This window comes from Bradyrhizobium sp. (assembly GCF_035701725.1).
GTDB lineage: Bacteria > Pseudomonadota > Alphaproteobacteria > Rhizobiales > Xanthobacteraceae > Bradyrhizobium.
Genome location: NZ_DASSRP010000165.1, coordinates 1 through 47,722, shown reverse-complemented (window position 1 = coordinate 47,722; position 47,722 = coordinate 1). Strand labels below are relative to the sequence as shown.

The 47,722-nt window shown below is 62.6% G+C and carries 47 protein-coding genes and 1 pseudogene; 28 read left to right on the top strand and 20 right to left on the bottom strand.

What is annotated here, in order from left to right; genetic code table 11:
• The 4 genes and pseudogenes from VFL62_RS10055 to VFL62_RS10040 form a co-directional block, all read left to right on the top strand.
• A pseudogene (locus VFL62_RS10055) lies at positions 1 to 156 on the top strand (chemotaxis protein CheW); the annotation flags it as partial.
• 58 nt (positions 157 to 214) lie between these two features.
• Complete coding sequence (locus VFL62_RS10050) at positions 215 to 580, top strand: response regulator (protein ID WP_291571280.1); 366 nt, start codon at positions 215 to 217, stop codon at positions 578 to 580.
• 96 nt (positions 581 to 676) lie between these two features.
• Positions 677 to 1,849, top strand: coding sequence for a chemotaxis response regulator protein-glutamate methylesterase (locus VFL62_RS10045; RefSeq protein ID WP_325172222.1), 1,173 nt, complete (start codon positions 677 to 679; stop codon positions 1,847 to 1,849).
• Positions 1,846 to 2,724 (top strand): protein-glutamate O-methyltransferase CheR, encoded by an 879-nt coding sequence (locus VFL62_RS10040; protein WP_325172217.1) that lies wholly within the window; start codon positions 1,846 to 1,848, stop codon positions 2,722 to 2,724. The genes VFL62_RS10045 and VFL62_RS10040 overlap by 4 nt, the downstream gene beginning before the upstream one ends.
• 16 nt (positions 2,725 to 2,740) lie before the next feature.
• On the opposite strand, the gene VFL62_RS10035 is transcribed toward VFL62_RS10040, so the two are convergent.
• From VFL62_RS10035 to VFL62_RS10025, 3 genes are all read right to left on the bottom strand, one after another.
• Positions 2,741 to 3,895, bottom strand: coding sequence for a glutathionylspermidine synthase family protein (locus VFL62_RS10035; protein WP_325172216.1), 1,155 nt, complete (start codon positions 3,893 to 3,895; stop codon positions 2,741 to 2,743).
• A 176-nt stretch (positions 3,896 to 4,071) separates the two neighbouring features.
• A complete protein-coding gene (locus tag VFL62_RS10030; protein ID WP_325172215.1) occupies positions 4,072 to 4,488 on the bottom strand; it encodes a hypothetical protein in 417 nt (138 codons plus the stop codon).
• Positions 4,489 to 4,503: 15 nt separating this feature from the next.
• Positions 4,504 to 4,908: a DUF350 domain-containing protein gene (locus tag VFL62_RS10025; RefSeq protein WP_325172214.1), complete on the bottom strand. Its 405-nt coding sequence runs from the start codon at positions 4,906 to 4,908 to the stop codon at positions 4,504 to 4,506.
• 122 nt (positions 4,909 to 5,030) lie between these two features.
• Between VFL62_RS10025 and VFL62_RS10020 the strand changes: the two genes are divergently transcribed.
• The gene (locus tag VFL62_RS10020; RefSeq protein ID WP_325172213.1) at positions 5,031 to 7,244 is read left to right on the top strand and encodes a phospholipase D-like domain-containing protein; all 2,214 of its coding nucleotides are present in this window, start codon (positions 5,031 to 5,033) and stop codon (positions 7,242 to 7,244) included.
• 85 nt (positions 7,245 to 7,329) lie between these two features.
• Here the strand turns inward: VFL62_RS10020 and ctrA are convergent, their stop codons facing one another.
• Positions 7,330 to 8,031 (bottom strand): response regulator transcription factor CtrA, encoded by a 702-nt coding sequence (gene ctrA, locus VFL62_RS10015; protein ID WP_008138878.1) that lies wholly within the window; start codon positions 8,029 to 8,031, stop codon positions 7,330 to 7,332.
• A 367-nt stretch (positions 8,032 to 8,398) separates the two neighbouring features.
• Between ctrA and fliI the strand changes: the two genes are divergently transcribed.
• From fliI to VFL62_RS09995, 4 genes are all read left to right on the top strand, one after another.
• Positions 8,399 to 9,724 carry a flagellar protein export ATPase FliI gene (gene fliI / locus VFL62_RS10010; RefSeq protein ID WP_325172212.1) on the top strand — a complete coding sequence of 442 codons (1,326 nt, stop codon included), beginning with the start codon at positions 8,399 to 8,401 and terminating at the stop codon, positions 9,722 to 9,724.
• A gap of 105 nt (positions 9,725 to 9,829) precedes the next feature.
• Entirely contained in the window at positions 9,830 to 10,246 is a 417-nt protein-coding gene (gene fliJ, locus VFL62_RS10005; protein WP_325172211.1) for a flagellar export protein FliJ, read from the top strand.
• A gap of 364 nt (positions 10,247 to 10,610) precedes the next feature.
• On the top strand, positions 10,611 to 11,159 hold the full coding sequence (locus VFL62_RS10000; protein ID WP_325172210.1) for a sigma-70 family RNA polymerase sigma factor: 549 nt from the start codon (positions 10,611 to 10,613) through the stop codon (positions 11,157 to 11,159).
• Between the two features lie 6 nt (positions 11,160 to 11,165).
• On the top strand, positions 11,166 to 12,125 hold the full coding sequence (locus VFL62_RS09995) for an anti-sigma factor (RefSeq protein WP_325172221.1): 960 nt from the start codon (positions 11,166 to 11,168) through the stop codon (positions 12,123 to 12,125).
• 248 nt (positions 12,126 to 12,373) lie between these two features.
• Here the strand turns inward: VFL62_RS09995 and VFL62_RS09990 are convergent, their stop codons facing one another.
• From VFL62_RS09990 to VFL62_RS09980, 3 genes are all read right to left on the bottom strand, one after another.
• Entirely contained in the window at positions 12,374 to 12,574 is a 201-nt protein-coding gene (locus tag VFL62_RS09990) for a hypothetical protein (RefSeq protein ID WP_325172209.1), read from the bottom strand.
• Between the two features lie 350 nt (positions 12,575 to 12,924).
• The gene (gene flhA, locus VFL62_RS09985; protein WP_325172208.1) at positions 12,925 to 15,057 is read right to left on the bottom strand and encodes a flagellar biosynthesis protein FlhA; all 2,133 of its coding nucleotides are present in this window, start codon (positions 15,055 to 15,057) and stop codon (positions 12,925 to 12,927) included.
• A gap of 276 nt (positions 15,058 to 15,333) precedes the next feature.
• The gene (locus tag VFL62_RS09980) at positions 15,334 to 16,089 is read right to left on the bottom strand and encodes a DUF998 domain-containing protein (protein WP_325172207.1); all 756 of its coding nucleotides are present in this window, start codon (positions 16,087 to 16,089) and stop codon (positions 15,334 to 15,336) included.
• Between the two features lie 183 nt (positions 16,090 to 16,272).
• On the opposite strand from VFL62_RS09980, the gene VFL62_RS09975 reads away from it, so the two are divergent.
• Positions 16,273 to 17,571, top strand: coding sequence for an MFS transporter (locus tag VFL62_RS09975; RefSeq protein WP_414644668.1), 1,299 nt, complete (start codon positions 16,273 to 16,275; stop codon positions 17,569 to 17,571).
• A 20-nt stretch (positions 17,572 to 17,591) separates the two neighbouring features.
• On the opposite strand, the gene VFL62_RS09970 is transcribed toward VFL62_RS09975, so the two are convergent.
• The 3 genes from VFL62_RS09970 to VFL62_RS09960 all read right to left on the bottom strand — a co-directional run bounded on the left by VFL62_RS09970 (position 17,592) and on the right by VFL62_RS09960 (position 19,696).
• Positions 17,592 to 17,792, bottom strand: a complete 201-nt coding sequence (locus VFL62_RS09970; protein WP_325172206.1) for a hypothetical protein — start codon at positions 17,790 to 17,792, stop codon at positions 17,592 to 17,594.
• Positions 17,793 to 18,113: 321 nt separating this feature from the next.
• Positions 18,114 to 18,683 carry a hypothetical protein gene (locus VFL62_RS09965; RefSeq protein WP_325172205.1) on the bottom strand — a complete coding sequence of 190 codons (570 nt, stop codon included), beginning with the start codon at positions 18,681 to 18,683 and terminating at the stop codon, positions 18,114 to 18,116.
• Positions 18,684 to 18,739: 56 nt separating this feature from the next.
• Positions 18,740 to 19,696, bottom strand: a complete 957-nt coding sequence (locus tag VFL62_RS09960; RefSeq protein ID WP_325172204.1) for a LysR family transcriptional regulator — start codon at positions 19,694 to 19,696, stop codon at positions 18,740 to 18,742.
• 142 nt (positions 19,697 to 19,838) lie between these two features.
• Here VFL62_RS09960 and VFL62_RS09955 point away from each other — a divergent pair, with 142 nt between their 5' ends.
• A complete protein-coding gene (locus VFL62_RS09955) occupies positions 19,839 to 21,176 on the top strand; it encodes a DUF3100 domain-containing protein (RefSeq protein WP_325172203.1) in 1,338 nt (445 codons plus the stop codon).
• A 64-nt stretch (positions 21,177 to 21,240) separates the two neighbouring features.
• A complete protein-coding gene (locus VFL62_RS09950; RefSeq protein WP_325172202.1) occupies positions 21,241 to 22,479 on the top strand; it encodes a threonine ammonia-lyase in 1,239 nt (412 codons plus the stop codon).
• Here the strand turns inward: VFL62_RS09950 and VFL62_RS09945 are convergent.
• From VFL62_RS09945 to VFL62_RS09925, 5 genes are read right to left on the bottom strand one after another with little or no spacing between them, the layout of a single operon-like run.
• On the bottom strand, positions 22,476 to 23,207 hold the full coding sequence (locus VFL62_RS09945; protein ID WP_325172219.1) for an ABC transporter permease: 732 nt from the start codon (positions 23,205 to 23,207) through the stop codon (positions 22,476 to 22,478). The genes VFL62_RS09950 and VFL62_RS09945 overlap by 4 nt on opposite strands.
• Positions 23,208 to 23,248: 41 nt before the next feature.
• Positions 23,249 to 24,076 (bottom strand): ABC transporter ATP-binding protein, encoded by an 828-nt coding sequence (locus tag VFL62_RS09940; RefSeq protein ID WP_325172201.1) that lies wholly within the window; start codon positions 24,074 to 24,076, stop codon positions 23,249 to 23,251.
• Positions 24,077 to 24,080: 4 nt separating this feature from the next.
• A complete protein-coding gene (gene allB, locus VFL62_RS09935; RefSeq protein ID WP_325172200.1) occupies positions 24,081 to 25,511 on the bottom strand; it encodes an allantoinase AllB in 1,431 nt (476 codons plus the stop codon).
• Positions 25,512 to 25,521: 10 nt separating this feature from the next.
• On the bottom strand, positions 25,522 to 26,316 hold the full coding sequence (locus tag VFL62_RS09930; RefSeq protein ID WP_325172199.1) for an SDR family NAD(P)-dependent oxidoreductase: 795 nt from the start codon (positions 26,314 to 26,316) through the stop codon (positions 25,522 to 25,524).
• A 30-nt stretch (positions 26,317 to 26,346) separates the two neighbouring features.
• Positions 26,347 to 27,396 carry an ABC transporter substrate-binding protein gene (locus VFL62_RS09925; protein WP_325172198.1) on the bottom strand — a complete coding sequence of 350 codons (1,050 nt, stop codon included), beginning with the start codon at positions 27,394 to 27,396 and terminating at the stop codon, positions 26,347 to 26,349.
• 148 nt (positions 27,397 to 27,544) lie between these two features.
• On the opposite strand from VFL62_RS09925, the gene VFL62_RS09920 reads away from it, so the two are divergent.
• From VFL62_RS09920 to VFL62_RS09900, 5 genes are all read left to right on the top strand, one after another.
• A complete protein-coding gene (locus tag VFL62_RS09920; protein ID WP_325172197.1) occupies positions 27,545 to 28,462 on the top strand; it encodes a LysR family transcriptional regulator in 918 nt (305 codons plus the stop codon).
• Positions 28,463 to 28,549: 87 nt separating this feature from the next.
• A complete protein-coding gene (locus VFL62_RS09915; RefSeq protein ID WP_325172218.1) occupies positions 28,550 to 29,665 on the top strand; it encodes a ring-opening amidohydrolase in 1,116 nt (371 codons plus the stop codon).
• Between the two features lie 94 nt (positions 29,666 to 29,759).
• Complete coding sequence (locus VFL62_RS09910; protein ID WP_325172196.1) at positions 29,760 to 30,041, top strand: hypothetical protein; 282 nt, start codon at positions 29,760 to 29,762, stop codon at positions 30,039 to 30,041.
• A 169-nt stretch (positions 30,042 to 30,210) separates the two neighbouring features.
• Positions 30,211 to 31,053 carry an amidohydrolase family protein gene (locus tag VFL62_RS09905; RefSeq protein WP_325172195.1) on the top strand — a complete coding sequence of 281 codons (843 nt, stop codon included), beginning with the start codon at positions 30,211 to 30,213 and terminating at the stop codon, positions 31,051 to 31,053.
• A 569-nt stretch (positions 31,054 to 31,622) separates the two neighbouring features.
• Entirely contained in the window at positions 31,623 to 33,395 is a 1,773-nt protein-coding gene (locus tag VFL62_RS09900; RefSeq protein ID WP_325172194.1) for an alkaline phosphatase family protein, read from the top strand.
• A 150-nt stretch (positions 33,396 to 33,545) separates the two neighbouring features.
• Here the strand turns inward: VFL62_RS09900 and VFL62_RS09895 are convergent, their stop codons facing one another.
• The gene (locus VFL62_RS09895; protein WP_325172193.1) at positions 33,546 to 34,199 is read right to left on the bottom strand and encodes an Isoquinoline 1-oxidoreductase subunit; all 654 of its coding nucleotides are present in this window, start codon (positions 34,197 to 34,199) and stop codon (positions 33,546 to 33,548) included.
• Between the two features lie 581 nt (positions 34,200 to 34,780).
• Here VFL62_RS09895 and VFL62_RS09890 point away from each other — a divergent pair.
• Positions 34,781 to 35,656, top strand: a complete 876-nt coding sequence (locus VFL62_RS09890; RefSeq protein ID WP_325172192.1) for a hypothetical protein — start codon at positions 34,781 to 34,783, stop codon at positions 35,654 to 35,656.
• 51 nt (positions 35,657 to 35,707) lie between these two features.
• Positions 35,708 to 36,970, top strand: a complete 1,263-nt coding sequence (locus tag VFL62_RS09885) for a TAXI family TRAP transporter solute-binding subunit (RefSeq protein WP_325172191.1) — start codon at positions 35,708 to 35,710, stop codon at positions 36,968 to 36,970.
• An 81-nt stretch (positions 36,971 to 37,051) separates the two neighbouring features.
• On the opposite strand, the gene VFL62_RS09880 is transcribed toward VFL62_RS09885, so the two are convergent.
• From VFL62_RS09880 to VFL62_RS09870, 3 genes are read right to left on the bottom strand one after another with little or no spacing between them, the layout of a single operon-like run.
• Positions 37,052 to 37,843, bottom strand: a complete 792-nt coding sequence (locus tag VFL62_RS09880) for a cyclase family protein (RefSeq protein WP_325172190.1) — start codon at positions 37,841 to 37,843, stop codon at positions 37,052 to 37,054.
• Between the two features lie 41 nt (positions 37,844 to 37,884).
• Positions 37,885 to 38,451, bottom strand: a complete 567-nt coding sequence (locus VFL62_RS09875; protein ID WP_325172189.1) for a thiamine pyrophosphate-dependent enzyme — start codon at positions 38,449 to 38,451, stop codon at positions 37,885 to 37,887.
• Between the two features lie 2 nt (positions 38,452 to 38,453).
• On the bottom strand, positions 38,454 to 38,966 hold the full coding sequence (locus tag VFL62_RS09870) for a thiamine pyrophosphate-binding protein (RefSeq protein ID WP_325172188.1): 513 nt from the start codon (positions 38,964 to 38,966) through the stop codon (positions 38,454 to 38,456).
• Between the two features lie 190 nt (positions 38,967 to 39,156).
• Between VFL62_RS09870 and ada the strand changes: the two genes are divergently transcribed.
• Together ada and VFL62_RS09860 are read left to right on the top strand one after the other, a co-directional pair.
• Positions 39,157 to 40,335 (top strand): bifunctional DNA-binding transcriptional regulator/O6-methylguanine-DNA methyltransferase Ada, encoded by a 1,179-nt coding sequence (ada, locus tag VFL62_RS09865; RefSeq protein ID WP_325172187.1) that lies wholly within the window; start codon positions 39,157 to 39,159, stop codon positions 40,333 to 40,335.
• Between the two features lie 9 nt (positions 40,336 to 40,344).
• Positions 40,345 to 41,034, top strand: a complete 690-nt coding sequence (locus tag VFL62_RS09860; RefSeq protein WP_325172186.1) for a type 1 glutamine amidotransferase domain-containing protein — start codon at positions 40,345 to 40,347, stop codon at positions 41,032 to 41,034.
• Positions 41,035 to 41,100: 66 nt separating this feature from the next.
• Here the strand turns inward: VFL62_RS09860 and VFL62_RS09855 are convergent, their stop codons facing one another.
• Positions 41,101 to 41,802 (bottom strand): flavin reductase family protein, encoded by a 702-nt coding sequence (locus VFL62_RS09855; protein WP_325172185.1) that lies wholly within the window; start codon positions 41,800 to 41,802, stop codon positions 41,101 to 41,103.
• Between the two features lie 257 nt (positions 41,803 to 42,059).
• Here VFL62_RS09855 and VFL62_RS09850 point away from each other — a divergent pair, with 257 nt between their 5' ends.
• The 7 genes from VFL62_RS09850 (at position 42,060) to VFL62_RS09820 (ending at position 47,468) form a co-directional block, all read left to right on the top strand.
• Entirely contained in the window at positions 42,060 to 42,521 is a 462-nt protein-coding gene (locus VFL62_RS09850; RefSeq protein WP_325172184.1) for an ester cyclase, read from the top strand.
• Positions 42,522 to 42,597: 76 nt separating this feature from the next.
• Positions 42,598 to 43,797 carry a serine hydrolase gene (locus VFL62_RS09845; RefSeq protein WP_325172183.1) on the top strand — a complete coding sequence of 400 codons (1,200 nt, stop codon included), beginning with the start codon at positions 42,598 to 42,600 and terminating at the stop codon, positions 43,795 to 43,797.
• Positions 43,798 to 43,967: 170 nt separating this feature from the next.
• Complete coding sequence (locus VFL62_RS09840) at positions 43,968 to 44,699, top strand: transporter substrate-binding domain-containing protein (RefSeq protein WP_325172182.1); 732 nt, start codon at positions 43,968 to 43,970, stop codon at positions 44,697 to 44,699.
• Positions 44,700 to 44,718: 19 nt separating this feature from the next.
• On the top strand, positions 44,719 to 45,384 hold the full coding sequence (locus tag VFL62_RS09835) for an amino acid ABC transporter permease (protein ID WP_325172181.1): 666 nt from the start codon (positions 44,719 to 44,721) through the stop codon (positions 45,382 to 45,384).
• Positions 45,381 to 46,196: an amino acid ABC transporter ATP-binding protein gene (locus VFL62_RS09830; protein ID WP_325172180.1), complete on the top strand. Its 816-nt coding sequence runs from the start codon at positions 45,381 to 45,383 to the stop codon at positions 46,194 to 46,196. Before VFL62_RS09835 ends, VFL62_RS09830 begins: the two co-directional genes overlap by 4 nt.
• A complete protein-coding gene (gene hutG, locus VFL62_RS09825) occupies positions 46,193 to 47,164 on the top strand; it encodes a formimidoylglutamase (RefSeq protein ID WP_325172179.1) in 972 nt (323 codons plus the stop codon). The genes VFL62_RS09830 and hutG overlap by 4 nt, the downstream gene beginning before the upstream one ends.
• A gap of 46 nt (positions 47,165 to 47,210) precedes the next feature.
• Entirely contained in the window at positions 47,211 to 47,468 is a 258-nt protein-coding gene (locus VFL62_RS09820; RefSeq protein ID WP_325172178.1) for a hypothetical protein, read from the top strand.
• Positions 47,469 to 47,722 lie beyond the last annotated feature (254 nt).

Here is a 47,722-nt window from a genome sequence, read left to right as displayed (position 1 = left end):
AGGCTGCCCGACGACAGCCGCGAAGAAAATCCGGTCAACCTCGATCCTCGCATGGCGAAGCTTGCCGGTGGCGTACACCGCCTCGATGGACAGTTGATGGTTGTCCTGGACGTCGATCGGGTGCTGGAAATTTCACCTGAGATGATGGCCGCTTGAAACTGACGAACGCGTAACGGAACTACTAGCTGGTTTTTTGAGCATAGAGGCAACGACAATGAAAACATGTCTGGTCGTGGATGACTCGAGCGTCATCCGAAAGGTCGCAAGGCGTATTCTGGAAGGTCTGGATTTCCAGATCGTCGAAGCCGAAGACGGCGAAAAGGCCCTCGAGGTCTGCAAGCGCGGACTGCCCGAAGCCATCCTGCTGGACTGGAACATGCCGATCATGGACGGCTACGAGTTCCTCGGCAATCTCCGCCGCATGCCCGGCGGCGACCAGCCGAAGGTGGTGTTCTGCACGACGGAAAATGATGTAGCCCACATCGCCCGCGCGCTTCATGCCGGCGCGAACGAATACATCATGAAGCCGTTCGACAAGGACATCGTCACCGCCAAGTTTCAGGAAGTCGGTCTGATCTGATTGTGCGCGGCGGTGCGGCGGCTTGCGAGCCGCGGGCGCCGCCGTTGTTAGGGTTGCGTTTGTTTTCGGCCGATGGGTTGAGTTCGGTTGGTGAGTATGAGTGTTGCGTTGACGAGTCCGGCGGCCCCAGGCCATCTGCACCAGCAAGAACCGCTGCGGGTCATGCTGGTTGATGATTCCGTCGTCATCAGGGGAATGATTTCCCGCTGGCTGGGATCCGAGCCCGATATCGTCGTGGCCGCTTCGCTGCGGACCGGCCGCGAAGCGGTCAACCAGCTCGAACGCATCAATCCCGACATTGCCGTGCTCGATATCGAAATGCCGGAGCTCGACGGCATTTCGGCGCTGCCGCTGCTGCTGGCGAAGAAGCGCAACCTGGTCGTCATCATGGCGTCGACGTTGACGCGCCGTAATGCCGAGATCAGCTTCAAGGCGTTGTCGCTCGGCGCATCCGACTATATCCCGAAGCCGGAAAGCACCCGCGAGCCTGGCGCCGCCGAAACCTTCCGCCACGATCTGGTGCAGAAGATCCGCCATCTCGGCGCCAGGGCCCGGCGGTCGGCGACGCATCCGGCTGCGCCCGCCTTCGCGCCTGCGCCCGATCGGCTGCGGGAAGCGACCCATCGCGCGCCCCCTGTCGCACATCCGAGTGCGCCCGTGGTCAAGCGCAGCTTCTCGCAGCAAAATCCCCGCGTGCTGCTGATCGGCTCGTCGACCGGCGGTCCGCAAGCGCTGATGAGCATGGTGGCCGAAATCGGTCCGGTGATCGATCGTTTCCCGGTGCTCATCACCCAGCACATGCCGCCGACGTTTACGACGATTCTCGCCGAGCACCTTGCGCGCGCCAGCAACCGGCCGGCGCGCGAGGCGATCGACGGCGAAGCGGTCAAGCCCGGCCACATCTATCTCGCGCCGGGCGGCCGTCACATGCGCGTGGTGCGTCACGGCACGGAAGCGGTCGTCGCGCTTGATGACGGGCCGCCAGTCAATTTCTGCAAGCCCGCGGTTGATCCGCTGTTTTCCTCCGCCATCGACGTCTGGCAGGGCTCCGTTCTGGCGGTGATCCTCACCGGAATGGGCTCGGACGGAACGCGCGGCGGCAAGGACATTGTCACGGCCGGCGGCAGCGTGATCGCGCAGGACGAAGCGACAAGCGTGGTGTGGGGAATGCCGGGCGCGGCCGCCCATGCCGGCATTTGCTCGGCGGTACTGCCGCTCAATCAAATAGCGCCAAAACTGGTGAGGCTGTTTTCAGGAGATCGCTCGTGACGCCGTTGGATTATGAGTTCTTGCGGAAGCTTCTGAAGGAGCGTTCCGGACTCGATCTGTCCGCCGACAAGCAGTATCTGATCGAGAGCCGGCTGGTGCCGTTGGCGCGCAAGGCCGGTCTTGCCGGCATAACCGAGCTCGTTCAGAAGATGAAGGCCGGCGGGGCGGAGCCGTTGATCGCTGAAGTGGTCGAGGCCATGACCACCAACGAAACTTTCTTTTTCCGCGACAAGACGCCGTTCGACCATCTGAAGGACACCATGCTGCCGGCGCTGATGCAGGCGCGCGCCGCGCGCCGTTCTTTGCGCATCTGGTGTGCGGCGTCTTCCACCGGACAGGAGCCTTATTCGATCGCGATGTGTCTGAAAGGAATGGGCGCGGCGCTTGCGGGCTGGAAGATCGATATCGTGGCGACCGACCTGTCGCAGGGTGTTCTGGAAAAATCCAAGGCCGGCATTTTCAGCCAGTTCGAAGTCCAGCGCGGCTTGCCGATCCAGCTGCTCGTCAAGCACTTCACGCAAGTCGGAGACATGTGGCAGCTCAATGCCGACATCCGTTCCATGGTACAGCACCGTCAGCTCAACCTGCTGCAGGATTTCAGCCATCTCGGCACCTTCGACATCATCTTCTGCCGCAACGTGCTGATCTATTTCGACCAGGATACCAAGGCAGCCATTTTTGAACGGATGGCGCGGCAGGTCGAAGGCGATGGTTTCCTGGTGCTCGGCGCGGCTGAATCGGTCGTAGGCATCTCCGACGCCTTCAAGCCGCTTCCCGAGCGGCGCGGGCTCTATCGCCCGAATTCGACTCGTACCGCCAAGCCCGGCTTTGCCGGAGCGATGCCGCAGCGCGCGGCGGCGCTCGCCGCGCGATAGATATCGGGCCAGTCAATCACAGGATCGCGTGGGGCAGAAAGCGTGATCTGTTGCCGGTGATCGGATTTTCGTCCTCCCGGATCGACAGTCCGCAACTGACATGGTCCACCAGCCAGCTTCCAAGCACCGGATATTGGCCGGAAAAATTCGGCAGCGGCGCCAGCGCCTGGCGGATATAGCCCTCCGCTCCATAAGGACCTTGCTGCGCGGCGACGATATCGCCGTGACGCACGATCGAAACGTTGGCGCCTTCGCGAGAGAATAGCGGCTTGCGCACGAACGACGAGCTGAGGCTCCTCGCGTTCGGCTCGTCCTCGAAGAATGCGGGCAGCAAGTTTGGATGGCCCGGAAACATCTCCCAGAGCAATGCGAGTGCGCCCTTGTTGGAAAGGATGGCTTTCCACGGTGGTTCGATCCAGCGGGTCAAGGACGGCCCTAGCCTGACGCCGAAGGCTTCCTGAAACATCCATTCCCAGGGATAGAGCTTGAAGACGAGCCTGATCTTTTCATCGTCGAGATCGACGAAACCGCGGCCGTCGCGCCAGCCGATGCTCTCCATCGCAAGCACCGTGGTTGCAAGGCCGGCCTGCCTTGCGGTGTCTTCAAGGTAGGCAAGGGTGGTGGCGTCTTCAGGGGTGTCGAGGATTCCGGCCAGATGCAGGTGGTCAGCGCCGAATTTCTTCCAGGCTTCGATCAACCGTTCGTGCAGCGAGTTGAACTGGTCGCTGCCGGAGGGCAGTTGGCGTCGCTCGATGTTTTGTTCGAGCCAGGTCCATTGAAACACCGCCGCCTCGAAGATCGAGGTCGGCGTATCGGCATTGTATTCCAGCAGTTTGACCGGGCCGCTGCCGCCATAGCTGAGGTCGAGGCGGCCATAGAGGCTGGCATCGCCCCGCCGCCAGGAGTCGCGGATCACCGGCCAGGATGCTTCGGGGATGCGCAGCCGCTTCAATTGCCGCTCGTCATTGACGACGCCGGCGCAAAGTTCGCGGCACATCGCCTCGATTTCGCCGGTCGGTGCCTCGATCCGGTTCTCGATTTCGGGCAGGGTGAAGGCGTAATAAGCGCGTTCGTCCCAGTAGCGTTCACCATCGATGGTGTGAAAATCGAAGCCGCAGGCCTGCGCGGTCGCCTGCCAGTCGTCGCGTTCGCTGCAAGGGATGCGCTGCACGAGATATATTTGCCCCTAGTGTCCCGATTCCGAAGTTCGTATCATATTGCGGCCCGACGTTTCGAACTTCGGAATCGAAAGGACACTAGGGAAATTATTGGCCTAGTGTGGCTTTGGATCAGAAGTCCGCATGGCGAGCTCGCGGCTAAAATGGCGCGGACTTCTGATCCGCCACACTAGCCGCCGCCGGAGAACATATGCGCGAAGCTGCCGAAGCCGCCGCGCGTCGTCGTGGTTGACCCCGCGCCGCCCGAGGTTCCCGAAGAAGAACTGCCACCGTAATAACTGCTGTGCGACCACCAACTGCCGGAGCCGCCATGGCCGCCGCTTGAAGTGCGTGACCCGCAGCTCGTAACCGGCGCCGGCGCCGGTTGTCCGGTCACCCCCGAGATTGGCGGTGACGGCCCGGCCACCGCCGACGGGCTCGCGGGCTGGCAATTCTCGCGCGGCATCAGCGCGTAGGCGCCGCCGCCAACCGCCATCGTGCCCATCACCAGCAGCGCCACATGCCCGGAGCGCTTGACTGGCGGCGAGGATGTGACCGGAGCGACGGCCGGCTTGCGCTTGCCGAAATCGGGGGGCGGGCTTGCCATCTCAGCCGACCACTCTCAATAGATCATCGAGGCGGCGTTGAGGGCGCCGGCGGCGAGCGAGGACAGCCCGAGCCAGATCGCGGGCGCCATTTCTCCCGCTGCGATCTTGGCGGACAGGTTCGGCACCGGGATCTTGATGACGTAATAGACCACGACCTGAACGACCAGCGCGACCAGGCTCCAGACCAGGCAATCGACGACGTTGGCGGAATGCGCAATCGCGCTCACCACCGGCAGGGTGAAGCCGAGCAGGCTGAGGCCCAGCGCAATTGCGGCCGCCGGATCGTTGTCGCGAATCAGCTTGAACTCGTCATGCGGCGTGATGCGCGTGTAGACGAAGAGATAGACCACGACGCACAGGATCGCGGTGCAGAAGTAGACCAGGAATGCCGGAAGCCCGGCGAGCGATTGCAGGATCATCGTGACTTTGCCTCGCTGATTTCATGCTGCCGACACTCTCGCTCAATATAAAGCCCGAATCCGGCGAGCACTTGCATTTCAGTGCAACTTTAAAATGATCGCCCCGCACCAGGAGATTTCAAATGCCCGAAGTCGCGGTTGCCTTTTCAAACAATGACATTGCCGTGGTGGCCTGGACGTTCGATCGACATCTCGACGGCTGTCTCGGCTTTGCCATTCACCAGATCGACGTCGACCAAGGCAAGGAAACGATCCTGCCCGCGATGGCGCGCTTCGCCGGCCAGACTGGCGCGGACATGACCACCGCGCAAGCGCCGATCCAGAAGTTTTGGTGGAAAGACCTGTTCGCCAGGCGCGGCGGCACTTACGAATATCTCATCGTTCCGATGGGCGGCACCCCCGGCCAGACCCTGACGCCGCTTTCTGGCGTGACCGCCTTGCGCAGCAACCGCGTGACGCTGACGCCGGAGCGAGCGCCGTTCAACGTCTATTTCAACCGCGGCATCGTCGCGACCCAGGCGCTGGCGCATGCGCTAGGGAACGAACCGAGTGTCGATGCACTGACCCCCCATATCCAGAATCCGAGCGATCCGATCCGCATCAATCTGATGGGCCAGTTGCAGGACGGCGTGACCTCACTGCTCGCGCGCGCCGACAAGAATGGCGGCATTATTCACGCGGCGCTTTACGAGCTCAACGATCCGCAAGGACTCGAAAAGCAGCTTCAGTCCAACGCCAAGAGCCGCAACGTCATCCTGGGAAACGAGCAGGGCCCCCACAGCGACGATGCGGACGCCAGTAACCGCGCCGCGCTGAAGGCCGCCGGCGTCAATGTGATCGACCGCATCCTCGGCAAGGGCGACATTCCGCACAACAAATTCATGGTGCTGAGCGAGAACGACCAGCCGACGGCGGTGCTGTCCGGCTCGACCAACTGGACCTCGACCGGGCTCTGCACCCAGTCCAACAACGCGCTCGTCATCGAATCGAAGGACGTCGCCCAGCGCTATATCGACTACTGGAATGCCCTCAAGGCCGATACCGACGCCGCCGACGGCGACCCGCACAAGCTGCAATCGCAGGCGCTGCGCACCGCCTTCGATCACAGCAACAACGCCAAGGCGATTCAAAACCCGATCGACCTCGGCGGCGGCGTCAAGGTCGAATTGATGTTCTCGCCGAACACACCCGGCAAGCTCGCCAAGAATCCGAAAACGCCCAACGACATGGGGCGGGTGTTCGAGCTGATGGATGGGGCCAAGCAGGCCATCCTTTTCCTCGCCTTTGATCCCGGCAACAATTCCATTCTGGACGAGGCGGGACGGATGCTGGCGAAGAAGCCCGATTTGTTCGTTCGCGGCGCACTGACCAATGCCCAGCGCGCGACCCACTTCTCGGAAGCCTTGCACGCGGGCGGTACGGCGGAGGCCGACGATGCTGCCGCGCCGCCCGGCCACAAGAGAGGGGCGGGGACCGTCACCGTGGTTGGCGACACGGGCCAGCCGAAAAAGCAGGGCGAGGCGAACGGCATCGATTTCCGCGCCATTCCGGCCGGCGCCGTCACGGAGAAGGACGCGCCCGGCGGCTGGGAGGCGGAACTCGCGAAATACGGCTTTGCCATCATCCACAGCAAGATCGTCGTGATCGATCCATTCAGCAACGACTGCGTGGTGGTGACCGGCTCGCACAATCTCGGCTTCCGCGCCTCGCATAACAATGACGAGAACATGGTGATCATCCACGGCCACCGCGGACTGGCCGAGGCCTATGCCTGCAACGTGCTCGACGTCTACGATCACTATGCCTGGCGCTTCCTGTTGAAGGAGCATCCGAACGAATTCGGCAAACCGCTGCAAGGCGACGACACATGGCAGGAGCGCTACATCACCGGCGCCGATGTCAAATCGGCCGAGATGCGCTTCTGGCTCGCCGCTGGCGGCCATGCGCCGTCCTCAGCGCCGGCGAAATCGCCGATGCAGCCGGTTCTCTCCTCGCCGCCGACCGCGCCTGAAAGCGCCGTCGAGCAGGCTCCCGTCGTGCAACAGGCCAAGGCAACGACAAAGCCAAAGACAAGGCCCGCCGCAAAGCCGGCCGGCAGGAAAGCGGCCGCAAGATCGTCAGCCGGTGGGATCGCAAAGAAGGCAGCGAAGAAGACCGCGAAGAAAGCGGCCAAGAAGTCCAGCAAGAAGGCCGCAAAGACATCCAAGGCGCCTAAGAAGGCGCCCGCGAAAAAGGCCGGCAAGAAAGCCGGAAAGAAAGCGGCGAAGGCATGGGGCGGCAACAAGGAGATCGGAAAGAGAGCTGGCAAGAAGAAAGCCGGCAAGAAAAGGCGCTAAAGCGCTTTGCCAAAATAAAAACCCCGCCATTTGCGGCGGGGTCCAGTTTTCGGGAGGAGTTGAGCCTACGGGCTCGCACGAAAACTTAAGCGGGAATGCGCTCTTCATGTTCGTGCGGCTCGCGCAGCACATAGCCGCGGCCCCACACGGTCTCGATGAAGTTGCGGCCTTCCGAGGCATTCGCAAGCTTCTTGCGCAGCTTGCAGATGAAGACGTCGATGATCTTCAGTTCGGGCTCGTCCATACCGCCGTAGAGGTGGTTGAGGAACATTTCCTTGGTGAGCGTGGTGCCCTTGCGGAGCGAAAGCAGCTCCAGCATCTGGTATTCCTTGCCCGTCAGGTGCACGCGCTGGCCGCCGACCTCGACCGTCTTGGTGTCGAGATTGACCACGAGATCGCCGGTCTGGATGACCGACTGGGCGTGACCCTTGGAACGGCGCACGATCGCATGGATGCGCGCAACCAGTTCGTCCTTGTGGAAGGGCTTGGTCATGTAGTCGTCGGCGCCGACGCCGAGGCCCTTGACCTTGTCCTCGATGCCGGCGAGGCCGGAGAGGATCAGAATGGGGGTCTTGATCTTGGAAACCCGCAGCTGCTTGAGCACGTCGTAACCGGACATGTCGGGCAGGTTCAGGTCGAGAAGGATAATGTCGTAGTCGTAAAGCTTTCCGAGATCGACGCCTTCTTCCCCGAGATCGGTGGTGTAGACGTTAAAGCTCTCGGACTTCAGCATCAATTCGATCGACTGCGCGACGGCGCTGTCATCTTCTATCAGCAAAACGCGCATGCCAGTCCCCTATCGTCGCCGCGTCGGGCGTCAGGTCGGCCGCACTTGCGGCACTCAAAACGCCTTTGAACAACTGATTCGGATCCTGACGGGATATGGTTAACAAAATCTGATTCTGATCCGCAAGGCCTTCAGGTGCAATTTTTTCCGAATCGCCCTAAGATATTGCGTGGAAGCAGCTTTTCGTACCCGATCTCGTTCAAGCTCAACATTAAGAGGCGGACCTAACCGACTCTCAAGACTCGCCCTTCCCGAAGCGGGTCGAGCGTCCTCAGTTACCAAAGACAGTGACGCAATGATTAATGATGCGAGTAAACACCAAGTTAAGAGCCGGGCCCTTGGGCACTGAAAACTTAAGGTTTTCGCAATGAAGGCGCTTGCCGAACAGATCGGCGATATCGACGGCATCAACATCTATGGCCGCGTGGTCGGCGTTCGCGGGCTGATGGTCGAGATCGCCGGGCCCATTCACGCCATGAGCGTCGGCGCGCGGATCGTGATCGACACCGGCGGCAACCGAAACATCCCCTGCGAGGTGATCGGCTTCACCGGGAATAATGCCGTCGTGATGCCGTTCGCCGGTCTCGACGGGGTGCGGCGTGGCTGCCGTGCCGTGATCGGCAATGCCGGCAACCAGGTGCGGCCCTCGCCGCAATGGCTCGGCCGCGTCATCAACGCGATGGGAGAACCGATCGACGGCAAGGGGCCGCTGACGCAAGGCGCCTCGCCGGTTCCCTATCGCAACATGCCGCCGCCGGCGCATTCACGTAAGCGCGTCGGCAGGCCGCTCGATCTCGGCGTGCGCGCGCTCAACACATTTCTCACCTGCTGCCGCGGCCAGCGCATGGGTATTTTCGCGGGTTCCGGCGTCGGCAAATCGGTCCTGCTCTCGATGCTGGCGCGCAACGTCGATGCCGACGTCACGGTGATCGGGCTTGTCGGCGAACGTGGCCGCGAGGTGCAGGAATTCTTGCAGGACGATCTCGGCGAGGAGGGCCTCGCGCGATCGGTGGTGGTGGTCGCAACGTCGGATGAGCCCGCGCTGATGCGGCGGCAGGCCGCCTATCTGACGCTGGCGATATCGGAGCACTTTCGCGACGAGGACAAGGACGTTCTGTGCCTGATGGATTCAGTGACGCGCTTTGCGATGGCGCAGCGTGAAATCGGCCTGTCGGCCGGCGAGCCGCCGACCGCCAAAGGCTATACGCCGACCGTCTTCACCGAACTGCCGAAGCTTCTGGAGCGCGCCGGTCCCGGCACCGGCGAGGGCACCATCACCGGGATCTTTACGGTGCTGGTCGATGGTGACGATCATAATGAGCCGATCGCGGATGCCGTGCGCGGCATTCTCGACGGCCATATCGTGATGGAACGGCGGATCGCCGAGCGCGGAAGGTTTCCAGCGATTAACATTCTCAAATCGGTCTCGCGCACCATGCCGCGGTCGGCCGATCCGGCCTTCCTGCCCGTGATCACCAAGGCGCGGCAGACCATGGCAACCTATGCGGATATGGAAGAGTTGATCCGACTCGGGGCCTATAAAGCGGGCTCGAGCGTGGAAGTCGACGAAGCAATCCGCCTGCATGAGCCCCTGGAGGCGTTTTTGCGCCAGGCCAAGGACGAATCGACCGGTCTTGCGGAAGGTTATGGACGATTGCAGCGAATCCTTCAGGGTTTGGAAACGGAACGCTAACTTTGTCAGGCCATCATCCGCGCCACAGTTGTGATGCCGGCGGGACCCCGGGAGGGTGCCGGCTCTGTCCCGTAGCAAATTGGGACTTCTGGGGAGTATGAGTCGATGAAGTCACGTGAAACGCTAATTCGTCTGAAGAAATTCCAGGTCGACGAAAAGCGCCGCCGGGTCTCGCAGATCGAAGCCATGATCGCCGATTTTCAGCGCATGTCGGTGGATCTGGAGCGCGAAATCCAGACCGAGCAGGAACGCGCCGGTATCAACGACCCCTCACACTTCGCCTATCCGACCTATGCCAAGGCCGCGATCCAGCGCCGGGAAAATCTCACGCGTTCGGCAGAGGAGCTGCGGGTTCAGCTCGAGGAAGCCCGTGGTCTTCTCTCCGAAGCCTTCGACGAATTGAAAAAGGTCGAATTGCTCGACGAGCGCGATCAGGCCCGCGAACGCGCCGAAGAGAATGCCCGCGAACAGGCCGACCTTGACTCGATCGGCTTGATGCGTACCCGCCTCGGGGTCGCTTAAGGCTCATCCGATTCCCTCGACGTCATCGCGGACCACCGAAACCTGGATCTCTCGGTGGTTTTGACGTCGCTTCAGCGGCTCTGCGAATTCTCGCAGCGATGTCAAATCCAAAACCGCACCAACAAAATTATATCCGCTGGTGTCCGTTCGGGTTCTGCCATTCGCAAAGAACCCGCTGCGAAATGATACGGATGTCAGAGCCCGGACGCCGGTAAGGATCCGGGCTTTTTGCGTTGGTCGCCGCCGCGCGACACTTCACCGCCGGGTACAGCATCGCTTTCCAGATAGACCGATTTGCCCCAAGATGTGATAGGACGGAAGCTTGCGCCTGCCTGTAAGGCAGTCGCGATCTTGGGGGAATTGAATGCTGACGCCAGCGGAGCTGGTCTGGCTGATTGCCGCGGTGGCGAAGGGGGATCAGGCTGCTTTCGAGCGGCTCTATGCCGCCACGCGCGCGAAACTCTTTGGCGTCGTGCTTCGTATCTTGCGGCGACAGGATCTCGCCGAGGAGGTGATACAGGAAGCTTACGTCAAGATCTGGAACAGCGCCGCGCAATTCAATCCGGCCCAGTCGTCGCCGATCACATGGATGGCCTCGATTGCGCGCAATCGGGCGATCGACGTCGTGCGCAAGCGCAGCGAAACCTCGATCGAAGAGGAGCCGGCCGCGATGGAGGTCGCCGCCGATACGCCCGATCCGCTGGCGCGGCGCGAGATGACGGAAGACCTGAAGCGGCTTCTGGAATGTGTCGGCAGGCTGGAGCCCGACCGGCAGAAGCTCGTGCTGCTCGCTTATTACAACGGCTGGAGCCGCGAGCAACTGGCCGAGAAATTCGATGCGCCGGTGAACACGGTGAAGACGTGGCTGCGCCGCAGCATGATGGATATCAGGGAGTGTCTCGGACTCTCGTGAGGAATGATGGCCTATAGCGAGGACCATATCGCGCTCGCCGCGGAATACGCGCTCGGCACTCTCGATGCCGATGAGCGCGCGCAGGTCGAAACCATGATGTCCGTCGATCCCCAATTCACGGCGATGGTTGTCGCATGGGAGCACAAGCTCGGTGCGCTCAATCAGATGGTCGGCTCGGTCGAACCGCGCGCCGAGGTATGGGAGAAGATCAGGGCTGCGATCGGCCATTCCGAGCGGCAAACGCCGCTGGTATCGCCGCAGGCTGAGGTGCAGCCGATGGCGCATGAGAGCGAAGCCGCGCGGGTGATCGCAGAAGCCGCCGACACGCTCGGCGCAGGTATTTCCGGCGCGGATATTTCGGCCGCCGATCGTTTCCGTCCAGTCGCTTCCGTCACCGACCACGCCAGCATTGAGAATTCCAACGTGATTGAGTTGGCCGCGCATGCGCGCCGCTGGCGCATGATCGCGACCGCGACCTCGGCGATCGCAGCCGCGCTCGTCGTGATGATCGGCGTCGGGGTTTCGATGCCGGATCTGCTGCCGGACAGCATGCGTCCGAAAGCGAGGCCCCAGGTGGCCGAAACCAAGGCGCCGCCGTCGGCGCCGCGGTTGTCCGCGCAATATGTCGCCGTGCTTCAGAAGGAGGGCGGCGGTCCGGCCTTCATTCTCACCGTCGACGACGCCACCAAGAATTTTACGGTGCGCAAGGTCGGCGCCGCCGCCGATCCCGGCTCGAGCTTCGAACTATGGCTGATCTCCGACAAGCTCGGAAAACCGCGCTCGCTCGGCGTGATCGGGGCGGGCGATTTCACCTCGCGGCCGGTGCTGGCGTCGTACGATGCTGACGTCGTGAAATCGGCGACCTACGCGGTGACGGTCGAACAGGCCGGCGGATCCACCGATGGCAATCCGCATTCGGCGCCGATCCTGACCGGCAAGCTGATCGAGACCGTCCCGCCGCGCTAGAGCGGCCAAGTTGGACGCTTTCGCTTGCGTTGTCATGCCCGGCCTCGTGCCGGGCATCCACGTCTGTCTCGCCTAACCATTAAAGACGTGGATGGCCGGGACACGCCACAGACGATTGCACAAAAAGAAAACGCCCGTGGGGGGCGGGCGTTTTCGGGGGGCCAACTTGGGGGACAGTTGGGTCTTCTAGTATCCACGTAGCGACTTTGGGGGGCTGGTAAAGCGCTCCGTGAATTCCGTAAAAACTCTTATCGCACCATCGAGGTATCCGAACTGGTGATCGCCACCGGTTTGCCTGCCTTGATGACGCGCGCCGTCTGCGTCGAACCGTCATCGGAGAACGTGCGAACCGAAATTCCAAAGCCCATCACCATGATGCCGGCAACCAGCGCCATCACCACAATCTTGAGGTGCGTCGTGCGATCAGCGCTGTAAATCGAATGATTCATCAAAGCCTCCTGCCGCCTGCCCTTGTTCGCCGGATTCGTCGTCCGCACTCGCCGGCAGGTTCATCACCTCGCCTCAACAAACGTAGGAAACCCTCCCGCGTTTCCCCAGTATAGATCACAAAGGCGTGATAACACGTGATCCCCTGCGATCAGATTTTATTAACAAACCCTTAAAGCTCGAATTTATCAATCTAGTATAAATACTTAGACATTTTGCCGCGCCGTCGCAGCAAAATGCCCAGGTTTGCGGAAAATTAAGAAATCAGTTGCCTGTGTCCGAAAAGCACAAGCCGTTTCGCGCTGATTTGCGCGCCAAGGCGCTGTTCCCTGAGGACTTTTCGCCCCGGCGGCTAGATGCTGCCGACGGTCTTAAGGCGGGCGCGGGGGTGGATTTCCGCCTGCGACAGCACGATGGTCTGGGCGCGGAAGCGCTCAACCAGAGAACGAACGAACGGCCGGATCGCGGCGGAGGTGACGAGAACCGGCGACTCGCCTTCGCGCGCGGCCTGTTCGAACCGGTCGCGGACGATGGTCATGAATTCCGACAGCCGCGACGGCTGCATGGCAAGGCTGCGTTCCTCGCCCTGACCGATCAGTGATTCGGCAAACGCCTGCTCCCACTTCGCCGACAGCGCGATCAGCGGCAGATAGCCGTTGATCGTGGTGTTCTGGGCGCAGATCTGGCGCGCCAAACGGGCGCGGACGTGTTCGACCACGGTTGCCGGGTTGCGCGAGAAGGCGAGCGCGTCCGCAATGCCTTCGAGGATGGTGGAGAGATCGCGGATCGAGATGCGTTCGGCGAGCAGCAACTGAAGCACGCGCTGGATACCGGAGATCGTAATCTGCGACGGCACGATGTCCTTGACCAGTTCGCCCTGCTCCTTCGGCAGTTCCTTGATCAGTTTCTGCACCTCGCCATAGGAGAGCAGGTCCGACATGTTGTTCTTGAGCAGCTCGGTAAGGTGGGTCGAAAGCACGGTCGGGCCGTCGACGACGGTGTAGCCCTTCAGCGAGGCTTCTTCCTTCAGGCTGGCGTCGACCCAGGTCGCCGGCAGGCCGAACGTCGGCTCGGTGGTGTGGATGCCCGGCACGTCGACCTGGCCGCCGCCGGGATCCATCGCCATGAACTGGTTGGGCCAGATCCGTCCCGTCCCGGCATCCACTTCCTTGATCTTGATGATGTAGGTGTTGGCTTCGAGCTGCACGTTGTCGAGAATGCGCACCGAGGGCATCACGAAGCCCATTTCGATCGCGAGCGAGCGCCGCAGCGCCTTGATCTGTTCGGTCAGGCGGTCGGTGCCGTCGGGACCATTGACCAGCGGCAGCAGCGCGTAGCCGAGTTCGATCTTGAGGTCGTCGATCTTGAGCGCCGCCGAGATCGGCTCCTCGGCGGCGGCGGCGCTACCTGCCGCCGTCGTCGGGGCTGCCGCTGCCTTTGCAGCTTCTGCGGTCGCCTTGTGCTTGAACTTGCGGGCGTAGAAGGCGAGCGCCGCCGCACCTCCGCCGAGCGCCAGAAACGGCAGCATCGGAATTCCAGGCAATAGCGACAGCACCAGCATCACGCCGGCGGACATGCCGAGCGCCTGGGGATAGCCGGAGAGCTGCTTCATCAGCGCCTTGTCGGCGGCGCCTGAGACGCCGGCCTTGGACACCAGAAGGCCTGCTGCAGTCGAGACGATCAGCGCCGGGATCTGGGTGACCAGGCCGTCGCCGACCGTGAGCAGCGTGTAGGTGTGGGCGGCTTCGGAGAAGCTCAGCGACTGCTGCGCCACGCCGATGATGATGCCGCCGACGATGTTGATGAAGACGACCAGCAGGCCGGCGACCGCATCGCCACGCACGAATTTCGAGGCACCGTCCATCGCGCCGAAGAAGCCGCTTTCGTCTTCCAGCGCCTTGCGCCGTTCCTTGGCGATCTTCTCGTCGATCAGGCCGGCCGAGAGGTCGGCGTCGATCGCCATCTGCTTGCCGGGCATCGAGTCGAGGTGGAAGCGGGCGGCGACTTCGGCGATGCGACCCGAACCCTTGGTGATGACCACGAAGTTCACGATCACGAGAATTGCGAACACGATGATGCCGATGACGTAGTTGCCGCCCATCACGAAGCCGCCGAACGCCTCGATGACATGGCCGGCGGCATCCGTCCCCTCGTGGCCGCGCGACAGGATCAACCGCGTCGAGGCGAGATTGAGCGACAGCCGCAGCATGGTCGAGATCAACAGGATGGTCGGAAAGGCCGAGAATTCCAGCGGCGCCTGGATGAACAGCGAGGTCATCAGGATCAGGATCGACAGCGTGATCGAGATCGCCAGGAACAGGTCGAGGATGACCGAAGGCAAGGGGAGGATCAGCACCACCAGGATGGTGAGAATGCCGAAGGCGAGCGCAAGGTCGCCGCGCTTGAGGATGTTGCCGATTTCGTTGAGGCTGAAGAGGTTGGCGGAGGGGGCGCCTGCGCCCTGGCCTGCGGTGACGTCGACCATCGAACCCGAATCCTCCCGCGAATGCCGTCCACGGCGGCCAAACGTCTGCGCGGCGGCCGCAGGGCCACCGTTTCGAAAGTGAGGCACCGCACTAGCGTCCACGGAAGAAACCCCCCGTTTTACGCGGCTGACGACACTCGACTTCGCAACAAGGCTACCGCCTAGGCAATTTTTGCCCGGTGTATGGTTAGCAAACGGTTAATTTCGGGAGGATTTCGGCGACCAACCGCCTGTGATCCCGGGGCGACGCCCATCCGCCCCGGGACAAGGCCCAATTCAGAGTTTATCGGCCAGATCGGCCTCGCTTCTGGCCCGCAGCAGCGGTGCGTTGCGCTTCTTGAGGACCTTGCCGACCTGGGAAAGCTCCCAGTTCTTGACGAACCAGTAGGCCGCAAAGGACCAGATGCCGCACCACTCCGCCGAGAGAATGTAGTCGCCCTGCGGATAGCGGATGTTCAGGTAGATCGAGATGCCGATCGAGACGACCATGAAAGCGGCGATGCAGGCGTAGACGAGCTTGAGCAGTTTGTAGGTGGCCGGATGTTCGCCCCGCAATTCCGCCAGCGTGGAATCGGCATAAACGACGATGACGATGGCGATGCAGATAAATGCCAGCGCCGCGCAGATGCCATGCATCGAGATATGCTTGGTCAGGCCGGTCCAGGCCAGCAGGAAATCGTAGTCATTCTTCTCGTTCAGCGACATCGGGAAGATGGCGACAAGCCCTGCAAACATGCCGGCGACGCTGAGCCAGCGATCTTCGTTCTTGGAAAAGCCGTGATACTTGTGAAGAAAAAAGCCGACGACAAACAGGATGCCGCAAAACCACAGCCGCACGGGATAGCGGTCCAGCATGCCGGCATCCGGGTCCTCCGCAAAATAATAGTTGCTCATCGTCTGCTGGATGTTGATTCCCCAATAGCGGCCCGCGGCGAGCAGGACCAGAGGGAATGCAATCGCAAGAAAGCCGATCCGCGTTCGCAGTTGGCGGTAGCTTTCGACGATCGCCTCATCGACGTGATTGAGATCCATGGCATCACTCCATCTCTCAAACTACCCCACCCGATGCTCGTCGAATTCCAGATTGCGAAGAACTCGCATTGCACACAAACGTTGTGGATAAATCCGGCACGCGGGGACGGGACGGCTTGAGATTGCGCCAGATTCCGCCCGCCTGAGACGATCCGTCGCGCCGTTTATTCCCTCTGCATCTGCATGCCCAATATCGCGGCATTGTGGGTTGACCTTAGGCAGAATGGCGGTGACTTTGTGCGCGCCGTGGTCATTTCCTCTGAATTCATCCGAGAATCCCAGCCGTTTGTTCCCGACTCGCGTCAGGCATGGACGCGCCTTGTCGTGGCCGTTCTGATCGGTTCCCTGGGCAGCGTCGGCATGTGGTCGGTCGTGGTGGCCCTGCCAGCCGTTCAGAACGAATTCGCCGCGACGCGCGGCACCGCTTCGCTCGCCTTCACCCTGGTCATGCTCGGCTTCGGGTCCGGCGGCGTCCTGACCGGCAAGATCACCGATCGCTACGGCATCGTCGCCGCGATCGGCGTTGGCGTCGGTATCCTCGGTCTTGGCTATGTCGGCGCCGGCTTTTCATCCTCGATCTGGCAATTCATTCTGGTGCACTTCCTGATCGGGTTGAGTTCGTCGGCGACCTTCGGTCCGCTGATGGCGGAAGCCTCGCACTGGTTCGACCGTTATCGGGGCCTCGCCGTCGCGATCGCAGCGAGCGGCAATTACGTCGGCGGCACGATCTGGCCACCGGTCGTCAACTGGGGCATGCAGGCGTTCGGCTGGCGCGACACCCACATTGCGATCGGCATCTTCACCGCCGTGACGATGACGCTGTCCTTGATCCTGCTGCGTGTTCTGATGGGATCGGAAACAACGCGCAGCCATGTCAACGCGCCGCGACCCCGCGTCGATGTGCGGCTGTCCACCAACGCGCTCACAGCGATCCTGTCACTCGCGAGCATCGCCTGCTGCGTGGCGATGTCGATGCCCCAGGTTCACATCGTCGCCTATTGCGGCGATCTCGGCTATGGCGTGGCGCGCGGGGCGCAGATGCTGTCACTGATGCTGGGATTTGGCATCGTCAGCCGTATCGGATCGGGGTTCCTCGCCGACCGGATCGGCGGCATTCGCACTCTTCTGATCGGCTCGATCGCGCAGGGTTCGGCGCTGCTGATGTACCTTTTCTTCGACGGCCTGACCTCGCTGTATGTCATCTCCGCGCTGTTCGGCCTGTTCCAGGGCGGCATCGTGCCGAGCTATGCCATCATCGTGCGCGAGGCGATGCCTGCCGCGGAAGCTGCGACCCGCGTCGGCATCGTGATCTTCGCATCCGTATTCGGAATGTCGTTCGGCGGCTTTGTGTCGGGCGTGATTTTCGATGCCACCGGCTCTTATGCCGCTGCCTTCCTCAACGGGCTGGCGTGGAACGCGCTCAACATCACCATCATGGTGGGGCTGCTGTTGCGCGCGCGGCAGCGGCCGGCTCTGGCGTAAGAGGACGACGGCCCGGCGGCTTATCGCGCGCCGGCCTGCAGCGGCGGGTTGTCGAAAACCAGTTCGTCGGATTCCAGCGGCTCGCGTTGCACGACCAGACGGAAGACGTCGTGGCACCGCGGACATTCGTAAGACCTGACATCGTGCCGGTTTCTGCCGGGCTTGATGCTGATCAGGGTTCGTTCGAGATTGCAGGTCATGCAGACCGGTACTGCCGCCATATCGGCCGCCTTTTTCGCGTAGTGGTTGTTCCGGCCCGCACCCTAGCCCGGCCGGTTCCGGCGGCGGTTAATTTACTGAACCGTACGAATACGGCCCGGATGACTACGGCTCCGGATGAATACGGATTGGCTTGCTCTGCCGCCTCGGCCTTGACGCCGAAAAGGGCTGGATAAGCAGCCCATCCGAGCAGCGCGGCCGCAGGGAATCCTGTATCGCTAGTCAAGCAGGCGTCACATTTGAGGCCCAAGCCAGGCGAACGCCGCGAGGCGAGCGCCCGTTGTTTTTACGTTTGATTTTCTGGATTCATGACTGAGCCCATTTCAGATTTGCCGCCATCGGCGGAAACCACTGAAGTCCTGCGGTTCCTGCGCAGGTTCGCCGACCTGATGTCGACCGGCAGCAATTCGCAGAATCTGCTTCGCGCGGCCGCCCTGGTTGAAACGCTCACTGATCTCCTGGGCCAAACGCAGGAGCGGCTTCAGGCCGCGCGACTCCAGTGCGATACAGAGGTCGAGGCGCGCAAGGCGCTTGCGGCCAGAATTGACGAATTGGAGCACGAGGTTCTTGCCCTCAAATCGCGGCTTGCCGACCAGCACGCCCGCACCGACGAAATCGTCGCAGAAATGGAGCGGCGGCAAAGCGAGTTCCTGCACCGCGCCGAACAGGCCGAAGCGGATTTGGCCGCGAACCGGCAGGCGCCTCCCGCGATCCCCGAGGGCTCGCTCGCCGTGTCGCTTTCGACCCTGCAGCTGGCCAAAGCGCAGTTCGAGCAGCTGGCCGCTGCCTTCGAGAAATCGGGAAATATCATCTCGCAGGTGATGTGCGAGGCCAGCGCCTCGACGCTTGGCCGCGTGATTGACGATTGCGGCGCCGCTGACGGCGCGGATCATCACGCCCAGAACGCGGCCTGACGGCCGGCCCCACGCGTTTTCAGGCAAGCCGTTCCTTAGGCCGATCTCGCGCGACGCGCTTTTGTCCTTCCTGAGGCGAACGGCTCGAACGCCTTCATGCGCTTGATCAGATGTTGCAGCAGGCCGAGCGTCGCCGGCGGCAGCCTGCGGCCGTGACGCGTGATGATATGGGCTTCGGCATTGCGCAGCACCGGATGATCGATGACGAGCGCAATCACCTCGCCGTCCGTCATCTCCCTGGTCGCGGCGAAAGCCGGCATGAACGCAATGCCGAGATTGGCGCAAACGAAACGCTTCAACACCAGGAACGAGTTGGTACGGACCACGGGCGTGAGGCTGATGCTTTCGGAGGCGGCCGCGACCTCCATGAGTTTCTGGGTGCCGAACGATCCGCGCAGTTCGGCGATTGGATAGCGCGCGAGATCGGACAATTTCGGTGCGCGTCCGAGCTTTGCGAGGGGATGTTTCGGGTGGACGATGGCGCAGATCGGCTGGCGAATCCTCGCATGGGTGTGCAGGCGGCGGTCGGCCGGCGGGAAGTAGACGATGCCGATCTGCGCTTCGCCTTCGATGACCGCCTGCACGATGCCGTCGGTTCCGGTGATTTCCAGCGACAATGTCAGGCCAGGGAAGCGCTGACAGAATTCCTGAAGCGGCCCGCCTAGTAGGTCGTCGATATAGCCTTCGCCGGTGACGAGCTCGATATGACCACGCTTCAATGACTTGAGCTCGCCGAGTTTTGCCAGCGTATCTTCACGCGCCGAATCCTGAATCCGGGCGTATTCCACCAGCAGCAGGCCTGCTTCGGTCGCCCGCACGCCGCGACCGAACCGCTCCAGCAACGTGGTCGCTACGTCCTTCTCGAGAAGCGCGATCTGCCGGCTAACCGTCGAGGCGTTGACGTTCAGCCGTTCGGCCGCGCCACGGATGCTGCCGAGCTTGACGGCGTGGCGCAGATAATGAAGTCGCTCGTGATCGAGGTCCGATGGCATCGACGGCATCCCGGGCAAATCGTCCGTTGCATAACGCGCAACGATAAAATCCATGTAGGGCCATATCAGGCAACGGAAGAATTCGCAATCATGCGGCCGGTCGTCGCTCTCGGCGGCCGGTCGAATGGGGAGGGGCGCCTCGATGAGTGTTTCAGTCATGCAGCTCGAATCTGAACGCCTCGACATCGGCAGCCGTGCGCGGGTGCTCGGGCTCGCTTTGATTGTTGTGCTTGCGGCCGAGTCGATCGGGAGCTTCATGTTGCAGGCGGGGCCAGGCCAGATCGTCCTGTTGCCCCTGCTGTGGGCGCTGCTGCTCGGCGGCGCGATCGGCGTTGCGAAAGACCGTCTTCCGCGCGCGCTGAAGCTGGACGTTGGCGCACAACACTATGCCTCGGCCGTGCTGCAATCGGCGCTGCTCCTCTTCATTGCGAAATTGGCGCTCCTGGTCGGCGCATCGCTGCCGAAGATCTTCGCCTCCGGCCATGCGTTGCTGTTTCAGGAATTCGGTCATTTCTTCGGTACGATGGTGTTCGGATTGCCGGTCGCGTTGTTGCTCGGCGTCAGGCGCGAGGCCGTCGGCGCGACGTTCTCCGTGGGTCGCGAGCCAAGCCTTGCGATCATCGGCGAGAAATACGGCATGGACTCTCCCGAGGGTCGCGGCGTGCTCGCCGAATACATCACGGGCACCGTGGTCGGTGCGGTCTTCATCTGGGTGCTCGCCGGCTTCGTCGCGGCGCTCGGCGTGTTCCGTCCCGACGCGTTGGCGATGGGGGCCGGCGTCGGCTCAGGCAGCATGATGGCAGCCGCCTCGGCGGCGATCGCGGCCCAACAGACGCCCGAGGTCGCGAAAGAAGTCGCGGCATTCGCCGCCGCCAGCAATCTGATCACCACGACAATCGGTACTTACTTCACGCTCTTTGTCTCGCTGCCATTTGCGAACTGGTCGTACCGCGTGCTTGAACCGGTGCTCGGCCGCGTCGGGCTGAAGCCGCGCGTTCAATCCAGCAATACGAATGCGGAAGGCGCGATCGACGCCGCACCGAACGAGCTCTCGCCGGCGGGGCGCGCGATCGCCTGGATCGTGACGGGATTGCTGGCGCTGATCGGCAACTGGCTCGCTTACAACAATGCACCAGTAGATGCGTTGCCGGGACTTGCGATCATGCTGGCTGTCGTGGCCACAGGATATGTATTATATCGCTTGACTGGCTCACGCATCCCGGCGGTGTGCTGGATCTCGCTGCTCGGCATGGTCGCCACCTATCCCGGCGTTCCCTATGCCGCCGAGATTTCGGCATGGACCGGAAAGATCAACTTTTTGGCGCTGACGACGCCGATGCTGGCCTTTGCCGGCCTCTCGATCGCCAAGGATATCCCCGCTTTCCGCAGGCTCGGCTGGCCGATCGTGGTGACCTCGCTGATGGCAAATGCCGGCACGTTCCTCGGTGCGACCCTGATCGCGCAAACTTTCGGCCATTGAGATGATAGGATGGAGGGAGTCGGCAACCAGGGCCGACGGAATTATCGCGCGCGACGGGATTACGATGGCCGGGAATACCAGAACGCCGCTCGACAAACTGCCGGTGACGCTGCGTGACGTCGAGGCGGCCGCGGCGACGCTGTCCGGCTTTGTCAAGCGCACTAATTTTGATCACAGCCGCACGCTGTCCGATATCACCGGTGCCGGAATCTGGCTTAAATTCGAGAACCTGCAGTTCACGGCGACCTTCAAGGAGCGCGGCGCGCTCAATCGATTGTCGGCGCTGTCGGCCGACCAGCGCAAGCAGGGCGTGATAGCGGCCTCCGCCGGCAACCACGCCCAGGGCGTCGCCTATCACGCTGCGCGGCTTGCGATTCCCGCGACCATCTACGTTCCCGTCGGCACGCCGACCGTGAAGATCGAAAACACCCGAAGGCACGGCGCCACAGTCGTCGAGGGCGGCGCGACGCTGGAGGAAGCGGCATCGCTCGCCAAAGCCTACGGCCAAAGCCGCGGCCTGACCTATATCCATCCCTACGACGATCCCCTGATCATCGCCGGCCAGGGTACGATCGCGCTCGAGATATTGTCCGCGGTGCCCGATCTGGATGCTCTGATCGTCCCGATCGGCGGCGGCGGGCTGATCTCCGGCATGGCCGTCGCGGCGAAAGCGGTAAAGCCCGACATCGAGATCATTGGCGTGCAGGCCGCGCTCTATCCCTCGATGTACAATGTGGTGAAGGCAAAGTCGCTGCCGATGCGCGGCGACACGCTGGCGGAAGGCATCGCGGTCAAGGCGCCCGGCGCCATTACCTCCGAAATCGTGCGGGCGCTCGTGGACGATATCGTTCTGGTGACCGAGCAGGATGTCGAGCATGCGCTGAGTCTGCTGCTCACGATCGAGAAGTCGGTCACCGAAGGCGCTGGCGCGGCCGGGCTTGCCGCGGTGCTGGCCGATCCCGCTCGCTTCCGCGGCCGCAAGCTCGGCCTCGTGCTCTCCGGCGGCAACATCGACACGCGGCTTCTGTCGGGCGTGTTGACACGGCAGCTTGCACGCGAAGGCCGACTGTCCCGGCTGCACTTCGATATCGTCGATCGGCCTGGGCAACTCGCGGCCGTGGTTGCGGTGTTGAGCAATGCCGGCGCCAACGTCGTCGAAGTCTCGCATCAGCGGATCTTCACGGACTTGCCGGCCAAGGCCGTGGTTCTGGAAATCGTGATCGAGACCCGCGACCGCGCTCACCTGAATGCGACCATCGAGGCGCTCCGCGCGGCCGATATCAAGGTCGAGGTGCTGGGTTAGCCGCCGGCCGAGAAATTCTCGCTGCGCACCGCCCAGCCGGTGACGCGGCCTTCGATCAAGGAAAAGCCGGCATAGAGCGCCACGCCGAGAATGGCGAGAATGAACAGGCCGGCGAATACCAGCGGCACGTCGAAGCTCGAGCTGGCGATCATCATCAGATTGCCGATGCCGCGGTTGGAGGCGACCGTCTCGGAGATCACCGCGCCGACAAAGGCAAGTGTCGCTGCGACTTTGAGCGAGGCAAAGAAGTAAGGCATCGTGCGCGGCAGGCCGATGTTCCACAGGATTTCCCATTTGGTTGCGCGCAGCGTGCGCATCACGTCCTGCAATTCAGGTTCGGTGGCGGCCAGTCCCGTCGCGACGTTCACGACGATCGGAAAGATGCACATGATCATCGCGGTGAGCACGGCAGGCACGGTGCCGGCGCCGAACCACAACACGAAGATCGGAACGACAGCGACTTTCGGGATCGAGGAAAATCCGACCAAGAGCGGATAAGCGACGTCATAAGCGAGCCGCGACGAGCCGATCAGGATTCCGAGCAGTACGCCGATGGCGATCCCGAGCGCGAAGCCGACCAGCGTCGTATAGAGCGTCTGGATCGCATGCGGCCAGATCGCTGGAAAGCGGGTCCACAGCGTCACCAGGATCTGGCTCGGCCGTGGCAGCACGATATCGGAGACGTTGAAGATCAGGCACAGGATCTCCCAGGCAACAAAGAAGCCCATGATGCAGACGATCGACAGGATCTGGCGGCGGACGGTCTCGTTCACGGGGCGGCCTCCTGGACGGCGCGTGCGGCGACGATGCGTTCGCGCAGTCGCTGGGTGAGGGAGACGAATTCGCTCTGAAAGGAAATATCGATGGTGCGCGGCCGGGCGAACGGCACTTCGCTGTCATCGACTATTCGTCCCGGCCGTGCCTGCATCACGCAGATGCGGCTGGCGAGGTAGGCGGCCTCCTTGAGGTCGTGCGTGACCAGCAGGACGGTCGGGCGTTTGTCGATCCACAATTGCTGCATGATCTCCCACAGTTCCTCGCGGGTGAACTGGTCGAGCGCGCCGAAGGGTTCGTCGAGCAGCAATAGCGTCGGATCGTGGATCAGCGCGCGGCACAGCGAAGCGCGCTGCTGCATGCCGCCGGAGAGCTGCCAGGGAAACTTGTCGCCGAAGCCGCCGAGGCCGACCCTTGCCAGGGAAGCTTCGACCCGGTCGCGATATTCGCCGCGCCGCTTGCGGGAGAATTCCTGCTTGAACGGCGGCACGATTTTGAGCGGCATCATGACGTTGTCGCGGATGTTGAGCCACGGCAGCAATGTCGGGTTCTGGAACGCCATGCCGATGCGCGCGCTCTCGGCATCGACCTCGCGGCCCGCGACGAACACATGGCCATCGGTCGCCGCCAGCGTGCCGGCAACAAGCTTGAGGATGGTCGATTTGCCGCAGCCGGACGGGCCGACCAGTGCGACGAATTCGCCGTGCTCGATTCGCAGCGACGTCTCGCTGAGCGCCGTCACCTTGTTCTTGCCGCCGAATGTCACCCGCACCTTTTCCAGGTCGATGACGTTGCCGACAGGAAGCGGAAGGGCATCGGCCATGGTGTTAGCTTCTCTTGCCGGTGACGGCGGCCATGGTGGCGTCGGTGTTCTTCGGTGTCGGCGCCGGCATCTTCTGAATCGCGTGAACCGAACGGCCGGTGCCGCGCGTCTGCTCGTTCAGCACGCGGTTCTTCATCGCGAAACGGCCGCGCACGATGGTGTGGATCGGCAGCGCCGTACAGCTCCAGCCCTGCCACGGCGAGATTTTCGACTTCGACTGGATCTTTGCGTCGTCGATGGTCCAGCGGCGGTTCATATCGACGATCGCAATGTCGGCATCGGACCCGACGGTGAGTGTGCCCTTGCGCGGATAAAGCCCGAACTGCTTCGCCGGATTTTCCGCGCTCCAGCGCACGTAGTCGCGAATGGTGGCCCGGCCCTTGCTGATCTCGGTCAGCATCAACGGCATTTGCGTTTCCACGCCGGGGAAGCCGCAATCGACCGTCCAGATGTCGTTGCGGGTTTTTTCTTCCGGCGTATGCGGCGCGTGATCGGTCGCGACCATGTCGATGGTGCCGTCCATGAGCGCGTTCCACAGCGGCTGCTGGTTTGGCGTTTCGCGCACCGGCGGATTGACGCGGACGATGCCCGCGGACTTCTCGTAGTCCTTTTCGCTTAGCAATAGATAATGCGGGCAGGTCTCGCCTGTGATCTCGACGCCGCGCGCCTTGGCTTCCGCCAATGGCCGCAACTCGGCGGCCGAGGAGATATGCAGCACGTGGATGCGCGCGCCGGTCCATTCGGACAGGATTGCCGCGCGCGAGACCGCCTCGACCGCGACGACCGCGGGCCGCGAGGCGAGATGCGCCAGCGGTTCGGTGCGGCCGGCGGCACGCAGGCGAGACTCGCGCCGCTCCATGATCGAATTGGTCTCGGCATGCAGCGAAATGCGCTTTCCGGTCGGAGCGACCAGTTCGAACAGCTCCAGCATCGCGCCGGTGGAAGGCGAGGGGATGCGGCCGAACGTGTTGCCCATGTAGCACTTGAAGCCGATGACGCCGGCCTCAATCAGCTCGTCGATATGATCGAGGCTTTCCTCGCCGAGCACGGCATAGAGTCCGTAATCGACATAGGCTTTCTCGGAGGCGAGCTTGTGTTTGGCGGCGAGCACTTCGGCGTTCGCGACCGTCGGGATCGTGTTCGGCATGTCGAACACGGTGGTGACGCCGCCGAAGGCGGCCGCCGCCGTGCCGCTGCCGAAATCTTCCTTGTGGGTATAGCCGGGGTCGCGGAAATGCACATGGACATCGATCGCGCCGGGCAGCACATGCATGCCGGTCGCGTCCAACGTCTCGTTTGCCGCTGGCATGGCCTCGGCCGCGCCGATGGCGTGGACCTTGCCGTCCTTGACGGCAATGCTGGCGCGAACTTCCGCATCCGGTGACACCACGATGCCGCCGTGGATGACAAGATCGACCTTGTCCGATGTTGTCATGATCTGATCCTCACAGCATCGCCCAACCGCCATCGACCGGCAGGTCGACGCCGGTGATCTGGCGCGACACGTCGCTGGCGAAAAACAGGCAGGCGTTGGCAACGTCCTCGTCGACCGTGATGCGCTTCAAGGCGTAATCTGCGGCGTGCCGTTGCGCGGCCTCTTCTTCCGTGATGCCGAGCTTCTGCGCCATGTCGCGGCAGACCTTGTCGCGAAAGCGCGGGCCGTCGACCATGCCGGGGGCGACGCAGTTGACGTTGATGTTGTATTGGCCGACTTCGAGCGCAAAACTCTTGGTGATGCCGCGCAGGCCCCATTTGGAAGCAGAGTACGCGACGCGCCCGGCGCGACCGCGCATGCCGAACGTGCCGCCGACATTGACGATCTTGCCGTAGCGCTGATCGATCATGGTCGGCAGAACCGCGCGCATGGTGTGGAAGCAGCCGTTCATGTTGAGCGTGACGATGTCGTCGAACTCCTCCGGCGTGGTCTGCACGCCGGTCTTGCCGATCGGGCCCGAGCCGCCGGCGATGTTCACCAGCACGTCGATCCGGCCGCCGAACGCATCCTTGGTCGACGCCGCCGCGGCCTCGCATTGTTTGGCGTCGGTGAGATCGCAGGCGATGACGATCGCCTGGCCGCCCGCCGACTTCACCTCGCTGGCGACCGGCTCGATCGCCGATGTATCGCGACCGAGCAGCGCCAGCTTTCCGCCTTCGCGGGCGAAGGCGTGGGTGACGGCGGCGCCCATGCCCTTGGCGGGGCCGGTAATCATCACGACGCGGTTTTCGAGAGAGAGCTTCATGGCAAGGCCGGTCCCTGTCAGGTCTTGAGGTCAGGTATTGGGCCGGACCGAAGTCGGCCGCTCGCTCAACGGCGGCAGGAAGCTGCGGTCAAAGATTTCGCCGACGGCCGGCGTGCGCGGCAATTCCTTGGCCTTGACCAGGATATCGATCGCTTTCGCCATGCGCTCGTCGCTGATGTCGCCGATGCCGATCTTGGCGATTTCCGGATGGCTCATCTCGTCGGCCATGGTCGCATCGATCCGCGCACGCTCGATCGCGGGCTTGGTCAGCGGCTCGCGTTTGACGACGGCGTCGATCGCGGCCTGCGGATCGGCGATCGCATCCTTAATGCCGTGGTTGAGGGCGCGGACGAAGCCCTTGACGGCTTCGGGATGTTCCTTGACCAGCTTGCGCGAGACGATGATGGCGTTGGAATAGAGGTCCATACCGTAATCCTCGAACTTGATGAAGCGGAACTGCTTGTCGGGATCGATACCGGCAAGCCGCGCGGAAAAGCGGATCGTGGTGACGTAGCCGAACGCGCCGTCGACCTGGCCCTGCATCAGCATCTGTTCGCGCAGGTTCGGCGCAAAGTTGACGATCTCGACTTTGGTGCAGTCGATCTTGGCCGACGAGCACAACGCCGGGAAAAGTTTCAGCGCGCCGTCATTGGCGGCGCCGCCGAGCTTGCGCCCGACAAAATCGGCCGGCGTCTTGATCGGGCTGTCGGCCTTCACCGCAACCGTGAACGGCGGCCGATTATAGAGCATGAACACGCCGATCGGCGCGTCGTCGGGCTTTTTCGCGGCAAGTTCAATCAGCGCGTTGATGTCGCCGAAGCCGGCATCGTAGGCGCCGTTGGCGACTTGCGGCACGGCGGCGCCGGAGCCGTTGCCCTGGTCGAAGGTGACCTCGATCCCTTCCTGCTTGAAGTAGCCGCGGTCGTCGGCGAGGAAGAACATCCCCTGCGGCCCCTCATATTTCCAGTTCAGCACCATCCGGATTTTGGTCTGCGCCTCTGCCGTGGCCGCAAAGCCGGCGACGAGGGCCAAACTCAGGGCGAGCGCCTGCATTCCACGAAACGCATGTTTCCAGGTCATCGGATTTTTCCTGTGTTGGATGTCCGGCTTCGCCTGTCTGCCGTCCGAAGCCGCCGCTGGGTAAAAGCTAGCGCTTTCCAGTGACCTTATCTGCCGCTATCTTTTGACTTGAGCGGTGCTAAAAAGGCATCACTGGAGGGATCGGGATATGCGCCATCTGAGACTGCTGAGCCATGTCGTGGAGGTTGCCCGCAGTGGTTCGATCCGCAAGGCGGCCGAGCAGCTCAATCTGACCCCGTCGGCCATGAACCGGCGGATCCAGGATCTCGAGGCCGAAGTCGGCACGCCGCTGTTCGAGCGGCGCCCGCGCGGGGTGAAGTTGACGACCGCCGGCGAAATGTTCGTGCGATATGCGCGCAGTCAGATCGCGGACGCCGAGCGGATGAAATCCCAGGTCGAGGATCTGCGCGGGCTTCGGCGCGGGCCGGTGCTGATCGCGAGCAGCCAGGCGCTCGCGCTCGATTTTCTGGCGTCGCGGATCGCCGGATTTCAGAAGCAGCACCCGCGCGTCACCTTCGATCTGAAGACCCTAGATCACGAACGCGCACTCGATGCGCTCGCCGCCTATGATGTCGATCTGGCGTTGGTCTTCCGGCCCTCGATGCGGCCGACGCTTCGGGCTATCGCCAGCGTCCCGCAACGGCTGGTCGCCGTCGTTCGCGCCGATCATCCACTGGCGGCGAGGAAATCCGTCAGGCTGTCGGAGTGCGCCGAGTACCCGGCCGCGCTGGCGGACCGTTCACTCGGCGGCCGGCAGATGCTCGATGAAGTCGCAGCCAGGCGCGATCTGCACTTCAACGTGATGGCCGAATCCAATTCATTCGAGATGTTGCGAGGGTTGGTGCACCGCTGCAATGCGGTCTCGTTTCAGATCGAGATCGGCGCGCCGTCCGGTGAGCTCGGCATGAGCCTCGTCGGCGTGCCGGTCGACACCAGGGACGTGCCGACCGGCGAACTCGTGTTATGCCAGTTGCGCGGACGGGTGCTCCCGATCGCGGCGGCGTCCTTTGCGGAGACCTTGTCGAAAAGCCTGCATGACATGAAGGCTTCTCCGTCGCGATCGTGACGAGTGGGGCGCTTTTTCCGGACTTGCTCGATCGAACCCGCCATGGTGTTCTGGCAGGGCGAAAGCGTGGAATAAAACAATATGTCCCTGTCTTCATCTTCGGTCGACGTCATCCGCATTCCGACTTCGGGTCCCGGCGATACCTCAGGCCTGATCCGGCTGATCGAGGCCGGGAAGATCGATCCGAATTCGATTCTGGCCATCCTCGGAAAGACCGAAGGCAACGGCGGCGTCAATGACTTCACCCGCGAATATTCAACCGTTGCGCTGACCGGCGCGCTGGCGCCTCATCTCGGCATTTCAGTCGAGGAGGTCGAGCATCGCATCGCCTTCGTGATGTCCGGCGGCACCGAAGGCGTGCTCAGCCCGCACATCACGGTCTTCACGCGAACGCCGCTTTCCGCTGCGCAAGCCAAGCCGGGCCAGGGCAAACGCCTTGGCATCGGCATCGCACATACCCGCGAGTTTCATCCCGAAGAGCTCGGCCGGCAGCCGCAGATCGCAGAGACTGCGGCCGCGGTGCGCAGGGCCATGCGAGAGGCCGACATCACCGAGGTTGCGGACGTTCACTTCGTGCAGGTGAAATGCCCGCTGCTGACCAGTGAGCGCGTTGATGCCGCGGAAGCGCGCGGTGCCAGCACGGCGACGAAGAGCTCTTATGCGTCGATGGGCTATTCGCGCGGCGCTTCGGCGCTCGGCGTGGCACTGGCGCTCGGCGAACTGGAGAGTGAGCCGCGCGAGGAGGATGTGCTCAGGCGCTGGGATCTGTTTTCCTCGGTCGCATCAAGCTCGGCCGGCATCGAGCTGATGCACAATGTCGTCGTCGTGATGGGCAATTCCGCATCGTCGTCGAGCGAGCTCGTCATCGGACATGCCGTGATGAAGGATGCGATCGATGCCGCCGCCATACGGGCCGCACTCGCCAGCGTCGGACTGCGCGCCGATGGAACGGCGGACGCGGCGATCGGCGAGCGGGTCGTCAATATTTTTGCCAAGGCCGAGGCAGCGCCCGATGGCTTTGTCCGCGGGCTTCGCCACACCATGCTGAACGACACCGACATCAGTTCGACCCGCCACGCCCGCGCAGCGGTCGGGGGTCTCGTCAGCGGTCTTGCCGGAACGACAGCGGTCTACGTCTCCGGTGGCGCCGAGCATCAGGGTCCAGCCGGCGGCGGCCCGATCGCGGTGATCGCGCGCGCCTGATACCGGACGCCGGACAAAAATCCAGATCTTGTGCGAGAAGTGGATATACTGGCCCGAGGCGGGTTCACATCATTGTGTTGGTGGGAGAGGACCGATGAGCCAATTTTTGACCAAGCTTTCGATACTGACGATCTGTGCGGCGCTGTCGGTGCTTCCAGCGATCACGCCTGCCGAAGCTGGTGGAAAGCATCGGCATTCCTACAAGCATCGGCACGGGCACCATCACTACGGTGCCGCATGGCCGGTCGGCCCGGCGCAGCCTGTCGCCCCGTCCTACGGTGGCGACGTCTGTCCGGCCCTCGGTCGAAGCTTCGACTGCAAGATATGGCCGCCGCCGTACGCGGACGATCCCGATCGCAAGACTTTCCGGCACTGAAGCATCGGTGTGAGGGCGAGGGGTTCTGAAGCCCCGCGCTCGTTGCGCCTCGCCATTTGCCTGATAGTGCTATGCGAGGCGCAGGCACCCGCATGCGCGCGGTTTTCGCCTCTGGACACACCTGTTCGGCGTCGTCAAAACTCCCTCAAAACAATGAGGAGACGCGCCGATGCCGATTATTGATTCCCAGGTTCACGCCTATGAGGCCAATACGCCGAAGCGGCCCTGGCACACGGTGCCGAACTGGCCTGCGCATGTCACCGGCGACGAAATGGTCGCGGCGATGGACAAGGTCGGCGTCGATGGCGCGATCTTCATCTCCGCCTTTTCGATGTACCGCTATGACGCGAGTTACGCGGTCGAAGTGGCGCGCGCCCATCCCACCCGGATGGCAATCGTCAAGCCGGTCGATCCGGATGATCCGGATGTCGACGATGTGATCGCCGAATGGAAGAAGACGCCGGGCACGGTCGGCATTCGCATCATGCTGACCAAGGAGAACAAGCGCGACCCCAAGCATCCCGGCCTCGACCGCATCGCGCGCTCGGCGGTGAAGCATGATTTTCCCGTCAATATCCTGTGCTGGGACAATCTCGAGGCCGGCACCGCGCTGATCGATCGCCATCCCGACACGCGTTTCATCCTCGACCACCTCGGCATTTTGCAGCCGCGCGTGCCGCCCGCACCGGACAACCCCTGGGCCGATCTGCCCAAGGTGCTGGATCTTGCCAAACGCAAGAACGTCGTGATCAAGGTCTCAGGCGCCTGCACGCTGTCGAAACAGCCTTACCCCTATCCCGATATCTGGGATCCGCTCGCGCGCGTGTTCGATGCCTGGGGGTTCGAGCGCTGCCTGTGGGGCACCGACTGGACGCGCGCCTTTGCGGTCGTCAATTACGAGCAGGGTGTCAAACCATTCCTGGAGACCGACCGCCTCAGCGCGAGCGAACGCGCCATGCTGATGGGCGGTGCCTGCGCCAGGGCGTATGGCTGGTCGCCGAAGAAGAGCTAGCTGTCGCGTAATTCTTGGACTTCCTGGCCACAGCAACTGGACTTTGTGCCAGTTGGTACGCAGTGATTCGGATCGGCCGAACGCTGTGTTGCGTTTCCGATGTGAATTTGCTCCGGCCACTTCCGCGTTTGTGGCCGAGCAGCTCTCTTGTCGCGTCATTGAGTCGCGCGCGCGTGCCGAGACGCGCCTTCGCATCGGCGCGCACTCGGTGCGGGCCGCAATCTACGGATCGGCCATCGCTTCGTTTCATTAGCCGACGGAGAAGTTCCCGCGAAGGGTTTTCACGTCTTGGGACCCGATCATCAGTCGCTTTACGAATGGCATGTCCGGGACGATGAGACGACTGCGAACGAGGAAGACGGCGGTGTATCAAGATCTTTCGGAATCGCTTTGCGAAATCTGCTAGCAGCGGCGCTGCAGACTTCCGTCGGCAGCAGATCGCAACGATTGTCGTATTGTCATTGAAGTCGCAAGAAAGCGTCATCGCGGCGTCAACCGCCGGCGAATAGATTTCACGCGGCCTCGTCCAAGGCAAATTCTCATCTTTTCAAGAATAGAGGGGCGAACTCATGCGATTTCGTGAATATTTCCTGTCAACTGCCGCGATCGTGGCCTCGATGCTTGCCTGCGGCGTCATGGTCGCGCATGCGGATGACGACGATGGACATCGCGTCAAGCACGTGCTTCTCCTGAGCATCGACGGCTTCCACCAGCACGACCTGGCGACCTGCTTGCATAGCGGCGGGTGCCCGAACCTGGCAAAGCTGGCGGGCCGCGGCGTCACCTATACCAACGCGAGGACGACCACGCCGTCCGATTCGTTCCCCGGCATGCTCGCGCAAGTGACGGGCGGAACGCCGAAAACGACCGGCGTCTATTATGACGACAGCTACGACCGGACCCTGTTCTCGCCGGACGGAAAATTCCCCGCCGTCGCGTCCGGATGCAGCGGCAATCCGGGAACCGAAGTCGTGCTGGATGAGTCGATCGACGTTTTTCCAAATACCAAACTGTTCAGCGGCGGCATCGACCCGGCCTTTCTGCCCCAGCAGCGTCACGCCGACGGCAGCTGCACAAAGGTGTTTCCGCACGATTTCGTCAAGGTCAACACCATCTTCGGAGTTGCCCATCATGCCGGGCTGCAGACGGCATGGTCCGACAAGCATCCGGCCTACGACATCCTGAATGGGCCGTTCGTTGGCGCGCCCAATATCGACGATCTGTACACACCCGAGATCAACTCGAACATCTTCACCGCGACTCCGCCCGGTCCCGCCTCCGCAAACGGCGTTGACCTCGCAGGCCCTGCGGGCAAATGCGACGCGACGAACTCGACGTTGGCGTTTAACAGCATCGCTCCGGTGCAATATGTCGACTGCGCACCGACCCAGGAGGCCTATGACGACGTCAAGGTCAACGCGGTCATCAACTGGATCAACGGCAGGCACGCGGAAGGCCAGCCCTGGACCGGCAAAGCGCCGGCGATTTTCGGCATGAACTTCCAGGCGATCAGCGTCGGCCAAAAGCTCGTGGCGGGCGGTTACGACACGCAACTTGCGCCGAAGCCGATCCTCGCCCACGCCATCACGCACACCGACGCGTCGATCGGCAAAATGGTGACGGCGTTGAAGGCGAAGGACCTGCTCGAAGACACGTTGATCATCGTCTCGGCGAAGCACGGCCAGTCGCCGATCAATCCCACGAAGCTGCAGATGGAAGCCAAGGCGACCCAGGCACCGGACCACACGGTGGTGGATCCGGGCAGCGTGATCAGCGCGCCCGTCGACCAGACCTTCTCCGCTTTCACCAACCCGAACAGCGGCAGTCAATATGCGCAAGGCGGCCACCTGCAGACGGACGACGTTGGCATCGTCTGGCTTCAGCCCAACACGCCGGCCGATGTGAAGCAGGCGGTGATCAGCCTGCGGAACAACGCGAAAGCAATCCACGCCGACACGTTGCCGCCGGGGACCATCTTTGACTCCAACATCACTTCGGGTGAGGAGCTCTCCGAGATTTTCGGTGATCCCCGCGTACCTGGATCGATCGCCGCCGCCAGGGCACCAGACATCTTCATTCAACCCGATCACGGCGTGGTCTATTCGGGCAGCAAGAAGAAGATTGCGGAGCACGGTGGCGGGTCGCTCGACGACACCCATGTGGCCCTGCTTGTCGCAGGACCCTCCGTCAGCGAAGGCGGCAAGGTCGACGATCTCGTGCATACGACCCAGATCGCTCCGACGATCCTGCGTGTCCTTGGGCTCCCCCCGCGCGCGCTGGACTCGGTCCGACAGGAAGGCACACGGAGTCTTCCGGACCTTTTCGAGGGCGACGACGACTAGGCGAAGCCCGTCAAGTCTGAGTTTCGCGACGGTTTCGACCTTAAGCGTCTGAGAATATTTTTGCAGTCAAAGCGGCGCCCGGATCAACTCCGGGCGCCGTTTCTTCGTGCTATCGGCTGCCGGCGCGAGCAATCGGGACCTGCGCGCCGCCTACTGCGGACATTCCGCGCCGCTGTCGATCCAGGCCTGCACCAGCTGTCCGGCCGCTTCCTGGCTGCCGGGCGCGGGATTGCGGCCTTCACCGGGATGCCAGCCATAGGCGACGATCTCGTCCTTGGCGATGTGTTCCTGCAGCTGCGCAAGATCGCGGCCGCCGTTGAGACTGGTGTCCTTGAGCTGCCGGCAGATCTCGCCGAGCGACTTGTCCTGCCAGGCCATGGAGAGCGGCGCAATTTCCCAGTTCGGATTGCCGGGGATACTCTTGTAGCTTGCGCCCTCGTGCAGCGTCACGTTGTGCTCGGTGTGACAGCCGGCGCAGTTGGTCGCCAGATGCCCATTCTCGCCGCGCCATACCGGCGGCATGTGTTCGTGCTGATCGTCCCCCTGCAACGGCCGATCACCCGCCGGATGGCAGTTCATGCATCTGGGATGCGTCAGGACTTTGCCGATTTCGCCGAAGATCGCGCGCGAGCGCTCGGTCTTGTTTTCGATCGATGCGAATGCCGACGGGCTCTTGAGCGCAGCCTCGCTATCCCGTGTGTCGGTCGCGCCAAGAGCCGGGGACAGCAGCAGTGCGGCAGCAAACGTTACGACGACGCCGGCTCGGCGCAGCCTGATTCCAAAATGGTTGGCATAGACGATCATGCCGGCAGTAACTGCCCGGCCATCGGTTGGTTCCAGTGGCGCAGATGCAAGGGCGAGCGATGACTTGCCGGCTCGCGAGGTAGAAAGTTTGCGAAGCGCTAACGCTCGTTTGTCAGTGAGCTGTTCGTCGATGGCGATGAAAGGCAGCGGAGCACGCGAAAAATCAGGCGCGTAAAAAGTTGAGAAAAAAGGCGCAAACTGCGTCGCGTTCGAGGTTCCGCTCGATGGAACAAATGGCCGCTCGGATTTGGCCACACTCAAACCCAACAATTTTCCAAAAGCGAAATAGCGCAGTCGATTTTTGGACGGATTTGAGTCGCTCACTGCCCGGCTCTAGCGCGGCGATTTCAGAAGTCCGCATTCGTTGTGCCGCGATCGCTGGTGCGGACTTCTGAAGCAAAGCCGCACTGGAACAGTAAGTTCGCCAGTGTCCTTTCGATTCCGAAACCGAAGCGTGGCTCCGCAAAGCCATACGAATTTCGAAAATCGGGACGCTGGTGGTGGGGCACCCCGGATGAGAAAATTTGTCAGCGACTTCCGAGCTGTCCCGTTGTTGCGTCACAGTAGGCGGGAGAGCAGCCATGGTAGACCACGCTCCGCGTTATCCGTCGTACGATCCTGAAGTCGAACGTTACGAGGACAAATCAGCCAGCCGTCCAGTCGCGCCTTATCAGGCGCCGTCGCGGCCGAACTACCCGGAGCGCTCCGTCCCGCTGTTTCTGTCTGATCGCGACGGCGTGCCCGATCCCAGTGAATATCTGGCGCCTTCGTCAGGAAAGGTGAAGCTGGGTTCTTATTATACGTCGCGGATTCTCGCCGGCGCGGTCGGCGGCGCGGTGCTGGCCGTACTCGCCGCGCTGTTTACCTCCGATTCCGCGCGCGAGGTTGTCGCCAGCGCCAAGGCATCCAGTACCGCCGCTCTTTCGGTCGCCTCGGTCGTGATGCAGTCGAATCCGGCCCCGGCAAAAGCCGCCAGCGTGCCGCTGAAGGAAGCGAGCCAGCCTCCGGTGCAGGACAACCAAGCGGCTGCCGCCGCCAGCGTCACGGTCGCAGCGGTGGCGCCGACCCGCGAGGACATCAAGACCGCTTACCAGAGCGCCTTGCAGGGCAGTGCGCCGCAGGCCGCCGCCGCGCCCGAGCCAGCAGCGCCGGTCGATGTCCTCCATCATCTTGACGCGGGCGAAATCGCCACGCTGCTCAAGCGGGCCGATGGCCTGATCGGCAGCGGCGACGTCGCGGCGGCGCGCCTGGTGCTCCGCCGTGCAGCCGAAGCCGGCGATGGGCGCGCGGCGATGATGCTGGGTGGAACCTACGATCCGACCGTTCTCGAAAAGCTCAGCGTCCGTGGCGTCGTGCCGGATCTCGCGATGGCGCGAGCCTGGTACGAAAAGGCGGGGCGTTTTGGCGCCACTGAAGCATCGTCGCGGCTGGAACGGCTCGCCAACGGCCAACACTGATCTGCGCCATCACCCGAACATCATAAAGATTACAGCAAAGGGCAAAACAATATGGGCGTCCTGACCGCAGCGGCTAGAAATCCGATCCTGTACCTGCCGTTCTTCGCGTTCCTGGTCCTGGCAACGATCGCCTCACCTCCCGCTTCGGCTCAAAGGCGAGCGGCAGCGGCGGCTCAAACCCAGACGCCGGGGGCGAGCTATGAAGAGAAAAAGCGCCAGGCGAACGACATTGCGGTGTCGGTCGTGGTGTCCGGACTGTCGTGCACATGCGCAAGGTTCACCGAGGACATTCGCAACGTCGTCAACGATTTGAGCCCGGATGGTATTCGCGTGCTTCCGGTGCTCGGCGTCGGCGGGCTTCAGAACGTCAATGACGTGCTGTTTCTCAAGAACATCGATATGGGCGTCGTCGACGAGGACAACCTTCGGCTTCTCAAGCAGAAGGACCCGGCGCTCTATGCCAATATCGAGCAGCGGATTCAGTACATCACGAAGCTCTACAATTCCGAGTTTCACGTTCTGGCGCGCGACGACATCAAGTCCTACGACGACCTCAGGGGCAAGAAGGTCAACTTCAACCTGAAGGACAGCCAGACCGAGGTGACCGCCGACACCGTTTTCAACTCGCTCAACATCCCGGTGCAGCGCTCTTATTACGACAATGACGAAGCCATCAAGCGGCTGATCGCAGGCGATATCTCGGCGATGATCATTCTGACCGGCGCGCCGCAGGCCGCGCTTGCCAAACTGAAGAAGGAAGACGGCGTGCATTTCCTCGCGCTCGATCAGGAAAGTCTGCCCAATCACGATCTCAACGGCCTGTTTGCGGAATATCTGCCGGCGGAGCTCACCCACGATCTCTATCCGAACCTGGTTCCGGAAGGCACCACGGTGCCGACTGTCGCCAACCGGGCTTTGCTGGTTGCCTATGCCTGGCCGGAGAACTCTGAGATGTACAAGAGGATCGCCAAGTTCGTCGAAGCGTTCTTCAGCAAGATCGACCAGTTCAACAATCCGTCGCGGCATCCGAAGTGGCGCGAAGTCAATCTAGCGGCCGAAATGCCGGGCTGGGTTCGCTACAAGCCGGCGGCCGACTGGCTCGCTGCGCACAAGAATCAACCGGTCTCGGCCAATGCGGACGGCACGGCCGGTCTGTCGACTGCCGAACTGCGGCTGGCGTTCGACAAATTCATGCAGACCTACGCCTCGGCCTCCGGCGGCAAGGAGTTGTCACCGAGAGATCGCGAAGCGCTGTTTGTCAGGTTCAAGGAGAGTCTGGCTGGCTCCAAGGCCACCCAGGCGTCGGCACGTTAAGGTCCGGCAGGCGGGACAGTAAACGGCGAGAGCAAGATCGAAGGGCGCCGCATCGAGCGGCGCCCTTCTTGATTCTCGGTATCAAGCCGGCGCGAGCGCGATGACGCGCAGCGGGCTGCCTGAACCGTCGGCGATCTTGAGCGGCGCGGCGATGATCACCGCGCCGGTTGGCGGCAGCTGATCCAGGTTGATCAGGCTGGTGATGCCGAACTTGCCGGCGCCGTGCATCGTGCCGTGATTGGGGAAGGGTGGATCGAAGGTGCCGGCCTGGCCGGCATCGGTTCCGATGGTTTCGACGCCGACGCCGAGCACGTCGCGCTGGTGCGCCAGGAATTCGGAGCACGCTTTCGAGAATCCCGGCGAGTGGGGGCCATCGTCGCGGGCGTTGATGAATTCTTCGCGCGAGGTGCGCGAGCTCCAGCCGCTGCGCAGCAGCACCCATGATCCGGCGGAGATGCGGCCATGGGTCGCTTCCCAGGCTTGCACGCGTTCCGGCGTGAGCAGGAAATCCGGATTTGATTTCACATCCGCGGTCACGTCGATGACGCAAGCGGGACCGATGAATTTCCTTGGCTTGATGGTATCGGTCGCGTTGTCGGGCAGATCCTTGCCGGTGATCCAGTGGATCGGCGCATCGAAATGCGTGCCGGTGTGTTCGCCGAGATTGAGCACGTTCCAGTACCAGGCCGGCCCTTTGGAATCGTAGCGTGAGATTTCGGTCAGCGTCAGGGCGGGCGAGGGCGCGAACATCGGCGGCAGGTCGATGACGGGCGTGTCGGGGCCAAGCGTCGTCGTCAGGTCGATGACGCGAATGCGGTTTGCGTTCAGCTCTTCGACCAGTTGGGTCAACACGCTCGATTGTTTATCCGCCATGCTCGCCTCCCTCACGCCAAATGCAGGTTAGGTTTCAGCCGCTATCGCAGCGCCTCCAGCGCCCGCTTGAACTGGAAGCGGTTTTCCAACAGCGGCAAATCCATGTGGAACGATTTCGGTCCGATCGCGTCGACCTTCGCGACGATGGTCGTCAGCTTGTCGCCTTTCAGTGCGTCCGCGACCGCGCTCTTGAGCTGGTCCGGCGTGTGGGCCTCGGCCACTTTCGGTATAGCGCAGGCCCGCGCGACGCCGGCTAGATCGGTGCCGGTCGCGGTTGCGGTCGGAAAGCCGCCGACCGAAAGCAGGCTTGCATTGTCGAACACGATATGCACGAGGTTGCGCGGCGAATAGCGCGCCATCGTGCTCAGGGTGCCGAGGTTCATCAGCAGCGAGCCGTCGCCGTCGATCACGATGACTTTTTGGCGCGGCATGGCGACGGCGATGCCCAGTCCCATCGACGAAGCCAGCCCCATCGCGTGCTCGAGATAGAAGAAGTTCTCGCGGTGGCCGAGCGTGTAAAGCTCGGCGGCAACCGCGCCCATGATGGTGACGACGATCCGGTCTTTCAGCTCGGGATAGATCGCCTCTAACGCATCGACGCGCAGCATGGCTATTCCTCCCACATCAGTTCGCGGGTCAGAAGCACCGCGACCGGCGAAAGCGAGGCGTGCGCCAGCGTCTGCGCATCCTTGATGCGGCGCTGCGCGTCGTGCGGGCTGGAGAGATGCCAGACCGGGATGCCGAGCGTGCGCAGCAGCGGCTCGGTCACCATGCCGCCCTGCGTCTGCCAGGGATCGCGCTCGCCCATATGGCCGCGATAGCTGATCAGCATCAGGAGCGGAATCTTGTAGAGCATCGCCAGCGAGACGATCGGATTGATGGCGGCGAGGAAGCCGTGATTTTGCATCAGAAGCGCGGAGCTGACGCCGGCCAGATGCGCGCCGGCGGAAATGCCGATCGCCTCTTCTTCCTTGGCAACGCGGATCAGCGTGACCTCGGGGTCCTCGTCGGCCATGCGGATCAGATGCACCAGCCAGGTTTCCGGCAGTGCCGACATGATCTTCACGTCGCAGGCTTTCAGGGCCTCGTAGATCACCTGGGAGTTGGCGAGTGAAACTGGCATACGCCCCACCTCTTGCCGTCGCACGCCGCGTGAGAAGCAACAAGCCTAACACACGCTTTGGTCGGGCGGCAACGCCCGCGGCGCGGCATCGGAAATCGGGTGGTTCGTCAGCCGGATTGGCGCGATCAACATGATGAGGGTTTTTATGGATTAAGGATCCAGGATGACGGCGAAATCGCAAGGAGCGCGTATGTTGCCAAACACGACTGTGGAGGCCGATCCGCGCTGGCAGCGCGTTCTGGCGCGGGACCGCTCGGCGGATGGACAATTCTGGTACTCGGTCGCAACCACGGGCGTGTATTGCCGGCCGTCATGCCCATCGCGCACGGCCAACCCCAGGAATGTCGGCCTTCACGGTTCGCTCAAGGAAGCAAAAGCGACCGGCTTTCGGCCGTGCAAGCGCTGCAAGCCGGACGGCCCACCGGCCGATATCGAGAATGCGGCAATCGTCGCGCGCGCCTGCCGCGCCATCGAAACCAGCGAGGAAGTCCCTTCATTGAAGGGGCTCGCCGCGGCGGCAGGCTTGAGCGCCAGTCACTTCCATCGTTTGTTCAAACGCGTCACGGGTCTCACGCCGAAGGACTACGCGCAGGCCCATCAGGCCTCTCGGGTTCGCGATTGCCTGGCGCGAGGGGCGAGCGTGACGGAAGCAATGTACGATGCGGGATTCAATTCCAGCGGCAGGTTCTACGAAAAATCCAGGACGATGCTTGGCATGACCCCGACGCAATATCGCGCGGGCGGCGCCAACGAAGAGCTTCGCTTTGCGGTCGGGCAATCTTCGCTCGGCGCCATAGTAGTAGCGTCGAGCGACAAGGGCGTGGCCGCGATCCTGATTGGCGACGATCCTGAAGAACTCGTGCGTGACCTGCAGGATCGGTTTCCCAATGCGCGGCTGGTCGGTGGCGACCATGATTATGAGTCGATGGTCGTTCGCGTCATCGGATTTGTCGAGACGCCGCAGATCGGTCTCAGCCTTCCGCTCGACGTGCGCGGCACCGCGTTTCAGCGGCGCGTGTGGCAGGCGCTGCAGGATATCCCGGCCGGACAAACCTGCTCCTATTCCGATATTGCGCGCAGCATCGGTGCACCGAAAGCCATGCGTGCGGTCGCAACCGCCTGCGCCGCGAACAACATCGCGGTTGCGATCCCCTGCCATCGCGTGGTGCGCAATGACGGCGCGCTGTCGGGTTACGCCTGGGGTGTCGAGCGCAAGCGCGAACTGATCGTCCGCGAGGCAGAGCCGGCACAAATCGAAAGAGGGCCTTTCTCGATTTCAAGGCAACAAACGGAGTGTGATGCCGCGAGGGCGACAGTACCTCCCACGGCGTTCGCCGGAAGAGACGGTTTGCGCCGTCGCAATCGATAAAGGCCCAACATGAACATCCTGATTCTCCTCACCACCCACGATACGCTCGGCGTTTCAGGCAAGAAGACCGGGTTCTGGCTCGAAGAATTCGCCGCGCCCTATTATGCGTTCAAGGACGCGGGCGCTGACGTCACGCTGGCCTCTCCGCTCGGAGGCAAGCCGCCGATCGATCCCAGAAGCGACACGGCGGCGTTTCAAACCGACGACACGCGACGCTTCCGCGCCGACGCGATCGCTGAAGCGAGCCTCGCCAACACGGTCAAACTGTCCGAGGTCTCGGCGGCTGACCATGACGCGGTGTTCGTCTGCGGCGGCCACGGCGCCATGTACGATCTCGCCGAAGACGCTTCCTCGATCACGCTGATCGAAACCATGTTCGCGGCCAACAAGCCGGTCTCGGCCGTGTGCCACGGCTCGGCCGTGTTTCGGCATGCCAAGGCGACGGACGGCACGCCGCTGGTGCGCGGCAAAAGGGTCACAGGCTTCACCAACACCGAAGAAGCGGCGGTCGGCTTGACCGAAGTGGTGCCGTATCTCGTCGAGAACATGCTGCGAGAGAATGGCGGCATCTATTCCAAGGCCGACAATTTCCGGTCGCATGTCGTGGCGGACGGCAATCTGGTGACCGGGCAAAATCCGATGTCGTCAAAGGGCGTTGCGGCCGAGATCGTGAAGCTGCTGTCGCGATCATCCCGCTAGAGATCAGTGCGGCGACCTGAGGCCCCCTTTTCAGGTTCGCCGCGCCCAACCGGTGCGCGCCAGGTCTTACGCAACCGGTTGCCGCGAACGCTCGATATCCGCGTGTTTGTAGAGCGCCTCCGGAATTTGCGACAGCCGCGATCCATGGACCTGTTGATCGGCGAGGCCATAGAGTTTCTGGAAGCTCATGATCAGCGGCCGCCATTTGTCGGGGTCGATCCGGTTTTCCTCGCCGTCGGCAAGAATCGAGGCGTGGACGAACACCCGCTGAATGCGGACTTCGAACATGATGCGACGGCCGCGGAAAGCGGGGTCGTTGTCGGACATATTGTAGGCGTGTTCGACGACGGCCTCCATCTGGATCGGACATTCCCGGGCACGCGGCGGATCGACCGTCTCCGACGCGATCGGGGTCAATCCTGCGGTCTCGAACTTGCTTTTCTCGAAGCGATAGCCGCGCGAAACCTTGTGCGGCGGCAACACTTCGGTGCCCGTCGTCAAGGCGATGCGGTCGACGGCATCGGCCTCCGCGACGGAGGGCAGGTTCAGCACGCATTGATTGGTGCGAAGCATGTTCGCGACCGTTTTCGAGGAGCGGTCGAGACCGAGCACGCCGCGCCATCCGAGAAAGAAGGCCGACGACATTGGCGCAAGATTTGGCGATCCGTCCTCATTGCATGTGCTGATCAGCACTACCGGCGTGCCGACATAAAGGATCGGCGGCTCGCTCCTCTGCAGGTTCGGTGTTGCGGCAACTCTCATGTCCATCGTCATCTCCTTCCGGCGCGCGGCGATGCGAACTTTCGATGCGACCCCGCGCTTTCCTCGACCGCGCAGATGTACCGGCCGAGGCAAGGACCGGCACTCCGCTTTTTGCTTTTGAATTGAAGGTGTGCGCGGCCGGCTTCCGCCGGGAGATTTCGATACTCTGGCAAGAAACGGAGCGTGCCCCGGATCTCGTCTGCCTAATTAGCGGTCGAAGCTCGAAGCTTCCCAAACTGATGGAACAAAAGAGAGATCAAGACATGTCGAAGGAACAAGACAACAAGGCGATCGTGGGCCGCTGGTTCACTGATTTCTGGGGCAAGACCTTCAATCCCGGTGTCGTCGACGAGATCGCGGCCCCTGACATGCTGCAGAGTTATTCGCTGCACGAGCCCCGTCGCGGTCGCGCCGCGATCAAGGCGGCCATGATCAACTTCCGCGACGCATTTCCCGATCTCAACTTCTGGGGTACGGCGGACCTGATCGCCGAAGGCGATTACGTGGTCGGACAATGGGAAGGCGGCGGCACGCACACCGGTCCCGCATTCACCGATCTGCTGGCGGGCAGCGTACCGGCGGCATCGGGTCGCAAGATGCGGTTTACAGGAATGACCGTTCTGAAGGTGGTCGATGGCAAGATCGTTCAGGAAATCGGATTGGACGACGGCGTGACGGCATTGACTCAGCTCGGCTTCATTATGCATCCTTTGACCGCGTCATAAACGCTTGACGACTGAAGCGGCACTCCCTCGAGTGCCGCTTCAGTGCGTCGAGCGAAAAAAATCAGGGAGACGTCTCGTGTCATCGCGCCCGCTGATGTCGGGATTTCCGTCGCCTGAATCCGCTCAGGTGACGCTCGCCAACTGGCGCACGGCGCCGTACATGACATGGGCGTTTCAGCATGTGCGTGAAATCGTCCCGTCGGCTGACATTGCGAATTCGCCCGGTGATATCTGGCGGCTGGAATCGGCGACGACGGATCTATCGTCGTTCGCATTCAAGCGCGGCGGCGAAACCTATTCGTTGTCTCGATTCACCGCCGACACCGACACCGACGGTCTCGTCATCCTGCATCGCGGCAAGGTGATCCACACGCACTACGGCAACGGCATGACGGCGGCGACGCCGCATATCCTGATGTCGGTGTCGAAATCACTGACGGCGATCGTCGCCGGAATCCTCATCGACAAGGGCACGCTCGATCCGGACCAGACGGTCGTTTCGATCATTCCAGAGCTCAAGAGCTCGCTCTATGCGAGCGCGACGGTGCGCCACGTGCTCGACATGCGCATCGGAATCGATTTCGATGAAGATTACCTCGCGACTTCCGGCGCGATCGTCGAATACCGCAAAGCCACCAACTGGAATCCACTCGCGCCCGGCGAGCAACCGAGCGATCTGCGCACGTACCTGTCCGGTCTGGTGGCGCGCAACGGGCCCGACGGCGGGCCTTTTCATTATGTATCGACCAACAGTGACCTGTTGGGCTGGATCCTGGAGCGTGCCAGCGGCATCCGTTTTGCCGACCTGATCAGCAATCTCTTGTGGAAGCCGATGGGCGCGGAGTATCCGGCTTATATCACCGTCGATCGCCTCGGCGCGCCGCGCTGTGCCGGCGGCATCTGCACAACGGCGATGGATCTCGCGCGGGTCGGTCAGTTGATCGTGCAGAACGGCCGCCGTAACGGCCCGGCGATCATCCCTGCGGGATGGATCGAGGACGTGTTCGACGGCGGAGACCCGAACGCCTGGGCAGCCGGCGACATGATCGCCTATTTCGGCGATCGGGCGATGCACTATCGCAACAAGTGGTACGTGTTGCGGGATAGCGGTATCGCGTTCGGTCTCGGCGTCTACGGGCAGAACGTCTTTGTCGACCGCGCCAACGAACTCGTCATCGCAAAACTGTCCTCGCAACCGCCGCCGCTGGACGCAAACCTGATCGATCTGACGATCGCATTCGTCGAGGCGATCCGGGGTTGGCTGACGCGGACCTAGCTCGCCGCATCCCGTCATTGCTCCTTGTGATGCGCTGGCCGAATTTCGCCGTGCCGGGTCGACCTGGAGGTCGAGAATCGGCCTACCAATCCCGCTTGCCCGGTGGCATGGTTGGTGGCATGTCGCGCGACATTTCCGATCCTGATCGTTCTGACCGAGGAATAGACACGATGAAAGTTACCCGCCGCCGCCTGCTTGGCCTGTTCGCCGCATCCTTTGTGCTCGGCGGCCGCCGCGCCCGGGCGCAGGACATCATCCGCGTCGGCACCGATGCCACCTTCATGCCGTTCGAATACACCGAGAACGGCAAGCGGATGGGGTTTGACATCGAGTTGATCGAGGCGATCGCCAAGGAGCTCAACAAGACCGTCGAATGGGTCGACATCGACTTCAAGGGCCTGGTGCCGGGGCTTCTCGCCAATCGCTTCGATGTCGCCGCCTCGGCGATCTACATCACCGACGAGCGCAAGAAAGTGGTCGACTTCACCGACCCCTATTATCCCGGCGGCCTCGTCGTCATGGTGAAAAAGGGTGACAGCCGGATCAAGGGCCCTGACGATCTTGCCGGCAAGAAGGTCACGGTGCAGGTGGGCACCAAATCGGTCAATTTCCTGAAAGAGAAGTTTCCCTCCGTCGAGCGCATCGAGGTCGAGAAGAACCAGGAGATGTTCCAGTTGGTCGAGATCGGTCGCGCGGACGCCGCCGTCACCGGCAAGCCGGCGGCGAAGGTCTATGCCAAGACGCGCGGCACGCTCGAGGTGCTCGATCAGGCGCTCACGGTCGAGGAATACGGCTTCGCGCTGCGCAAGAGCGAGTCCGAACTGGTGAAGCAGTTCAACGAGGCGCTGAAGAAGCTGAAGGCCAATGGCAGCTACGATCAGCTCGTGAGCAAATATCTCTAAGGCACAGGGAAGATTCGCGATGGATTTCGACTTCTCGCCGGTATGGCAAGGATGGCGGGAGCTGGCGCATGGGGCGCTGGTGACGGTCGAGATCACCGTTGGCGCCATCATCCTGGGCTGCCTGGTCGGGCTTGCGGTCGGGCTCGGCCGGCTGGATCCGAAGCGGCGGCTGGTCTATGCCGCGTGCACGGCCTATGTCGGTTTCATCCGCGGTACGCCGCTCCTGGTGCAGCTCTTCATCTGGTTCTTCGGCCTGCCGCATTTCGGCATCAACCTGCCGGCGTTCTTCTGCGGCGTCGTCGGCATGGGAATGTACTCCGGCGCCTATGTCTCGGAAATCGTGCGCGGCGCGATCCAGTCGATCGACCGCGGCCAGATGGAGGCGGCGCGCTCGCTCGGCATGCCCTATCGCGTGGCGATGCGCGAGATCGTGATTCCGCAGGCCGCGATCCGCATGATCCCGCCGCTCGGCAACGAGTTCATCGCGCTGATCAAGAATTCCTCGCTGGTGTCGCTGCTCACGATCGCCGACCTCATGCACGAGGGCCAGAAGATCATCTCGACGTCCTATCGCTCGCTCGAAGTCTATCTCGCGATTGCGCTGATCTATTTCGTGCTGACCAACCTGACCGGGCTCGCGCTGCGCGGGGCGGAGCGGCGGCTCGCGGCCGGAGGGCTCGCGTGAGCGTCAGCGGGTCTTCGCCGATCATTCGCGCGCGCGGCGTCACCAAATCCTTCGGCGCGCTGGCCGTGCTCAGGGGCGTCGATTTCGACGTGATGCCTTCGCAGGTCAGCGTGGTGATCGGCCCTTCCGGTTCGGGCAAAAGCACCTTGCTGCGCTGCTGCAATGGGCTCGAGGTCGCCGATGGCGGCAGCATCGAGATCTGCGGCAAGCGGCTCGTGGACGGCGGGCGCGTGCTGCCCGAGGCCGAACTCAACGCCCTGCGTACCAAGGTCGGCATGGTGTTCCAGGCTTTCAACCTGTTTCCGCATCTTTCCGTGCTCGACAACGTCACGATTGCGCCGCGCAAGCTGCTTGGCCAGTCGCGGGACGAGGCCGAAGCCGCGGCGCGGCAACTGCTCGGCAAGGTCGGGCTTGCCGAGAAGGTCGACGAGTTTCCCGCCGCGCTGTCCGGCGGCCAGAAGCAGCGGGTAGCGATCGCACGCGCGCTCGCCATGAAGCCGCAGGTGATGCTGTTCGACGAACCGACGTCGGCCCTCGATCCCGAACTCGTCGGCGAGGTGTTGCAGGTGATGAAGGACCTGGCGCGCGAAGGCATGGCCATGATGGTGGTCACCCACGAAATGGGATTTGCGCGCGAGGTCGCCGATACGGTGTCGGTGATGGATCGCGGCGTGGTGCTGGAGTCCGGTCCGCCCGCGCAAATTTTCGGGGCGCCGAGACAGCCGCGCACGCGCGAATTCCTGCAAGCCGTAACCCTGCGCGGCGCTTTGACCGGAGCGGCGCAAGCTGACGAAACGGGCATGGCCGGATGAGCGGAGCCGACAATCCGAAGGCCGCAACGGCCGGCAACGACGGCTTCAAAGCGCGTTGGCGGGGGCGCGAGGACACCGAAGAAACCGGCGACGCGCGGCGCTGGCATCATGTCATGCGGGCCTTCGATGCAAACGTCGATCGCGGCGTGGTGCTGATCGGCTTTCCCTGCGACGAGGGCGTGAAGCGCAATGGCGGCCGCATCGGAGCGGCAGGCGGTCCCGCTCAATTGCGCGTGGCGCTCGCAAACCTGCCGCGGCTCGACGAGCCCGCGCTTTTCGATGCGGGTGACGCGTGCGGCCCGGGCGACAGCCTCGAGGCCGCGCAGGCGACGCTCGGCGAAGCGGTCGCGCGGGTCCTGAGGCAGGGCGCGCTGCCGATTGCGCTCGGCGGCGGGCATGAGATCGCGTGGGGCACGTTTCAGGGCATTGCCGGCGCGCAGAAGGATGCGAGGCTTCTGATCGTCAACCTCGATGCGCATTTCGACCTGCGCGAGGCGAGCCACGCCAACTCCGGCACGCCGTTCCGGCAGATTCACGACTGGCGCGCGGCGCACGGCCAACCGTTCGATTACCGCGTGCTTGGAATCAGCCGGTATGCGAACACGCGCGCGCTGTTCGACCGCGCGGCGGCCTTTGGCGTGCGCTACTGGCTCGACGAAGCGTTGCAGACCGAAGCCGCCCTTGCCGACGCAGAAGCGGCGCTGCGGGCCGAGCTCGCAAACTTCGACGCGGTCTATCTGACCGTCTGTCTCGACGTGCTTCCCGCCGCGGTCGCCCCCGGCGTGTCGGCGCCCGGCGTGCTCGGCGTGCCGCTTGCCCATGTCGAGCGCCTGATCGATCTGGTGGCGGGTTCGGGTAAACTGGTCGCGGCCGATATCGCCGAGTTCAATCCGACCTATGACCTTGACGGGAGAACCGCACGCGCGGGCGCACGTCTTGTCGCGCGTATCGCGCGGGGGGTGACTTGACCCCGATCACGGCCCGCGCGACAGCGAATATGCCCGGAGGAAACTGATGTTCAGATATTGGCGCCATCTATTGCTGCTTTCCGCCGAATCGCAGTGCGTCATGATGCTGCGCACGCTCAAGCTGGCGGCCGGCGGCACGTCCGCGCTCGACGAGGCATGGCATATCCTGAACGAGAAGACCGCGGCGACGGCCGAGATTCCGCAGCATATGCTCGGCGCCAAGTCGCCGCTGGAACTGACCGTGGACTACCGCAGGATGGTCAGGAGCAACCTTCGGCGGCTCTTGGTCCAGAGCAGCTCCTAGTGGAGTGGATTTGACTTTCGCTACCCCGTAGCCCGGAAGCGAAAGTCAAATCCAGAACTCCAATAGAAACGTATATTTGCTGGTGGTCCTTTTGATTCTAACATTTGCAAAGGTGCCGACCACATCGGGATGCAACTGTTAGACTCGGACCACTAGAAACGATCGGGCCTCGCAGATCGAAACGCGCCGCCCGTATCGGCTTCATCAACAACTCCGCCTGCCACAGCAGCTTGAATGAATCCAGGAAATGACGG

Excerpts from the sequence above, each read along its gene's own strand:
- hutG (WP_325172179.1), top strand. The coding sequence starts at position 46,193 with ATGAGCGGAGCCGACAATCCGAAGGCCGCAACGGCCGGCAACGACGGC.
- VFL62_RS09835 (WP_325172181.1), top strand. The coding sequence starts at position 44,719 with ATGGATTTCGACTTCTCGCCGGTATGGCAAGGATGGCGGGAGCTGGCG.
- VFL62_RS09855 (WP_325172185.1), bottom strand. The coding sequence starts at position 41,802 with ATGGACATGAGAGTTGCCGCAACACCGAACCTGCAGAGGAGCGAGCCG.
- VFL62_RS09910 (WP_325172196.1), top strand. The coding sequence starts at position 29,760 with ATGAGCCAATTTTTGACCAAGCTTTCGATACTGACGATCTGTGCGGCG.
- VFL62_RS09995 (WP_325172221.1), top strand. The coding sequence starts at position 11,166 with ATGGCCTATAGCGAGGACCATATCGCGCTCGCCGCGGAATACGCGCTC.
- VFL62_RS09970 (WP_325172206.1), bottom strand. The coding sequence starts at position 17,792 with ATGGCGGCAGTACCGGTCTGCATGACCTGCAATCTCGAACGAACCCTG.
- VFL62_RS10050 (WP_291571280.1), top strand. The coding sequence starts at position 215 with ATGAAAACATGTCTGGTCGTGGATGACTCGAGCGTCATCCGAAAGGTC.
- ada (WP_325172187.1), top strand. The coding sequence starts at position 39,157 with ATGTTGCCAAACACGACTGTGGAGGCCGATCCGCGCTGGCAGCGCGTT.
- VFL62_RS10025 (WP_325172214.1), bottom strand. The coding sequence starts at position 4,908 with ATGATCCTGCAATCGCTCGCCGGGCTTCCGGCATTCCTGGTCTACTTC.
- VFL62_RS09990 (WP_325172209.1), bottom strand. The coding sequence starts at position 12,574 with ATGAATCATTCGATTTACAGCGCTGATCGCACGACGCACCTCAAGATT.
- fliJ (WP_325172211.1), top strand. The coding sequence starts at position 9,830 with ATGAAGTCACGTGAAACGCTAATTCGTCTGAAGAAATTCCAGGTCGAC.
- VFL62_RS09945 (WP_325172219.1), bottom strand. The coding sequence starts at position 23,207 with ATGGGCTTCTTTGTTGCCTGGGAGATCCTGTGCCTGATCTTCAACGTC.
- VFL62_RS09870 (WP_325172188.1), bottom strand. The coding sequence starts at position 38,966 with ATGCCAGTTTCACTCGCCAACTCCCAGGTGATCTACGAGGCCCTGAAA.
- VFL62_RS09960 (WP_325172204.1), bottom strand. The coding sequence starts at position 19,696 with ATGCCATCGGACCTCGATCACGAGCGACTTCATTATCTGCGCCACGCC.
- VFL62_RS10045 (WP_325172222.1), top strand. The coding sequence starts at position 677 with ATGAGTGTTGCGTTGACGAGTCCGGCGGCCCCAGGCCATCTGCACCAG.
- fliI (WP_325172212.1), top strand. The coding sequence starts at position 8,399 with ATGAAGGCGCTTGCCGAACAGATCGGCGATATCGACGGCATCAACATC.
- VFL62_RS09890 (WP_325172192.1), top strand. The coding sequence starts at position 34,781 with ATGGTAGACCACGCTCCGCGTTATCCGTCGTACGATCCTGAAGTCGAA.
- allB (WP_325172200.1), bottom strand. The coding sequence starts at position 25,511 with ATGACAACATCGGACAAGGTCGATCTTGTCATCCACGGCGGCATCGTG.
- VFL62_RS09905 (WP_325172195.1), top strand. The coding sequence starts at position 30,211 with ATGCCGATTATTGATTCCCAGGTTCACGCCTATGAGGCCAATACGCCG.
- ctrA (WP_008138878.1), bottom strand. The coding sequence starts at position 8,031 with ATGCGCGTTTTGCTGATAGAAGATGACAGCGCCGTCGCGCAGTCGATC.
- VFL62_RS09980 (WP_325172207.1), bottom strand. The coding sequence starts at position 16,089 with ATGGATCTCAATCACGTCGATGAGGCGATCGTCGAAAGCTACCGCCAA.
- VFL62_RS09895 (WP_325172193.1), bottom strand. The coding sequence starts at position 34,199 with ATGATCGTCTATGCCAACCATTTTGGAATCAGGCTGCGCCGAGCCGGC.
- VFL62_RS09930 (WP_325172199.1), bottom strand. The coding sequence starts at position 26,316 with ATGAAGCTCTCTCTCGAAAACCGCGTCGTGATGATTACCGGCCCCGCC.
- VFL62_RS10030 (WP_325172215.1), bottom strand. The coding sequence starts at position 4,488 with ATGGCAAGCCCGCCCCCCGATTTCGGCAAGCGCAAGCCGGCCGTCGCT.
- VFL62_RS09880 (WP_325172190.1), bottom strand. The coding sequence starts at position 37,843 with ATGGCGGATAAACAATCGAGCGTGTTGACCCAACTGGTCGAAGAGCTG.
- VFL62_RS09940 (WP_325172201.1), bottom strand. The coding sequence starts at position 24,076 with ATGGCCGATGCCCTTCCGCTTCCTGTCGGCAACGTCATCGACCTGGAA.
- VFL62_RS09975 (WP_414644668.1), top strand. The coding sequence starts at position 16,273 with ATGCCCAATATCGCGGCATTGTGGGTTGACCTTAGGCAGAATGGCGGT.
- VFL62_RS10020 (WP_325172213.1), top strand. The coding sequence starts at position 5,031 with ATGCCCGAAGTCGCGGTTGCCTTTTCAAACAATGACATTGCCGTGGTG.
- VFL62_RS09950 (WP_325172202.1), top strand. The coding sequence starts at position 21,241 with ATGGCCGGGAATACCAGAACGCCGCTCGACAAACTGCCGGTGACGCTG.
- flhA (WP_325172208.1), bottom strand. The coding sequence starts at position 15,057 with ATGGTCGACGTCACCGCAGGCCAGGGCGCAGGCGCCCCCTCCGCCAAC.
- VFL62_RS09925 (WP_325172198.1), bottom strand. The coding sequence starts at position 27,396 with ATGACCTGGAAACATGCGTTTCGTGGAATGCAGGCGCTCGCCCTGAGT.
- VFL62_RS10000 (WP_325172210.1), top strand. The coding sequence starts at position 10,611 with ATGCTGACGCCAGCGGAGCTGGTCTGGCTGATTGCCGCGGTGGCGAAG.
- VFL62_RS09820 (WP_325172178.1), top strand. The coding sequence starts at position 47,211 with ATGTTCAGATATTGGCGCCATCTATTGCTGCTTTCCGCCGAATCGCAG.
- VFL62_RS09955 (WP_325172203.1), top strand. The coding sequence starts at position 19,839 with ATGAGTGTTTCAGTCATGCAGCTCGAATCTGAACGCCTCGACATCGGC.
- VFL62_RS09920 (WP_325172197.1), top strand. The coding sequence starts at position 27,545 with ATGCGCCATCTGAGACTGCTGAGCCATGTCGTGGAGGTTGCCCGCAGT.
- VFL62_RS09860 (WP_325172186.1), top strand. The coding sequence starts at position 40,345 with ATGAACATCCTGATTCTCCTCACCACCCACGATACGCTCGGCGTTTCA.
- VFL62_RS09840 (WP_325172182.1), top strand. The coding sequence starts at position 43,968 with ATGAAAGTTACCCGCCGCCGCCTGCTTGGCCTGTTCGCCGCATCCTTT.
- VFL62_RS09850 (WP_325172184.1), top strand. The coding sequence starts at position 42,060 with ATGTCGAAGGAACAAGACAACAAGGCGATCGTGGGCCGCTGGTTCACT.
- VFL62_RS09965 (WP_325172205.1), bottom strand. The coding sequence starts at position 18,683 with ATGATCCGCGCCGTCAGCGGCGCCGCAATCGTCAATCACGCGGCCAAG.
- VFL62_RS09900 (WP_325172194.1), top strand. The coding sequence starts at position 31,623 with ATGCGATTTCGTGAATATTTCCTGTCAACTGCCGCGATCGTGGCCTCG.
- VFL62_RS09875 (WP_325172189.1), bottom strand. The coding sequence starts at position 38,451 with ATGCTGCGCGTCGATGCGTTAGAGGCGATCTATCCCGAGCTGAAAGAC.
- VFL62_RS09885 (WP_325172191.1), top strand. The coding sequence starts at position 35,708 with ATGGGCGTCCTGACCGCAGCGGCTAGAAATCCGATCCTGTACCTGCCG.